The sequence below is a fragment of the Roseivivax lentus genome (genome assembly GCF_900156805.1).
Classification (GTDB): Bacteria; Pseudomonadota; Alphaproteobacteria; order Rhodobacterales; family Rhodobacteraceae; genus Roseivivax; species Roseivivax lentus.
The window spans coordinates 338,808-394,868 of sequence record NZ_FTOQ01000001.1 but is presented as its reverse complement, the minus strand read 5'-3'; the positions used below and the strand labels follow the sequence as shown (position 1 = coordinate 394,868).

The 56,061-nt window shown below is 67.1% G+C and carries 52 protein-coding genes (2 of these 52 running past the window's edge); 26 read left to right on the top strand and 26 right to left on the bottom strand.

Translation table 11 applies throughout. The features are described from left to right. Both BW990_RS01815 and BW990_RS01810 read left to right on the top strand, forming a co-directional pair. Nucleotides 1-170, top strand: partial view of a branched-chain amino acid aminotransferase gene (locus tag BW990_RS01815; protein WP_076444404.1) — the end only. Its footprint begins 700 nt before the window's first position; only the last 170 of its 870 coding nucleotides appear in the window; the start codon falls outside the window, past its left edge; it ends in the stop codon at nucleotides 168-170. Nucleotides 171-297: 127 nt separating this feature from the next. Next, the gene (locus BW990_RS01810; protein WP_076444402.1) at nucleotides 298-1,134 is read left to right on the top strand and encodes a sulfite exporter TauE/SafE family protein; all 837 of its coding nucleotides are present in this window, start codon (nucleotides 298-300) and stop codon (nucleotides 1,132-1,134) included. A 208-nt stretch (nucleotides 1,135-1,342) separates the two neighbouring features. On the opposite strand, the gene BW990_RS01805 is transcribed toward BW990_RS01810, so the two are convergent. The 6 genes from BW990_RS01805 to BW990_RS01780 all read right to left on the bottom strand — a co-directional run bounded on the left by BW990_RS01805 (nucleotide 1,343) and on the right by BW990_RS01780 (nucleotide 7,959). Beyond that, a complete protein-coding gene (locus BW990_RS01805; protein WP_076444400.1) occupies nucleotides 1,343-2,311 on the bottom strand; it encodes an App1 family protein in 969 nt (322 codons plus the stop codon). Nucleotide 2,312: 1 nt separating this feature from the next. Beyond that, a complete protein-coding gene (locus BW990_RS01800) occupies nucleotides 2,313-3,503 on the bottom strand; it encodes an ABC transporter permease (RefSeq protein ID WP_076444398.1) in 1,191 nt (396 codons plus the stop codon). A 3-nt stretch (nucleotides 3,504-3,506) separates the two neighbouring features. Next, the gene (locus tag BW990_RS01795) at nucleotides 3,507-5,213 is read right to left on the bottom strand and encodes an ABC transporter permease (protein WP_083950425.1); all 1,707 of its coding nucleotides are present in this window, start codon (nucleotides 5,211-5,213) and stop codon (nucleotides 3,507-3,509) included. A gap of 3 nt (nucleotides 5,214-5,216) precedes the next feature. Further along, nucleotides 5,217-5,504, bottom strand: a complete 288-nt coding sequence (locus BW990_RS01790; protein WP_076444396.1) for a DUF1330 domain-containing protein — start codon at nucleotides 5,502-5,504, stop codon at nucleotides 5,217-5,219. A gap of 130 nt (nucleotides 5,505-5,634) precedes the next feature. Further along, entirely contained in the window at nucleotides 5,635-6,738 is a 1,104-nt protein-coding gene (locus tag BW990_RS01785; RefSeq protein ID WP_076444394.1) for an extracellular solute-binding protein, read from the bottom strand. Nucleotides 6,739-6,858: 120 nt separating this feature from the next. Further along, nucleotides 6,859-7,959 carry an ABC transporter ATP-binding protein gene (locus tag BW990_RS01780; protein ID WP_076444392.1) on the bottom strand — a complete coding sequence of 367 codons (1,101 nt, stop codon included), beginning with the start codon at nucleotides 7,957-7,959 and terminating at the stop codon, nucleotides 6,859-6,861. A 427-nt stretch (nucleotides 7,960-8,386) separates the two neighbouring features. Between BW990_RS01780 and BW990_RS01775 the strand changes: the two genes are divergently transcribed. From BW990_RS01775 to BW990_RS01760, 4 genes are all read left to right on the top strand, one after another. Then, entirely contained in the window at nucleotides 8,387-9,583 is a 1,197-nt protein-coding gene (locus BW990_RS01775) for a M24 family metallopeptidase (RefSeq protein WP_076444390.1), read from the top strand. Further along, nucleotides 9,580-10,740, top strand: coding sequence for an acetylornithine deacetylase (gene argE / locus BW990_RS01770; protein ID WP_076444388.1), 1,161 nt, complete (start codon nucleotides 9,580-9,582; stop codon nucleotides 10,738-10,740). Before BW990_RS01775 ends, argE begins: the two co-directional genes overlap by 4 nt. After that, on the top strand, nucleotides 10,737-11,378 hold the full coding sequence (locus tag BW990_RS01765; RefSeq protein WP_076444386.1) for a GntR family transcriptional regulator: 642 nt from the start codon (nucleotides 10,737-10,739) through the stop codon (nucleotides 11,376-11,378). Before argE ends, BW990_RS01765 begins: the two co-directional genes overlap by 4 nt. Nucleotides 11,379-11,644: 266 nt before the next feature. After that, entirely contained in the window at nucleotides 11,645-11,950 is a 306-nt protein-coding gene (locus BW990_RS01760; protein WP_076444384.1) for a hypothetical protein, read from the top strand. A gap of 78 nt (nucleotides 11,951-12,028) precedes the next feature. Here the strand turns inward: BW990_RS01760 and BW990_RS01755 are convergent, their stop codons facing one another. Further along, complete coding sequence (locus BW990_RS01755) at nucleotides 12,029-12,811, bottom strand: MBL fold metallo-hydrolase (protein WP_076444382.1); 783 nt, start codon at nucleotides 12,809-12,811, stop codon at nucleotides 12,029-12,031. A gap of 211 nt (nucleotides 12,812-13,022) precedes the next feature. Between BW990_RS01755 and BW990_RS01750 the strand changes: the two genes are divergently transcribed. Further along, nucleotides 13,023-13,682 carry an ABC transporter ATP-binding protein gene (locus BW990_RS01750; RefSeq protein WP_076444380.1) on the top strand — a complete coding sequence of 220 codons (660 nt, stop codon included), beginning with the start codon at nucleotides 13,023-13,025 and terminating at the stop codon, nucleotides 13,680-13,682. Then, a complete protein-coding gene (locus BW990_RS01745; RefSeq protein ID WP_076444378.1) occupies nucleotides 13,660-15,516 on the top strand; it encodes a KpsE/RkpR family capsule polysaccharide export protein in 1,857 nt (618 codons plus the stop codon). Before BW990_RS01750 ends, BW990_RS01745 begins: the two co-directional genes overlap by 23 nt. Nucleotides 15,517-15,686: 170 nt before the next feature. Here the strand turns inward: BW990_RS01745 and BW990_RS01740 are convergent, their stop codons facing one another. After that, nucleotides 15,687-16,724, bottom strand: a complete 1,038-nt coding sequence (locus BW990_RS01740) for an NAD(P)/FAD-dependent oxidoreductase (protein ID WP_076444376.1) — start codon at nucleotides 16,722-16,724, stop codon at nucleotides 15,687-15,689. Between the two features lie 53 nt (nucleotides 16,725-16,777). Here BW990_RS01740 and mnmD point away from each other — a divergent pair, with 53 nt between their 5' ends. Together mnmD and BW990_RS01730 are read left to right on the top strand one after the other, a co-directional pair. Continuing rightward, nucleotides 16,778-17,452, top strand: coding sequence for a tRNA (5-methylaminomethyl-2-thiouridine)(34)-methyltransferase MnmC2 (gene mnmD / locus BW990_RS01735; RefSeq protein WP_076444374.1), 675 nt, complete (start codon nucleotides 16,778-16,780; stop codon nucleotides 17,450-17,452). Continuing rightward, nucleotides 17,449-18,315, top strand: coding sequence for a DMT family transporter (locus BW990_RS01730; RefSeq protein ID WP_076444372.1), 867 nt, complete (start codon nucleotides 17,449-17,451; stop codon nucleotides 18,313-18,315). The genes mnmD and BW990_RS01730 overlap by 4 nt, the downstream gene beginning before the upstream one ends. Here the strand turns inward: BW990_RS01730 and BW990_RS01725 are convergent. Further along, nucleotides 18,289-20,235 (bottom strand): lytic transglycosylase domain-containing protein, encoded by a 1,947-nt coding sequence (locus BW990_RS01725; protein WP_076444370.1) that lies wholly within the window; start codon nucleotides 20,233-20,235, stop codon nucleotides 18,289-18,291. The genes BW990_RS01730 and BW990_RS01725 overlap by 27 nt on opposite strands. A 161-nt stretch (nucleotides 20,236-20,396) precedes the next feature. Here BW990_RS01725 and dapA point away from each other — a divergent pair, with 161 nt between their 5' ends. Continuing rightward, the gene (dapA, locus tag BW990_RS01720) at nucleotides 20,397-21,272 is read left to right on the top strand and encodes a 4-hydroxy-tetrahydrodipicolinate synthase (protein ID WP_076444368.1); all 876 of its coding nucleotides are present in this window, start codon (nucleotides 20,397-20,399) and stop codon (nucleotides 21,270-21,272) included. Nucleotides 21,273-21,369: 97 nt separating this feature from the next. Here the strand turns inward: dapA and BW990_RS01715 are convergent, their stop codons facing one another. The 10 genes from BW990_RS01715 to BW990_RS01670 all read right to left on the bottom strand — a co-directional run bounded on the left by BW990_RS01715 (nucleotide 21,370) and on the right by BW990_RS01670 (nucleotide 33,968). Next, nucleotides 21,370-22,704, bottom strand: a complete 1,335-nt coding sequence (locus BW990_RS01715) for a M16 family metallopeptidase (RefSeq protein WP_076444366.1) — start codon at nucleotides 22,702-22,704, stop codon at nucleotides 21,370-21,372. After that, nucleotides 22,701-24,083 carry a M16 family metallopeptidase gene (locus BW990_RS01710; RefSeq protein WP_076444364.1) on the bottom strand — a complete coding sequence of 461 codons (1,383 nt, stop codon included), beginning with the start codon at nucleotides 24,081-24,083 and terminating at the stop codon, nucleotides 22,701-22,703. Before BW990_RS01710 ends, BW990_RS01715 begins: the two co-directional genes overlap by 4 nt. A 105-nt stretch (nucleotides 24,084-24,188) precedes the next feature. Then, nucleotides 24,189-24,722, bottom strand: a complete 534-nt coding sequence (locus BW990_RS01705) for a DUF3035 domain-containing protein (protein WP_143526039.1) — start codon at nucleotides 24,720-24,722, stop codon at nucleotides 24,189-24,191. A 32-nt stretch (nucleotides 24,723-24,754) separates the two neighbouring features. Further along, a complete protein-coding gene (gene lspA / locus BW990_RS01700; protein ID WP_076444360.1) occupies nucleotides 24,755-25,234 on the bottom strand; it encodes a signal peptidase II in 480 nt (159 codons plus the stop codon). A 92-nt stretch (nucleotides 25,235-25,326) separates the two neighbouring features. Continuing rightward, entirely contained in the window at nucleotides 25,327-26,916 is a 1,590-nt protein-coding gene (purH, locus tag BW990_RS01695; protein WP_076444358.1) for a bifunctional phosphoribosylaminoimidazolecarboxamide formyltransferase/IMP cyclohydrolase, read from the bottom strand. A gap of 11 nt (nucleotides 26,917-26,927) precedes the next feature. Continuing rightward, nucleotides 26,928-28,685, bottom strand: a complete 1,758-nt coding sequence (locus tag BW990_RS01690) for a heparinase II/III family protein (protein ID WP_076444356.1) — start codon at nucleotides 28,683-28,685, stop codon at nucleotides 26,928-26,930. 171 nt (nucleotides 28,686-28,856) lie between these two features. Continuing rightward, nucleotides 28,857-30,626, bottom strand: a complete 1,770-nt coding sequence (locus BW990_RS01685; RefSeq protein WP_076444354.1) for a PQQ-dependent methanol/ethanol family dehydrogenase — start codon at nucleotides 30,624-30,626, stop codon at nucleotides 28,857-28,859. A gap of 358 nt (nucleotides 30,627-30,984) precedes the next feature. Further along, nucleotides 30,985-31,542, bottom strand: a complete 558-nt coding sequence (locus BW990_RS01680; RefSeq protein ID WP_234990134.1) for a tetratricopeptide repeat protein — start codon at nucleotides 31,540-31,542, stop codon at nucleotides 30,985-30,987. Between the two features lie 118 nt (nucleotides 31,543-31,660). Then, nucleotides 31,661-32,623 carry a YVTN family beta-propeller repeat protein gene (locus BW990_RS01675; protein WP_076444352.1) on the bottom strand — a complete coding sequence of 321 codons (963 nt, stop codon included), beginning with the start codon at nucleotides 32,621-32,623 and terminating at the stop codon, nucleotides 31,661-31,663. Nucleotides 32,624-32,789: 166 nt separating this feature from the next. After that, entirely contained in the window at nucleotides 32,790-33,968 is a 1,179-nt protein-coding gene (locus tag BW990_RS01670) for an ABC transporter substrate-binding protein (RefSeq protein ID WP_076444350.1), read from the bottom strand. 182 nt (nucleotides 33,969-34,150) lie between these two features. Between BW990_RS01670 and pedF the strand changes: the two genes are divergently transcribed. Together pedF and BW990_RS01660 are read left to right on the top strand one after the other, a co-directional pair. Then, nucleotides 34,151-34,822: a cytochrome c-550 PedF gene (gene pedF / locus BW990_RS01665; RefSeq protein WP_143526059.1), complete on the top strand. Its 672-nt coding sequence runs from the start codon at nucleotides 34,151-34,153 to the stop codon at nucleotides 34,820-34,822. A gap of 2 nt (nucleotides 34,823-34,824) precedes the next feature. After that, a complete protein-coding gene (locus tag BW990_RS01660) occupies nucleotides 34,825-35,733 on the top strand; it encodes a substrate-binding periplasmic protein (RefSeq protein ID WP_076444346.1) in 909 nt (302 codons plus the stop codon). A 51-nt stretch (nucleotides 35,734-35,784) separates the two neighbouring features. Here BW990_RS01660 and BW990_RS01655 read toward each other — a convergent pair whose 3' ends face one another. Further along, complete coding sequence (locus tag BW990_RS01655) at nucleotides 35,785-36,957, bottom strand: MalY/PatB family protein (RefSeq protein WP_076444344.1); 1,173 nt, start codon at nucleotides 36,955-36,957, stop codon at nucleotides 35,785-35,787. A gap of 108 nt (nucleotides 36,958-37,065) precedes the next feature. Here BW990_RS01655 and def (BW990_RS01650) point away from each other — a divergent pair, with 108 nt between their 5' ends. Genes def (BW990_RS01650) through BW990_RS01635 form a run of 4 tightly spaced genes read left to right on the top strand, consistent with a single transcriptional unit; the run spans nucleotide 37,066 to nucleotide 39,416 of the window. Next, nucleotides 37,066-37,584, top strand: a complete 519-nt coding sequence (gene def / locus BW990_RS01650) for a peptide deformylase (RefSeq protein ID WP_076444342.1) — start codon at nucleotides 37,066-37,068, stop codon at nucleotides 37,582-37,584. Continuing rightward, nucleotides 37,581-38,075 (top strand): peptide deformylase, encoded by a 495-nt coding sequence (gene def, locus BW990_RS01645; RefSeq protein ID WP_076444340.1) that lies wholly within the window; start codon nucleotides 37,581-37,583, stop codon nucleotides 38,073-38,075. Before def (BW990_RS01650) ends, def (BW990_RS01645) begins: the two co-directional genes overlap by 4 nt. Continuing rightward, complete coding sequence (def, locus tag BW990_RS01640) at nucleotides 38,072-38,566, top strand: peptide deformylase (protein WP_076444338.1); 495 nt, start codon at nucleotides 38,072-38,074, stop codon at nucleotides 38,564-38,566. The genes def (BW990_RS01645) and def (BW990_RS01640) overlap by 4 nt, the downstream gene beginning before the upstream one ends. Beyond that, nucleotides 38,559-39,416, top strand: coding sequence for an MBL fold metallo-hydrolase (locus BW990_RS01635; protein WP_076444336.1), 858 nt, complete (start codon nucleotides 38,559-38,561; stop codon nucleotides 39,414-39,416). The genes def (BW990_RS01640) and BW990_RS01635 overlap by 8 nt, the downstream gene beginning before the upstream one ends. A 7-nt stretch (nucleotides 39,417-39,423) precedes the next feature. Here BW990_RS01635 and BW990_RS01630 read toward each other — a convergent pair whose 3' ends face one another. From BW990_RS01630 to dnaK, 3 genes are all read right to left on the bottom strand, one after another. Further along, entirely contained in the window at nucleotides 39,424-41,448 is a 2,025-nt protein-coding gene (locus BW990_RS01630) for an NADPH-dependent 2,4-dienoyl-CoA reductase (protein ID WP_076444334.1), read from the bottom strand. Between the two features lie 132 nt (nucleotides 41,449-41,580). Beyond that, nucleotides 41,581-42,741: a molecular chaperone DnaJ gene (gene dnaJ, locus BW990_RS01625; RefSeq protein ID WP_076444332.1), complete on the bottom strand. Its 1,161-nt coding sequence runs from the start codon at nucleotides 42,739-42,741 to the stop codon at nucleotides 41,581-41,583. An 82-nt stretch (nucleotides 42,742-42,823) separates the two neighbouring features. Next, a complete protein-coding gene (gene dnaK / locus BW990_RS01620; protein ID WP_076444330.1) occupies nucleotides 42,824-44,737 on the bottom strand; it encodes a molecular chaperone DnaK in 1,914 nt (637 codons plus the stop codon). Nucleotides 44,738-44,967: 230 nt separating this feature from the next. On the opposite strand from dnaK, the gene BW990_RS01615 reads away from it, so the two are divergent. Next, nucleotides 44,968-45,573 carry an alpha-ketoglutarate-dependent dioxygenase AlkB family protein gene (locus BW990_RS01615; RefSeq protein WP_076444328.1) on the top strand — a complete coding sequence of 202 codons (606 nt, stop codon included), beginning with the start codon at nucleotides 44,968-44,970 and terminating at the stop codon, nucleotides 45,571-45,573. Here the strand turns inward: BW990_RS01615 and BW990_RS01610 are convergent. Both BW990_RS01610 and BW990_RS01605 read right to left on the bottom strand, forming a co-directional pair. Beyond that, a complete protein-coding gene (locus BW990_RS01610; RefSeq protein ID WP_076444326.1) occupies nucleotides 45,570-46,178 on the bottom strand; it encodes a COG3650 family protein in 609 nt (202 codons plus the stop codon). The two genes, BW990_RS01615 and BW990_RS01610, sit on opposite strands and share 4 nt — an antisense overlap. Nucleotides 46,179-46,195: 17 nt before the next feature. Then, entirely contained in the window at nucleotides 46,196-47,026 is an 831-nt protein-coding gene (locus BW990_RS01605) for an ABC transporter permease (protein WP_076444324.1), read from the bottom strand. Between the two features lie 125 nt (nucleotides 47,027-47,151). Between BW990_RS01605 and cysQ the strand changes: the two genes are divergently transcribed. The 8 genes from cysQ (at nucleotide 47,152) to BW990_RS01565 (ending at nucleotide 55,961) form a co-directional block, all read left to right on the top strand. Then, the gene (gene cysQ / locus BW990_RS01600; RefSeq protein WP_076444322.1) at nucleotides 47,152-47,949 is read left to right on the top strand and encodes a 3'(2'),5'-bisphosphate nucleotidase CysQ; all 798 of its coding nucleotides are present in this window, start codon (nucleotides 47,152-47,154) and stop codon (nucleotides 47,947-47,949) included. 7 nt (nucleotides 47,950-47,956) lie between these two features. Beyond that, nucleotides 47,957-49,189 carry a glycosyltransferase family 2 protein gene (locus tag BW990_RS01595; RefSeq protein WP_076444320.1) on the top strand — a complete coding sequence of 411 codons (1,233 nt, stop codon included), beginning with the start codon at nucleotides 47,957-47,959 and terminating at the stop codon, nucleotides 49,187-49,189. A gap of 92 nt (nucleotides 49,190-49,281) precedes the next feature. After that, entirely contained in the window at nucleotides 49,282-50,172 is an 891-nt protein-coding gene (gene galU, locus BW990_RS01590) for a UTP--glucose-1-phosphate uridylyltransferase GalU (RefSeq protein ID WP_076444318.1), read from the top strand. A 4-nt stretch (nucleotides 50,173-50,176) separates the two neighbouring features. Continuing rightward, nucleotides 50,177-50,551 (top strand): NAD-dependent epimerase/dehydratase family protein, encoded by a 375-nt coding sequence (locus BW990_RS01585; protein WP_076444316.1) that lies wholly within the window; start codon nucleotides 50,177-50,179, stop codon nucleotides 50,549-50,551. A 55-nt stretch (nucleotides 50,552-50,606) separates the two neighbouring features. Next, nucleotides 50,607-51,761 carry a glycosyltransferase family 4 protein gene (locus BW990_RS01580; RefSeq protein WP_234990133.1) on the top strand — a complete coding sequence of 385 codons (1,155 nt, stop codon included), beginning with the start codon at nucleotides 50,607-50,609 and terminating at the stop codon, nucleotides 51,759-51,761. 62 nt (nucleotides 51,762-51,823) lie between these two features. After that, nucleotides 51,824-52,834 (top strand): glycosyltransferase family 2 protein, encoded by a 1,011-nt coding sequence (locus BW990_RS01575; protein ID WP_076444312.1) that lies wholly within the window; start codon nucleotides 51,824-51,826, stop codon nucleotides 52,832-52,834. Continuing rightward, nucleotides 52,831-54,531, top strand: a complete 1,701-nt coding sequence (locus BW990_RS01570; protein WP_076444310.1) for a DUF5927 domain-containing protein — start codon at nucleotides 52,831-52,833, stop codon at nucleotides 54,529-54,531. The genes BW990_RS01575 and BW990_RS01570 overlap by 4 nt, the downstream gene beginning before the upstream one ends. 8 nt (nucleotides 54,532-54,539) lie before the next feature. After that, complete coding sequence (locus tag BW990_RS01565; RefSeq protein ID WP_076444308.1) at nucleotides 54,540-55,961, top strand: sulfotransferase family 2 domain-containing protein; 1,422 nt, start codon at nucleotides 54,540-54,542, stop codon at nucleotides 55,959-55,961. A 64-nt stretch (nucleotides 55,962-56,025) separates the two neighbouring features. Here the strand turns inward: BW990_RS01565 and BW990_RS01560 are convergent, their stop codons facing one another. Further along, nucleotides 56,026-56,061, bottom strand: partial view of a PTS sugar transporter subunit IIA gene (locus tag BW990_RS01560; RefSeq protein WP_076444306.1) — the final stretch only. Its footprint extends 429 nt past the window's final position; 36 of the gene's 465 nt are visible here — the last part of the coding sequence; its start codon lies beyond the right edge, outside the window — the gene reads right to left on this strand; it ends in the stop codon at nucleotides 56,026-56,028.

The following is a 56,061-nucleotide window of genomic DNA, read 5'->3' as shown; positions in this document are numbered from 1 at the left end:
TGCATGAGCGGGTCATCATGCCCGAGGAGCTCGAGGGCTTCGAGCAGTGCTGGCTGACCGGCACCGCCGCCGAGGTCACCCCGGTGGGCCAGATCGGCGATTACAATTTCGAGGTCGGCGCAATGACCCGCGACATTGCCCAGAGCTACGAGGACCTCGTCCGGGCCTGATCCCGCCGCATCCTCCGCCGCTTGGCAGGAACGCACGCCCGGTTTGCAAGGACCGGGCGTTTTCTTTCGGCGCGCCCTGGGCTATCTCAGCGCACATCTGCATACAAAAATGACGAAGGAGGACCCCATGGAGGGCCTCGATACATCGACGCTTCTGACATTGGCCGCGGTCGCGGCGGGATCCGGCATCGTCGGCGGCACGCTGGCGGGGCTTCTGGGGGTGGGCGGCGGCATCGTCATCGTCCCGGGCCTCTACCTCGCCCTGTCGCTGACCGACATGGACCCCGCGCTCATCATGCAGGTCGCGGTGGGCACGTCGCTGTCGACCATCGTCTTCACCTCGATCTCGTCGAGCTGGGGTCACTACAAGAAGGGCTCCATCGATTTCGCGGTGCTGAAGCTCTGGGCCCCGGCGATCCTCGTGGGCGTCGTGCTGGGATCGGTTCTGGGCGGGCTCGTGTCGGGCTACGTGCTGATCGCGGTCTTCACGGCGGTGGCCCTGTTCGTCGCGGGCAACATGATCCTGCGCAATCCCGACCCCGAGATCGCGCCGCGCAGCTTCTCGAAGCCGGTCTGGGCCGGGTTCGGCGTCTTCGCGGGCGGCGTGTCGGCGATGATGGGGATCGGCGGCGGCACGGTCTGCGTGCCGCTTCTGAACTTCCTCGGCTACGACATCCGCAAGGCGGTAGGCACCTCCGCGGCCATCGGCTTCCTGATCGGCCTGCCCGCCTCGGTGATCTACGTCATCACCGGATGGGGCGCGGAGGGGCTGCCGCCCTTCTCGCTGGGCTACGTGAACGTGCTTCTGGCCGTGGTCATCATTCCGCTCTCGACGCTGTTCGCCCGCGTGGGCGTCGCCATCGCCCATGCCATCCCGCCGCGCGCGCTGCGGCTGGCCTTCGGGTTCTTCCTGCTGGTCACCGCCGTGCGGATGGGCATGGACCTGATCTCGGGCGTCGGCTGAGCTTAGAGACCTGAAGTGGTGAGCCGGAACAGCACCCAAGGTGCCCAGAAAGCGGTCATGCGGAACGCATGCCTCCGGCATGAGCCGGCCCCACCGGTCTGACGTTTTGTATCCGAATGGCGCCCAGACCGAGCGGCGCAATGACGCGACACTCTAAAGCACAGAGCGCCGCGCCAGCCCGCCGGTCCGGCGCTGGCCCCCGTCGCGCCTACACGTCTATCGCCGAGTAATCCCGCCCGCTCTCGACCCTCACCTCCAGCGCCCGCAGCGCCTCCATCGCGGCGGCATCCTTGGCATAGGCACCCTTGCCGGGCTCGCGGAAGATGGCGCGGACGATGCGCCCCGGGTGCCGCTGAGCGGCTGCCAGATAGACCGGCGGATCGTGCTGGCCGGTATCGCCCACCAGCACGAAGGGCAGGCCGGGATGCGCCGCGAGGATCGCATCCACCGCGCTGCCCTTGTGATCGCCATGCGTTCCCGAGATGAACTGCGTCCGCGACAGCCCCAGGTCGCGCAGGAAGATCGGCGCTTTCGGCATGTCGTGGCGGCGGAAGATCTCGCGCAGGAAATGGTGCAGGTTCCACGGCGAGGAGGAGACGAAGAAGACCGGCGCACCGGCGGCCCGGAACCCCTTCATCAGCGCCACGGCATCGGGAAAGACGTGCCGCGTCGCGGTGCTACCGGTGAGCGAGGTCCATAGGTTGCGCGCCAGCGAATAGGCCCCGGTCTCCAGCAACGTGTCGTCGATATCCGAGATCACGCCGAAGGGGGCATCGGGCCCGACGACCAGCGCCTCGAGCCGGCGGCCTTCCCCGTCGAGCGTCACGTCGAACCCCACCCAGCCCGGTGCCGCATCGCCGCGCGGCAGGTGCAGGTCGAAATAGCCTTCCTCGTCGGTGATGGCGGTCACATCGCCGCAGCGCACCGGCACCTCCGCCACCTCGGAGGTCAGGAACAGCGACACCATCTGCCGCAGGTTTGTCCACCACGACCCGTCGGGATCGGGGGCGGTGCGGCGCAGCGCGGTCAGCACACGCCCCCGGAGAATGATCTCCGAGGGCGTGGCGTAGCCGAGATAGGGGTCGATGACGAGGTCCTCGCGGCGACGCGCGGGCCTCAGGCGGTCGAGCGCGCGCTCGACGGGATGCAGGACCCGTGCGAGCCGCGCCTTGACCATGTCAGCTCGGGCTCAGGCCGCGCAGGCGTTCGGAGCGGCGGCGCAGCACCTCGACCGTGGCCAGAAGGCAGATCGAGATACAGACGAGGATCGTCGCCGCCGCCAGAATGGTCGGCGAGATCTGCTCGCGCAGGCCGGTGAACATCTGCCAGGGCAGCGTCTGCAGCTCGGCAGAGCCGATGAAGATCACCACGACCACCTCGTCGAACGAGGTGATGAAGGCGAAGAGGCCGCCCGAGATCACGCCAGGCAGGATGAGCGGCATCTGCACCTTGAAGAAGGTCCGCACCGGGTTCGCGCCCAGATTGGCCGAGGCCCGCACGAGGCTCTTGTCGAAGCCCACCAGCGTCGCCGTCACGGTGATGATGACGAAGGGAATGCCCAACACCGCGTGGGCCAGAACAACGCCCCAATAGGTGCCGACGATGCCGATCTTCGAGTAGAAGAAGTACATGCCGGTGGCCGAGATGATGAGCGGCACGATCATCGGCGAGATCAGGATCGCCATGATCGCCTGACGTCCGGGGACGTGGCTTTGCGACAGACCGATCGCCGCGAGCGTGCCCAGCGTCACCGAGATCAGCGTCGCCACCGGGGCCACGCGCACCGAGTTCCAGACGGCACTCGTCCATTCGGAATTGGTCAGGAAGTCGCGGTAATGCTTGAGGCTGTAGCCCTCGGGATCGAGGCGCAGCATCTCGGGCGTGAAGGTGAAGAAGTCCTCGGCGTTGAACGACAGCGGCATCACCACGAGGATCGGTGTGATCAGGAACACCAGGATCGCGCCGCAGAGAACGCGGAATGTGTAATGCCACAGCACCTGCCCGCCGGTCAGGTAGGGCACCAGCTTCTCACGGTAGCGGCGGCGGCCGATCCAGTAGATGAACCAGCCGAGGAACCAGCCGAAGAGGCCCAGCACGATCAGTCCCGGCAATTGCCCGAAGAGGAAGCCCGCCACGGCGAAGACCGCGATCAGGGCGTATTTGAACGTCTTCTCCATCTCGGTGCCGAGGATCTGGACCGCCAGCACCGCGAGCGCGCCGCAGATGACCGCCCCGAGCACGATCCCGAGAAGGCCCGAGCCTTGCGCGGTGCCGACGAAGAGGCCGAAGAAAGCGCCCGCCGCCCCGACCACGCCGGCGGTGAAGCCGATGGGCTGGGTCTTCGCTTCGGTAAGAACGACATCACTCATGGTTCAGCCTCCCAGCTTGACGTTGTCGATGCCGACGATGCGGTCATAGGCCCAGTAGAGCACGAGGACGACCACCAGCAGGATCGAGCCGAGCGCGGCCGCGAGGCCCCAGTTCAGCGATGACGAGATGTGATAGGCGATCCGGTTCGAGATGAAGGTACCGGTGGTGCCGCCGACGATCTCGGGCGTGATGTAGTAGCCGATCGACAGGATGAAGACGAGGATCGAGCCCGCGCCGATGCCCGGCACCGATTGCGGGAAATAGACCCGCCAGAAGGCCGTCCAGTTGGTCGCGCCCAGCGATTTCGCGGCGCGCACATAGGAGGGCGGGATCGTCGACATCACCGAATACATCGGCAGGATCATGAAGGGCAGCAGGATATGCGTCATGGCGACGATCGTGCCGAACTGGTTGTTGATCATCACCAATCGACTGTCATCGGCGACGATGCCCAGCCAGACGAGGACATCGTTGATCACCCCCTGTTGCTGCAACATCACCTTCCACGCCGAGGTCCGCACCAGAAGCGAGGTCCAGAACGGCAAGAGCACGAGGATCATCAGAAGGTTCGCCGTGCGCGCGGGAAGGTTCGACAAGAGGTAGGCGACCGGATAGGCCAGCGCGATGCAGCTGAAGGTGATGACCAGCGACATGAAGAGCGTGCGCTTGAAGAGCAGCCCGTAGATGCGTTCATCGGCGTCCCGCAGGGCCGGGCCGTCCGCGGTCTTCTGCATGTCGACCGCGTTCAGGAAGTAACCCGAAGTGTAATCGGGCGAATACATCTGCAGCGTGGTCCAGGTCTCGACCGAGCCCCAGTCCTTGTCGATGGCGAGCATGCCTTCCTTGAAATTCACCGTCTCGAATTCGGCGACGGCCGCGTCGGCCTCTTTCAGAAGCGCCGCCTGCGGACCGTTATAGCCCGAGACATCCGCCTCCATCAGGTCGTAATAAAGCGCCGTGTGCACGAGGCCCCAGGGCTCTTCCTCGAGCGGGCTGTCCTCGTCCTCGGTCTGGGCGAAGCGCGCGAAGGTCTCGTAGGTGGCGGCGGCGCGGGGCAGAAGCTCCAGCATCTCGTCGCGCACCCGGAAGGCGGGCATGCGGCCCTCGGCCTCGGCAGCGTCGAATTCTTCCTGATCGGCGATCCAGTCGGGCTCGCCCATCAGCTCGGCCCAGGGGCGGCCTTCGTCCCAGGCCTCGTTCAGGTCCTCGAACTGGTCGAGATAGACGTCCGAAATGTCGTCGAGCGACCGGCCCGAGCGGCGGAACAGCGACGACATGCCGGTCTGTTCGTAGTTCAGACGCGTGCCAAGGCGGGTATGCTCCTTGCGGGCCTCGGCGATGAAGAGGTCGTAGAACAGCGCCTCGAACATCTGCTCGTCCGGCGCATCGCCGGAAGTGGCGTCCCACTGGTCGATCCGCGCGGTGGTGCGCGGCAGGGTTTCCGAGACGATCTGGTTCTCGACGGAGCGGAACAGCATGTCGCCGATGGGCGCGATGAAGGTCACCAGCACGAAGATCAGAAGCGGCGCGACCAGCATCAGTGCGCGGGCCTTCTGGATCCGCAGGGACCGGGCGAGCGATTTCTTCAGCGGCGTGCCGTCGGCGGCCAGCATCGGTGCGCCGGCTGCGCGGTCGGCGGCATCGGCGCGCCGGGCCTGATCGGGTGTCGGCCCTGCGGTCGCGGCGGGATCGTTGGTTGCGTCAGTCATGGCTCAGGCCCCCTCTGCGAGGATGATCGTGCTTGTTGCAGTCCGACGCCGGATCTCGGCGACCTCCTGATAGGCGGGATCGTTGTAGGCGGTCCGGGCCGCCTCATAGCTTGGGAATTCGATGACGACATGCCGGGATTCGGAGCGTACCTCGACCACCTCGGCCTCGCCGCCCCGGACGATGAAGCGTCCGCCATGGCTTTCGAGGATCGGTGTGTCGCGCTCGACGTATTCCCGGTAGGCGTCGGGGTCGTTCACCGTGATATGCGCGATGATGTAACCTTTGGGCATCCGGCCCTATCCCATCCCTGTTATGTCCGCAGCATCTCTGGCCGCTTGTTCTTCGGGTTCGAGACCGGGCGACACGCCGCCCGGCCCCATGTTCGGATGCGGCGGGACGATGCCCCGCCGCAGATGCAGATTACTGCGCCAGCCAGGACTGGAACTTCGCGTCGATGTCGTCGCGGTAGTCAGCCCAGAACTCGTAGTTGTAGAGGAACGTGTTCTGCGCGTTCGCCGGATCGGTCGGCATGTGCTGCTTCATGTTCTCCGGCACGAGCGGTGCGGAGGATGCACGCGCGGGACCGTAGGAGATGTACTTGGCCTGGTCCGCGAGACGCTGCGTGTCGGTCGCGAACTTCACGAAGTCCAGCACGCGGGCAAGACGATCCTCGGGCAGATCGGCGGGGATGATCCAGCCGTCGAGGTCGAAGACCTGCGCGTCCCACATCATGCCCACGGGCTGGCCCTGCTCCTCGATAACCGAGAAGAGACGACCGTTATAGGTCGAGCCCATGAAGATCTCGCCGTCTGCGAGCAGCTGGGGCGTGTCCGCGCCGGCCGACCACCAGATCACTTCGTCCTTGATGGTGTCGAGCTTGGCGAGCGCCTGGTCCTGACCTTCTTCGGTGGCCAGCACGTCATAGACGTCTTCCTTGGCGACGCCGTCACAGAGCAGCGCCCACTCGACGTTGTTGATCGGACGCTTTTCCAGCGCGCGCTTGCCCGGGTACGTCTCCAGGTCGAACACGTCGCAGATGTCGTTCGGCGCCTCGACGCCTTCCGGCACCATGTCCGTGCGGTAGCCGAAGGTCGTCGAGTAGACGATCTGCGGGATGTAGCAGTCGGACACGATCAGGTCGCCGAAATCGTCGGACGCATCGGTGCCGTCGGGCGCCGCTGCGAGGATCTCGTCGTGATCGACCTCCATGGCGAGGCCTTCGTCGCAGAGACGGATGGCGTCCGCGGCCACGACGTCGACCAGATCCCAGGTCACGTTGCCGGCTTCGTTCATGGCGCGCAGCTTGGCCACGGCCTCGGCCGAGCTTTCATCCCAGCTGACGGACACGTCCGGGTTCATTTCCTGGTAGGGCTCGACATAAGCCTGCTGCTGGCTGGACTGGTAGGCACCCCCCCAGCTGACCAGCGTCATGCTGTCAGCCATGTTCCCGTGACCGGCGGCGAACGCGGCTGCGCCCCCCACGGTCAGGGCCGTCGTCGTGAGAAGTGTTTTCGAAAACTTCATCAATAGTCTCCCTAGGTTTCCCGTTTTTTGCTTTGAAGGGGTCCGCTGGTCACGGGGTCGACCTTCGAACCCTCATGGCACCCCTGGCCCGCGCCGAAGCGCGTCCAGGGTGTTCCGGTCTCACGCGTCGAGCGCGCGGCAATCTTCCTGCAACCAGCCGATTTCCAGCTCTTCGCCGGGGCGAAGCCTGCGCTGGTCCGGCGCGTTGCGCGTCTTGATGACGAAATCGTCGTTGCCCGCCACGGAAAGGCGGGTGCGGAAGATGTCGCCCATATAGACGAATTCCTTGACCGTGGCCTTCAGCAGGTGCGCGTCCTCCTTCAGACGCTCCTTGTTGAATTCCACGCGCTCGGGGCGGATCGACACCTTGGTGCGCTCGCCCTTCTTGGACACGTTCACGGGCACCGCGTCGATGATGTCGCCCGAATCGAGCTTCACCACACAGCTGTTGCCGTTGATCTCCTCGACCACGCCCTGCAGCGTGTTGTTCTCGCCGATGAACTGCGCGACGAAGCTGTTCTGTGGCTTCTCGTAAAGCTCATCGGGCGGGGCCAGCTGCTGGATGCGGCCATCGTCGAAGACGGCAACGCGGTCCGACATGGTCAGCGCCTCGGTCTGGTCGTGGGTCACGTAGACCACCGTGATGCCCAGATCGTGGGCAAGCTTGGTGATCTCGAATTGCAGGGTTTCCCGCAGCTGCTTGTCGAGAGCGCCCAGCGGTTCGTCCATCAGAACCAGTTCCGGTTCGAACACCAGCGCCCGGGCCAGTGCCACGCGCTGCTGCTGACCGCCCGAAAGCTGTGCCGGGCGGCGGCCACCGAAGGCGCCCATCTGCACCATGTCGAGCGCGCGCTTGATCTTCTTTTCCCGGTCCGACTTGGACATGCCACGCACCTCCAGCGGGAAGGACAGGTTCTCGGCGATCGACATGTGCGGGAACAGGGCGTAATTCTGGAACACCATCCCGATGCCGCGCTTGTGCGGCGGGATGTTGTTGATCGACGTCCCATCGAGCTTGATCTCGCCGTAAGTGGCGGTCTCGAAGCCTGCCAGCATCATCAGGCACGTGGTCTTGCCCGACCCCGAGGGCCCGAGCATCGTCAGGAACTCGCCCTTCGGCATCGAGAGGTTGAGGTCTTTCACGACAAGCGTTTCGCCGTCGTAGCTTTTCTGCACCCGTTCGAACGCGACGAACGCATCGGTACTAGCCGCTTGCGCCAAAACTCGGCTCCCTGTGTTGTTTCCCGCGGTGTGTTCCCGCTTTTTGATTAAGCAAACTAAATAGCCTGCGCGCCCATGTTGCAACTGCCTTGACCGCCCGACGCTACAAACAGCCGCGATCAAGGTGAATTGGATCGTAAAATATATGCAAGTCGGGTCAATCGGCTGAATTTTTCCCCTTTTCAGGAATATTTCCCGCCGACGCTTCGCTACGCGCAGGGAATGGGCGATTCTTTTCCGCCACTCCCGGACGAGACAGGTTGTACACAACCCGCATGTTCTGCTGGGTTCCCCCAGTCACACATGCCAAGATTTTCAGCGCAATCCCGGGATTTCGACGCGTGATGTCGTTTTTGATTGGCCAGGGATGTACACAATCAGACAGGACGGAAGGGCAAGACACACGACTCTCGCGAAAGGCGCTTATATGGTTTTTCACCGGTTCACCAAGGATCTGCCCTTTTCGGAAACCGAATATACACGGCGGCTGGCAAAGACCCGGCAGGCCATGGAACGGGCCGGCGTCGACCTGCTCTTCGTGACCGATCCCTCGAACATGGCGTGGCTGTCGGCCTATGACGGCTGGTCCTTCTACGTGCACCAGGGGCTCCTGGTCTTTCCGGATGCAGACCCGATCTGGTGGGGCCGCAACCAGGATTCGAACGGCGCCGTGCGCACGGTCTGGATGGGGGACGACCGGGTGATCGGCTATGCCGACAATTACGTGCAATCGACCGACCGCCACCCGATGCAGGACCTCGCCCAGCGCATCATCGGCATGGGGCAGGAAAAGGCGCGCATCGGCGTCGAGATGGACAATTACTACTTCTCCGCCAAGGCCTTCCAGACGCTGCAGGAAGACCTTCCGAACGCCACCTTCATCGACGCCACGGCGCTGGTGAACTGGCAGCGCGGCGTGAAGTCCGAGGAGGAACTGGTCTTCATGCGCCGGGCCGCGAAGATCTCCGAAAAGATCATCGACGGGCTGGTGGAGCGGGTCGAGCCGGGCGTACCCAAGAACGAGGTGGTAGCCGAGGTCTACCGCGACGCGCTGAACGGGGCGGACGGGCATTGGGGCGATTACGCCGCCATCGTGCCGCTGCTGCCCTCGGGCTCGAACGCCGCGGCGCCGCACTTGACCTGGGACGGTCAGCCCTTCAACGAAGGCGAGGCCACGTTCTTCGAGATCTCGGGCTGCTATCGCCGCTACCACGCGCCGCTCTCGCGCACGATCTTTTTGGGCGAGCCGTCGGACATCTTCAAACGCGCCGAGGCCGCGCTGGTCGAGGGGCTGGAAGCCGGGCTCGACGCCGCCCGCGCCGGCAACCGCGCCTGCGACATCGCCAATGCGCTCGCAGCGCCGCTCGAAAGCGCAGGCATCGAGCGCGGCGCGCGCTGCGGCTACCCGATCGGCCTGTCCTATCCGCCCGATTGGGGCGAACGGACGGTCTCGCTCCGCTCCGAAGACGAAACCATCCTCGAACCCGGCATGACCTTCCACTTCATGCCCGGCCTGTGGATGTCCGATTGGGGCCTCGAGATCACCGAATCGATCCTCATCACCGAGGACGGCCCGGCCGAGACCTTCTGCAACCGCCCGCGCAAGATGTACGTGAAGACATGATCGACCTCTGGACGACCGAGACGATCCTCGCGGGGCTGATCGCGCATCCCACCGTGTCGGCCGAGCCCAACCGCGCGCTCATTGATCACATGGCAACGCTGCTGGAGGATTCGGGCGCCCGCGTGGACGTCTATTCGGATGCCACCGGCGGCAAGGCGAACCTCTTCGCCACGATCGGGCCCGAACGTTCGGGCGGGGTCGTGCTGTCGGGCCATTCGGACGTGGTGCCGGTCACCGACCAGAACTGGACCACCGATCCCTTCCGCATGTCGGCCTGGAACGATGCGCTTTACGGGCGCGGCGCCTGCGACATGAAGGGTTTCATCGCGGCGGCGATCTCCATGGCGCCGGTCTTTGCCGCGGCGAAGCTGAAGCGGCCCGTGCATTTCTGCTTCACCCATGACGAGGAGACGGGCTGCCTCGGCGCGCAGGCGCTGGTGCCCGAGCTGAAAAAGCGCGAGGCGCGCCCCGCCATCGCCATCGTGGGCGAGCCCACCGAGATGCGCATCATCGAAGGTCACAAGGGCTGCTGCGAATACACCACCACCTTCAGCGGGCTCGAGGGGCACGGATCGTCGCCCGATCTTGGCGTCAACGCGGTCTCCTACGCGGTTCTCTACGTCACGCGGCTGCTGCTGCTGGCCGATCAACTGAAGACCATGGCGCCCGAGACGTCGCGCTTCGATCCGCCCTGGACGACGGTCAATATCGGCAAGCTCGCGGGCGGGCACGCGCATAACGTCATCCCGGGCCACGCGACGGTCGAATGGGAAATGCGCCCCGTCCAGCCCTTCGACGCCAGCTTCGTGAAGGACGAGATCCGGAGATACGTCGACACCGAGCTGCTGCCCGCCATGCGCAGCGTCCATCCCGACGCCGAAGTGGTGACCGAGGTGATCGGCGAGGTGGCGGGGCTGGAGCCGATGGCCGAAAATGCCGCCCGCGACCTCGTAGCCAAGCTGACCGGCACCAACGCGGTCGATCTCGTGCCCTTCGGCACCGAGGCGGGGCTGTTCCAGGAAATGGGCATGTCGGTCGTGGTCTGCGGCCCCGGCTCCATCGCGCAGGCGCACAAGCCCGACGAATTCGTCAGCCGGGCGCAGCTGGCCAAATGTCTCGACATGCTGCGGGGATTGAGCGCGCAGCTGGCGGCATGAGCGACGCCGATCTCCGCCATGCGCGGCTTTACGAGACCCTGCGCACGCGCATCTGCCTGCTGGATTACCCGCCCGGCACCAAGCTCGGCGAAGAGGCGCTGGCGGCGGAATTCGGCGTCTCGCGCACACCCCTGCGCCGGGTGCTCGCGCGGCTTGCCGACGAGGGCCTGCTGGAGACGCGCCACGGCGTCGGCACGCTGGTCACCGACGTGGAGCCGTCCGAACTGGCCCATATCTACGCGCTGCGGATGGAACTGGCCGAGCTTTCGGGCCGCCTGTCCCCGCGCGAGATCACGCCGGAGGTCCTCGACCGCGCCCGCGCCTTTGTCGAGGAGGCCCGCGCGCTGCAGGCCGCGCCCGACCCGCGCGCCTTTGCGGAGCTGAACCTCGCCTTCTTCACCTTCGGCCTGACGCTGACCGCGAACACCCCCCTCGCCGAGATCGCGGAGCGGCTCTATCTGCGCACCGCGCGCATCTGGCTGGCGCGCATCCCGTCACTCGACCTCGCGCGGGAATGCGAGATCTTCGCCGCCGAGGTCCGCGAGACCCTCGCGGCGCTGGAGGCCGGCGACGCCCAGGCCGCGGGACTGGTCCGCCGCGCGCATGTCTCGATGTCCTACGGTCGGCTGGTGGGGTGAGAGCTGTGTTGGAACGGGCACGGGCGCTCTCGCGCTGAAAGACCGGTTCCGGACACCGCCTCTGACGCCTTGGCCCGCTGCCCATCCGATCGCCCAAGAAACGCTGTCCATTGTCGCTTTGCCGCATCGCAGCACCGCAAAACGGCCGGATTTACAGCGGAACTGTCACATGAGCTTGATATCTGGCGGGAAAAATTGCTCCAACTCAAAAGCCCTTGCCGCCGAATCGGTCAGACTTCGCGAAGTCTGCCCAAGGAAAGGAAACGATGTCCGGACATCCCTGCAACTTTCAGCAGAAGGTGACCCGCAGCGTCTATGAAGAGGCGTTGAGGGAAGGTGCGTGCCGGGAATGCCGTGTGACCCAGGCCGAGCTTCTGACGAAAGGGCGCCGGCTGGAAGTCTGTGGCGAGGAATTCGCCTACGATCTGGAAACCGGGGAGCGCGTCCTCGTCCCCGTGCCGCTCTGTCCCGCATGTCATGCCAAGGCCCATCTCGACGGGCGCGGCCATCACCTGCCCTGCCAGATCAGCGCGCGGTTCAACCGCGAGACGGGGCTCCTCCTCGATCCGTGATCCGCACCCGCGGACCCCAAGCGAAAAAGACCCCGGCCACCGGCCGGGGTCTTTCCTGTCGTCACCGCATAAGGGCGATCAGCCGAGGCCGTTCGGATACCATTCGCCGAGCTTGACCTCGGAGCCTTCGACCATCGACGCGAATGCCTCGGGATCCTGCGTGCCGCCATCGCGGCCGCGGTAATGGTAGGGATAGACCACCGCGGGCTGGAACGCGTTCACGCCTTCGGCCGCGGCATCGGCGGTCATCGTGAAGGGCATGTTCATGCAGACGAAGGCCAGGTCGATATTCTCGAGCGCGCGCATCTCGTCGGTGACCTCGGTATCGCCGGAGATGTAGATGCGGAAACCGTCGAAATCGAGGACATAGCCGTTGTCGCGCCCCTCGGGATGGAAGTTCGCGCGGTCCTCGGTGGTGTTGTAGGCGGGGATCGCGGTGATGCCGACGCCCATCGCCTCGCCCGCATCGCCATTGGCCATTGCGGTCGCCTTGGCCTTCATGCCTTCGGACAGCATGTCGTAGACGGCGGGGTTGGTGACCAGCACCGTCTCCTCGCCCACAACCGCGTCAAGCGTTTCGGCATTGTAGTGATCGCCGTGCTCGTGGGTGATCAGCACCATGTCGGCCGCGGGCATGTCGGCGTATTTGTCGGCCCCGCCCACCGTGTCGACATAGATGACGCCCGCGGGCGTTTCGAGCACGAAGGAGGCATGCTCCACCGGATGGACGGTGATCGCACCGGCGCCCGTTTCGAAGGTGTTCGAGGCATGCGCGGCGGCCATCGCGGCAAAGGGCATGATCGTCGTGCCCGCGGCGGTCGCGGCGGCGCTGACGAGGAAGGTGCGGCGTGTCTGGGTCATCGGAATCTCCGTTCGATGCGTTCAGTTGGACCCTAGGTAGCGTTGCCCGAGCGCGCTTCAAATCGCGGCCCCGGGGCGCAGCATTGATCCATCGCGTTGAACGCCCGGCAATTGTCTTTTGTTTCCGGATCGGGTCATAATCTGACCAAATTTACTGCTTATGTCTCCGGCAACAGGGGTCAATCCCGCCCGAGCAGGACCGCAGCCGCCCATGATCGAGTTCGAGAACGTCAGCAAGTCCTTCTGGACCGGATCGCACCACAAGGTGATCCTGAACCAGGCTTCGTTCCGGGTGGAGCGCGGGGAGAATATCGGCATCCTCGCGCCCAACGGAACCGGCAAGACGACGCTGGTCAACATGATGGCGGGGCTCGAGAAACCCGACGAGGGCACCATCCGCCGCGAGGGCGGCATCTCGTTCCCCTTGGGCTATATGGGCGGGGTCGTGAACCGCATCTCGGCGCGCGAGAACGCGCGGTTCATCGCCAAGATCTACGGGCTCGATCCCGATTACGTCGAGGCGTTCTGCCGCTGGATGTGCAATCTGGGCGAATATTTCGACCAGCCGCTCGGGACCTATTCGGCGGGTATGAAGGGGCGGTTCAGCTTCGCGCTCCTGCTCGCGCTCGATTTCGACATGTACCTGATCGACGAAGGCATGCCCAATTCGACCGACGTGGAATTCAACAAGCGGGCCGGCGACCTGCTGGCCGAGCGGCTGCAGCGCGCGACGCTGGTGATCGTGTCGCACGCCCCGGAACTGCTGCAGAAATTCGCCAAGAAGGCGGGCGTCCTGATGGACGGCAATCTGCACATGTTCGACACTCTGGAAGAGGCCAAGGCGCTTTATGACTACGAAACCCAAAGCTAAGAAGTTTCGCATCCGCCGGAGTGAAAGCGCAGCCCGCCTCGAGGCGGGCGCAACCGCGGGCACGGACACTTCCGAAGTCGAGGCGCGCGCGCAGCCGCCCCGGCCCGAGGCCCCGCAGACACCCCAAGCCCCGCAGGAGCGCCCCTTGCGCGCGGCGGCATCCTCGGCGAGCGGATCGTCGGACAGCCGGCAGCCGGGCGCGGCCTCCGCGCCGCGCCATGACCCGGCCCATCAATCCGCCGCCCCCGAGGCTGGTGCACCCGACCCCGGCGCCACCGAAGCCCCCGCCGCGCGGTCGGGCGAGGTGGCGAGCCCCGCCCAGATCGCGGGCGAGACCGACATCCAGAAGATCCGCCAGGAGGGCCTGACCGGCCGCCAGCTGCGCATGGCCCGCCGCATGGCGCAGAAACACGGGCTCGCCCCCACCTCCGATTTCGACGCGGTACGGCTTTTGCGCAAGAAGGGCATCGATCCGTTCCAGCGCGCCAACATGCTGGAACTCGTGGTCGGCACCAACGGCGAGGCAGCCCGCAAGAACGCCGGCGACGACCAGCCGGCGCAGGTGCCCGCCCGCACCCGGACCACCGATCCGGTGCCCGCGGGCGACGGCGTCAAGCTGCCCCAGACCGTCGCGCTGAAGAAGGCCCCGGTGCCCTCGACCGAGACGATGAACCCCTCCGAACGGCGCGCCCTCGAGGTCGAGCGCGTGCAGCGCGAGCTGGGCAAGCGCCGCCGCCGCCGCTTCGCGCTGCTGATGGCGCGGCTGGCGTTCTTCGTGATGCTGCCGACCTTCATCGCGGGCTATTATTTCTACGCCGTGGCGACGCCGATGTATGCCACGAAGTCCGAATTCCTGATCCTGAAGAACGATGGCGGGGGCGGGGGCGCCGGCATGGGCGGCCTGCTGTCGGGCACCCAGTTCGCCACCAACCAGGACGCCATCGCGGTGCAATCCTACCTGTCCTCGAAGGACGCGATGCTGCGGCTCAACGAGGATGCGGGCTTCAAGGCGCATTTCTCGCAGCCGCAGATCGACCCGATCCAGAAGCTCGACCCCGAGGGCTCGATCGAGGATGCCTACAAGGTCTACAAGCGCAATGTCGAGATCGGCTACGACCCGACCGAAGGCGTGATCCGCATGGAGGTGCGCGCCGCCGATCCCGGCTCGGCCACGGCCTTCTCCGAGGCGTTGATCGACTATGCCGAGGAACGGGTCGACAACCTGACCCAGCGCAAGCGCGAGAACGCGGTCACCGATGCCGAGCAGGGTCTCATCGAGGCCGAGGAAAAGCGCATCGCGGCGCAGGAACGCCTGGTGCGGCTGCAGCAGGAGAACGCGCTTCTCGACCCCGAGGCCAAGATCGGCGCGCTGCGTGGGCAGATGAACACGATCGAGATGCAGATCCAGGAAAAGGAACTGCAATTGCAGGCGCTTCTCGACAATGCCCGCCCGAACCAGAGCCGCGTCGATGGCGTCCGGGGCGATATCCGGCGGCTGAACAACATGCTGGGCACGCTGAACACCCGGATGACCACCGCCACCCAGGGCGAGGAATCGCTGGCCGAGATCGCGATCCAGGTGCAGCTGGCGCAAGCCGATCTGGCCACGCGCGACATGATGCTGCAATCGGCGCTGGAGCGGCTGGAAAGCGCCCGCCGCGAAGCCGACAGCCAGGCGCGTTACCTGACCACGTCGGTGGTGCCGGTGCCGTCGGAGGATCCGAGCTATCCGCGCAGCTTCGAGAACACCATCCTGTCCTTCCTGATCTTCGCGGGCATCTATCTGATGATCTCGCTGACCGCATCGATCCTGCGCGAGCAGGTCTCGAGCTGACGGGCGGGCCGTCGCGGCCACCACGGGTCGCGCCGCGTATTTGAACAAGAGGCAAGCCAGGGGGCGGGCGCCTGGCTGTCCTGCCTCTTCGTCAAATACGCAAAGACGTCGTTCAGGGGCCGTGCCGCCGGCGCGGCGATGCGACCGGCACGACCCTCTCGCGGAGCCGGTTACAGATTGTCCTCGACCCGGAACCCGTCCGGGATGGCATCGCGTCCCTCGAGCACCAGATCGGCCATCACGACGCCCGCCTTGGGCGCCATCCCGAAACCGATCTTGAAACCGCCATTGGCGATGAAATGCCCGGGTCGGCCGGGCCACGCCCCCAGCATCGGCGCCCGGGTCTTCGCGCGGGGGCGCACGCCTGCCCAAGTGCCCAGAACCGGCCGGTCCGACAAGGCAGGGACCGCAGCGCGGGCCCGTGCGAGGAGGTCCTCGACCTGCCGATCCGTCCGGTCCGGCGCGTCGAAGTCCCGCTCGGTGGTGGAGCCGATCGCCGTCGTGCCATCCGCATGGGGAACGACGTGCAACCCGTCCGCGAAAAGCTGCGGCGCCGCGCGCGCGTCGTGATCCAAGAGCACCGCCTGCCCCTTGATGCCGGTGCCCACCGACTTGCCCAGCGCCTGCGACAGCGCCGCGAGCCCCTGCCAGCCCGTGGCCCAGATCACCGCGCCCGAGGGACTGCCCTCCGCCTCGATGGTGCCGCCCCGCGCCTTGATGGCGGCCGCCAGTTCCGCGCAGGCCCGGGCCGGATGCAGCCGCGCGGTCAGCGTGTCGTGGATCAGGAACCCGCTCGGGCTGTGGGGGCGGAACGGGCCCGCATCGGCCGCCGCGATCACCCGCCACTCCGCGCGATCCTGCCAGAGCGCGGCGGCGCTTTCCTCGCGGCTGCGGGCCAATGCCAGCGCGGCCGCGTCGGCGATGGGTTGCAGGCGGCCCGCGCGGGCATAGCCCGGGCTGACGCCGCCGGCCTCGGCGATCCCGGCCCACCAGCTTTCGGCCATCAGCAGGCTCTCGAGTTGAAAGGCCTTCTTGGCGTTCCAGTTCTCGGGCACATGCGGGGCCAGCGCGCCGACGATGCCGCCCGAGGAGCCGGCGCCCGGCCCGCCCGGATCGATCACCCGCACCGACGCGCCGCGCTGCAGGCAGGCCCAGGCCACCGAGAGGCCGAATATGCCCGCACCCATGATGGTGACGTCTCTTGCCATCGCCCCGCCTTTGCCGCACATCTCGGCGCATGCAGTAACCGAGGCCCGGGCCGATGCACAAGAACGCGTCCCTTGACTGGCGCGACGGGCAGGTGCCCGTCTCGACGCGGTTCGACGATCCCTATTACTCGCTCGAGGACGGGCTGGCGGAGACGCGGCACGTGTTCCTCGCGGGCAACGACCTGCCGGCGCGCCTCGGCGACGGCTTCCACGTGGCCGAGCTTGGCTTCGGCACCGGGCTGAACCTTCTGGCGACGCTGGCGGCCTGGCGCGAGAGCGGCCTTGCGGGGCGGCTGCGCTATACCAGCTTCGAGGCCTTCCCGATCCCCGCGGAGGACATGATCCGCGCGCAATCGGCCTTTGCGGATCTCGCCGCGGTCGCGGCGGACCTGGCGCCGTTCTGGCGCGCGGGCGCAGAGCGCATCGCCCTGCCCGACCTCGACTTCACGCTGGTGAGCGGCGACGCGCGCGTCACCCTGCCCGGCTGGGACGGCATGGCGGATGCCTGGTATCTCGACGGCTTCTCGCCCGCCAAGAACCCCGAATTGTGGGAACCCGCGCTCTTGTCAGAGGTCGCGGCCCACACCGCGCCGGGCGGCACCGCGGCGAGCTATTCCGCCGCCGGTCACGTGCGCCGCAGCCTCGCCGAGGCGGGCTTTGCCGTGACGCGCGCCCCGGGCTACGGGCGCAAGCGCCACATGACCGTCGCACGAAAGGCCGCGCCATGACCGGCAACGACACCACGCGCGGCATCTGGCTGATGGTCGTGACGACCTTCGTCTTCGCGATGCAGGACGGCATCTCGCGGCACCTCGCGGAGACCTACAACACCTACATGGTCGTGATGATCCGCTACTGGTTCTTCGCGGCCTTCGTGATCGCGACGGCCCGGCTGCAAGCGGGCTCGATACGGGCGGCGGCGCGCACCGAACAGCCCTGGCTGCAGATGTTCCGCGCCGCGCTTCTGGCCGCCGAGGTGCTCGTGATGGTGCAGGGCTTCGTCTATCTGGGCCTCGTCGAGAGCCACGCGGTCTTCGCCTGCTATCCGCTGCTGATCGCGGTCCTGTCGGGGCCGGTCCTCGGCGAATATGTGGGCTGGCGCCGGGCGCTGGCCATCGTGGTGGGCTTCGTCGGCGTGCTCATCATCCTGCAGCCCTCGGGCGGGGTGTTCTCGCCCTATGCGGCGATCCCGCTTCTGGCGGCGTTCATGTTCGCCCTTTACGGCCTGCTCAATCGCTACGTGGCGCGGCGCGACAGCGCGGCCACCACGTTCTTCTGGACCGGCGTCGTCGGCGCGGCGGTCACCACCGCGCTCGGCATCTGGCGGTGGGAGCCGATGAGCGGCGCCGATTGGGGCTGGATGGGGCTGTTGTGCCTGACCGCCTCCTTCGCGCATTGGACGCTGATCAAGGCCTACGAGGCCGCCGAGGCGAGCGCCGTGCAGCCCTTCGCCTATCTGCAACTGCCCTTCGCCTCGGCGCTCGGCATCTTCGTCTTTGGCGAGACGCTGCGGCTGAACGTGGCGCTCGGTGCCGCGATCATCGTCGGCGCGGGGCTTTTTACCCTATGGCGAGCGCGCCGACAGGGTTGAGCCCACCAGCTCTTGCGAGAACGGCACGGGATGCGGATCGAGGCCGAGCCGCGCGCGGTAGATCGGCAGGCTTTCGGCCACCCGCATGACGTAGTTGCGCGTCTCCGAGAAGGGGATGAACTCGATCCAGTCGATCACGTCCATGTCGCCGCGCCGCGGATCGCCCCGCTCCTGCATCCAGCGGATGGGCCGCGACGGCCCGGCATTGTAGCCCGCCGAGACCATCACGACATTGCCGTCGAAGGTCTTCACCAGATCGGCGAGGTAGGCCGCGCCAAGGGTCGCGTTGAACTCGGGATCGGCGGTCAGTTTCTCGAGCCCGTATTGCAGGCCGAGCCAGCCCGACACTTCCTGCGCCGTGCCGGGCATCAGCTGCATCAGCCCGCGCGCGCCGGCGCCCGAAACCACGACCGGATCGAATTCCGATTCGCGACGCGAAATGGCCAGGACCATCTCGGTGGGCACGGGAAAGTCGCGCTCCACCAGCGGGTGCAGCGGGTAATAGGGCGCGTGAAGCTCGAAGCCCGCCTGCGCGGCACGCTTGCCCAGCATCACCTGCATGTGCGGCTTTTCCATCTCGACCAGCATCGCGCCGATCTGACCCATGCCGATCCGGTCGAGCCGTTCGGCCAGATGGGTGAGGAACCGCTCGGCCAGCCAATCCTCGCCCGCCGCCATCAGCAGCATCGCGGCGCGGTATACCGAGGTCCCGGTCCATTCCGCGCCTCGCCAATCGGGGAAGGCTTCCTTGCCATCGAGGCGCGGCTCGGACGGAAGCCCGGCGCGTTCGGCGGCCAGAAGGCCGTAGAAGGAGGTCTGGTATTGCGCGCCGAAGGCATAGGCCCCGTCGGCGCCGGTCACGTCGCCCTGCGCCTCGAGCGCACGGCCCAGCCAGTAGCCCGCCCGCCCGAGCGAGATGGGCGTATCGACGGCGCCGCGGAAATCGGTGAAATGCTGCACCGCGCGCGCCGGATCATCGAGAAAGCGCAGCGCGAGGTAGCCCGACAGCCACTCCAGAGAAGCGAAGTCGCTGCCCCCCAGCAGGTAATGCGAGGAGGCGATCTGGTAGGCCTCGGCGTGGCGTCCGTCATACATCGCGGTGCGGGCGAGGTTCTGGCGTTCTCGGGCCCAGGCGGCGGGTTCACCCAGCGCGATGGCCGAAGTGGAGCGTTCCAGCAGCAACTCGGTCGCATCGGCATCCCGGCCCTTGCGCGCGCGCCAGATAAACCGGGCATGCGCGAGGCCCGGATCGTCCGCGAGTTCCTCGGGCACCGCCGCGATCAGCGTGTCGACACCCGCAACCTGATCGGCCAGGCCGAGCCGCGCCTCGGCCAGCGCGCGACGCCCTTCGGACACGAGCGGCAGCATGCGGCGGGCATTGACCTCCCAGCCCTGCCAGAGCGCCATGTCGAGCCGTGCTGCGTGATGCGAGCGCAAAAGCTCCGCGTGATCCGCAATAAATGCCGCCTGTTCCTCGGCGGACAGGGCCAGCGTACGCCAGGCCAGCACCAGCTCGGCGTCGGCCGCGCCGGTTTCGCCGAAATGCCGGAAGGCCCGCGCGAGCGACAGCGCCCCGGTGCCGGTCTGCGGGCGATGGCCGTCGAAGAAGGCGCGCACGTCCTCGTGGCTCGCCTCGACGATGGCTTTCTCGCTCTTTTCGCGCAGATAGGGCATGCCGGGCCAGTCGGCGTTGCGGGCCACGAAATCCTTCACCTGCCGCGCATCGCCCTGCCCGTCGCGCAGGTAGTGCCACAGGATGATGTCGAGCGCCTCCTGCCCGTCGCCGCGGGCCTCGATCATCGCGGCGGCCCAGTTGCCGTCCCGCATGTCGGCAAGGGCGCGCACCAGCGCCCGGCCCTCCTGCGCCATGGACATGGTCGCCGTCAGGCAAAGGCATAACGCCCACGAGATCGCACGCATCGGGCTGAGCATCGTCTTGCAATTTCCGCGCTGAGAATGGATAGACACCTCGCCGAGGATATGGCTTGTCGCAGCCCCCGCAACTCACTTTCGCGGGAAAATTCACAGCCTCGGATCATCCGCCCGTATACCGGGCGCAATCGAAATGAAAGGAGCGTGTCATGTTCAAAGGGTCGATGGTTGCCCTGGTCACGCCGTTCAAGGACGGCGCGGTGGATTTCGATACGCTGAAACGCCTCGTGGACTGGCATGTCGAACAAGGCACGCATGGCCTGGTGCCGGTGGGCACCACGGGCGAAAGCCCGACGCTCAGCCATGAGGAACACGAAGCGGTGGTCGAAACGGTCGTCGCCCAGGCAGCGGGCCGCATTCCGGTGATCGCGGGCGCGGGATCGAACAACACGATCGAGGCGCTGCGCTTCATCCGGCACGCGGAAAGCGTGGGCGCCGATGCCGCGCTGGTGGTGACCCCCTATTACAACAAGCCGACCCAGGCCGGGCTCTACGCGCATTTCAAGATGCTGCATGACGAGACCAACCTGCCGATCATCATCTACAACATCCCCGGCCGGTCCGCCGTGGACATGTCGCCGGTGACGATGGGCGAGCTGGCGAAGCTGCCACGCATCATCGGCGTGAAGGATGCGACCGCCGATCTCGCACGGGTCTGCGCCCAGCGCATCACCTGCGGGCCGGATTTCATCCAGGTCTCGGGCGAGGATGCCACGGCGCACGGGTTCAACGCGCAGGGCGGCGTCGGCTGCATCTCGGTCACCGCGAACGTTGCGCCGAAGCTGTGTTCCGAGCTGCAGGAGGCCTGCCTTGCGGGCGATTACGGCCGCGCACTGAGCCTGCAGGACCGGCTGATGCCGCTGCACCACGCGATCTTCACCGAACCGGGGCTCTGCGGTGCGAAATACGCTATGCACCGGCTGGGTCTCTGCGGCGAAGAGGTTCGCCCGCCGCTGGTGCCGCTGACCGCGGAGACGCGGCTGAAGGTCGATGACGGGCTGCGCAGCGCGGGGCTTCTGAACTGAGGTCTTTGGACGCGATCCCGTCTTATCGTGACTGACAAAACGCAAAAAGGCCCCGGAGACGATCCGGGGCCTTTCGCATTCGGCATCATCGCGGGACTTACTGCGTCACCACCGGCGCCACCACGCGGGCGTCCTCCAGCCCCTCGGGCTGGCCCACCACGACGAACAGAAGCTCCTCCGGCAGCATCACCCGCGCGGCCACGCGGCGCACATCCGCGACCGTCACCGCCTCGACGCGGTCGTTGCGCGTCGCGATGTAATCGGGCGTCAGGTCCTGCATCTGCATCCCCACGAGGATGTTGGCGATGGCCCCGTTGCCGTCGAAGCGCAGGGGATAGGCGCCTGTCAGGAAGGTCTTGGCCGCTTCCAGCTCTTCCTCGGTGACGCCCTCCTCGGCCATCCGCCGCCACTCGTCGCGAATGACCGCGATGGCCTCGGCGATGCGGTCATTGGCCGATGCGACGCGCCCCATCATCATGTCGGAATAATCCCGGTTGGCGATGTAGGAATAGACGCCGTAGGTCAGGCCGCGCTTGTCGCGCACCTCCTCCATGAGACGCGATTCGAAGCCGCCCGCGCCCAGCACCTGGTTCATCACGAAGGCCGCGAAGAAATCCGGATCGTCGCGCGGGATGGCCCGATGCCCGAACAGCGCCACCGATTGCGGCGTCTCGAAAGGCACAACCACGGTCTCGGCCGCGGTGGAGACCTCGACGGCGTCGGGCAGCGCCGGGCCCACTTTCGGCAGACCGGCGAGCAGCGTGTCGACAAGCGCGGAAAGCTCCTCGGCGGAGATGTCGCCCGCCGCGGCGATATAGACCCGGTCGGTCGCCAGAGCGGCCTGCCAGGCGGCGACGATATCGTCACGGGTCAGCGCCGCGACGCTGTCCGTCGTGCCCTTCTTGGCGCTGCCATAGGGATGATCGCCGTAGAGGATGCGCATCGCCTCCTTGCCGACGATGGCGTCGGGGTCGGTCTGGTCGGACTGGATGGAGGACATCACCTGCGCCTTCACCCGCTCGATCGCATCCGCGTCGAAGCGCGGCTCCAGCAGGCTTTCGCGCAGCAGGGCCATGGCCGCGTCGCGATTCTCGGTCAGCACCTGCGCGGTGATCGCCAGCGCGTCGTCGCCCGCGTCGTAGTGGAAGGTCGCGGCCAGCGCCTCCTTCGCCTGCGCGAAGGCCCGCGCATCGAGGTCGCCCGCACCCTCTTCCAGAAGGCCGGTCATCAGGTTGGTGACCCCACGCTTGCCCTCGGGATCGAGCGACGCGCCACCCTTGAAGCGCAGCTCAAGCGAGACGAAGGGAATGGACGGCTCTTCCACCAGCCAGGCCTCGAAGCCCGCCTCGGTCGTCACTTCCTGCACCTCGACGGCGGCACTCGCCGCGGCGGCCCAGAGGCAGGCGGCGGCGGTCAGCACGATACGGATCATTGCGTCACCTCTTGACTGGCGGAGATGGGCGCGATGGCGCCGCCATCCGTATCGGGCGCCATCAGCCACCCGGTCACGGATTTGTTGCGGTCGAAGACACGGGACGCCGCTTCGAGGATATCCTCTTCGGTCACGGCCTGCAGGATGCCCGGCCAGGCCTGCACATCCTCGACCGTCAGACCCGAGGTCAGCGCCGCGCCATAGCGCCGGCCCAGCGACGACGAGCTGTCGAGCGCGAAGACCTGCTCCGCCCGCAGCTGGAACTTGATCCGCTCCAGCTGTTCGGCATCGACGCCCTCTTCCATCAAGCGCGCGACCGAGGCGTCCATCGCCGCTTCAGCCTCGGCCAGCGACACGCCCTCCTGCGGCACCACGATCAGCCCGAAGGAGGTGTCGTCATAGGCGGTGCCGGAATAGAAGGCGCCGGAATAGACCGCGATCTGGCTTTCGAATTGCAGATCGCGCGTCAGCACCGAGGTCTGCCCACCCCCGAGGATCTGCGCAAGCAGCGTCAGCGCGGCGGCCTCTTCCTGCGCGCCGGGATCGCGTTCGGGCGCGAGATAGGTTCGGATCACGTAGGGCTGCGACACGCGCGGGTCGCGGTAGGTCAGCCGGCGGGGCGCGCCCTGCGGCGGCTCCTGCGGCCGGACCCGCGGGCCGAGCTCGGGATTGGCGGGCAGCGGGCCGTAATGCTCCTCGGCCAGCGCGCGCACCTCGTCCGGGTAGACGTCGCCCGCCACGATCAGGATCGCGTTGTTGGGCGCGTAGAAGCGTTCGTAATAGGCCAGCGCATCCTCGAGCGTCAGCGCCTCGGCCTCGTGCTTCCAGCCGATGATCGGGGTGCCGTAGGGGTGGTTGAGATAAAGCGCGGCGTTGCGTTCCTCGCCGAACAGCGCGCCGGGGCTGTTCTCGACCCGCTGGTTGCGCTCTTCGATGATGACGTCGCGCTCGGTCAGGATATCCTCGCCGTCGAGCTGAAGGTTGACCATGCGGTCCGCCTCCATCTGCATCATCATGCCCAACCGGTCCGTGGCGATGCGCTGGAAATACCCCGTGTAATCGTAGCTCGTGAAGGCGTTGTCGCTGCCGCCATTGGCCGCCACCACCTCGGAGAATTCGCCCGGCTCCATCGTCTCGGTGCCCTTGAAGAGCAGATGTTCGAGGAAATGCGCGACACCCGAGACGCCCGGCGCCTCGTCGGCGGCCCCGGCCTTGTACCAGACCATATGCGTGACCACCGGCGCGCGGTGATCCTCGATCACGACCACCTCCATGCCGTTGTCGAGCGTGAAGGTCGTGACGGCGTCGTCGATGGATTGCGCCAGGGCCGGAAGCGCCCAGAACAAGATGGCCGCTGATGCAGCCGCGATGCGTCTCATGAATGAGCCTCCTCGGGAAGTGGCAGCCGACAAATTACGGCGGAAGGGCGGCAGATCAACGAAGCTTGCGGAAATGTAATGCGACCGTGATCCGGCGCGGCCGTCTCAGCCGCCCGGGGGCGGCGCCGAGGGCGTCGCGATGTTGCCGCCGGGCTGGCGCACCCGCTCGAGCCAGAGATAGGGATCGAGGCTCTGGGCGCGGTAGGCGCGTTCGTATTCGTTGTCGGGCACGAGGCGCCAGTTGAAAAGCCGCGCGCGGGCCCGGAATGCCTCGTCCTCCTCGGCGATCACGGCGCGGATATTGCCGTTGGTGCCGAAGCGGCCCACGGCGGATAACAGCGCGCCATCGGCGGCAGGCACAGCGCCCGCGTTCAGCGCCGCCGGGTTGCCGCCAAGGGCCGCGACCGCATCACCCAGGGGCTGCTGGTCGGCGCGGTTCGTGCCGCCCGGCCGCGGCGGCGGCAATTCGGCGAAGGAGGGCGGCTGCTCGAGCGGCTGGTTCGGCACGATGCCAAATTCCTCGGGCGTGCCGTCGGTCCGGCTGAGCGTGCGCAGCGTGTCGTTGCTGCACGCGGCAAGCGTCACAGCCGACAGCAATATTGCGAAATGCACGCGGCGCATGGCCAATCTCCGTCTCATATGCCCCTGATTAGCCCAACTTCCCGGCAAGGTCACGGGGCCTTTTTCGGCGCCTCGGCACCCGGGAACAGCACCAGCCCGATGGCGCCCGCGAAGATCGCGATATCGGCCACGTTGAAGGCGTAGGGGTTGTCGATCCCGCAGCAGGACATGTTCAGGAAATCGGCCACCGCCCCGTAGAGCAGCCGGTCGATGACATTGCCGACGGCCCCGCCGATCAGCAGCCCCGCCGCGACCATCCCCAGCCGGCCCGGCGGGTCGCGCCGTAGCCAGACCAGCACGAAGAGCACGATGCCCGTGGCCACGGCGATCAGGACCCAGCGCGTGGTGTCCTGCTGGCCCGAGAAGAGGCCGAAATTGATGCCGTAATTCCACGCCATGCGGAACTGGATGAAGGGCGGCCAGACATCGATCTGACCCTTGCCGGCCAACCCCATCACGTGCACCACCCACCACTTTGTGAGCTGGTCGAACACAAGCGTCACCGCCGCCACGGACCACAAAAGCCGCATCAGAGCTGCCCTTTCCTGTCGCGCATCCTGCCCCGCCCTGCCTCTTTCCAAATACGCTCGAGCCGGGCCGCGCTCCGCGGCCCGATCCCCGCTCAGTGCCGGAAATGCCGCATCCCGGTGAAGACCATGGCCAGGCCCGCCGCGTCGGCGGCCTCGATCACCTTGTCGTCGCGCATCGATCCGCCGGGCTGGATCACCGCCGTCGCACCCGCCTCGGCCGCGGTCAGCAGCCCGTCGGGGAAGGGAAAGAAGGCGTCCGACGCCACAACGGCGCCCTGCGTCAGCGGCGCGGGCAGCCCCAGCACCTCGGCCATATCCTGCGACTTGCGCGCGGCGATGCGGGTCGAATCGACCCGGCTCATCTGCCCGGCGCCCACGCCCACCGTCGCGCCGTCCTTGACGTAGACGATGGCGTTCGACTTCACGTGCTTGGCCACGGTCCAGGCAAACAGCAGATCGCGCAGCTCGTCCTTCGTGGGCTCGCGCTTGGTCACGGTCTTCAGCTCCCATTCGCCGACCCGCCCGTTGTCGCGGTCCTGCACGAGAAAGCCGCCCGACACCTGGCGCAGCGTCAGCCCGCCCGCCGCCGGATCCGAGAGCCCGTCCGTGGTCAGGAGCCGCAGGTTCTTCTTCGCGGCGAAGACCTGCCGGGCCGCCTCGTCGGCGCCCGGCGCGATCACCACCTCGGTGAAGATCTCCGCGATGGCCTCGGCGGTGGGGCCGTCCAGCGGCTGGTTCAGCGCGATGATCCCGCCGAAGGCGGAGGTGCGGTCGCAATCGAAGGCCCGGCGATAGGCCTCCTCGAGGGTCGCACCGCGGGCCACACCGCAGGGATTGGCATGTTTAATGATCGCGCAGGCCGCACCGTCGCCCGGGGCAAACTCGCTGACCAGCTCGAAGGCGGCGTCGGTGTCGTTGATGTTGTTGTAGGACAATTCCTTGCCCTGGTGCTGTTCCGCGGTGGCGACGCCCGACCGCGATGTGCCGTCGGTATAAAAGGCCGCCGCCTGGTGCGGGTTCTCGCCGTAGCGCAGCGTCTGGGCGAGTGTGCCCGCGACCACCCGGCGGCGCGGCGCGGGCTCATTCAGGGCCTTGGCCATCCAGGACGAGACCGCCGCATCGTAGGCCCCGGTGCGCGCATAGGCATTGAGCGCGAGCCGCTGGCGGAAGGCATAGGAGGTGGCCCCGTCATGGGCGGCAAGCTCATCGAGAAGCGGCTGGTAATCCTCGGTGTCGACGACGACGTTGACAAAACCATGGTTCTTTGCCGCCGCGCGGATCATCGCGGGCCCGCCGATATCGATATTCTCGATGGCCTCGGAGTAGTCCGCCCCCTTCGCGACGGTCGCTTCGAACGGGTAGAGGTTCACCACCAGCAGGTCGATTTCGGCGATGCCGTGCTCGGCCATTGCGCCGGTGTGCTCGGCATTGTCGCGCAGCGCCAGCAGGCCACCGTGCACCGCCGGATGCAGCGTCTTCACGCGGCCGTCCATCATCTCGGGAAAGCCCGTGAGTTCCGCGACATCGCGCACCGTGAGCCCCGCCTCGCGCATGGCCTTGGCCGTGCCGCCGGTTGAGACAAGCTCGATCCCGCGCGCGGCGAGCGCTTTGGCGAGGTCGATCAGGCCGGTCTTGTCTGAGACGGACAAGAGGGCGCGGCGGACGGGGTGAAGATCGGTCATGTCAGGTCCTGCTATGGCTCGGTCGGCGCGTCGTCCGGCTCGTCCCGCGCGAGGTCGCGGATGGCAATCGCCGTCTCCTGCGCCTTGGCGAGGGACCAGCGGACGCGGGTCGCATACTCCATCGCGCGGCCGGATAAAACGACCTGCAGCGTCCCGCGCGGCCGCAATCGCCCTTTTTCGAGGTAAACCGACGGCTCAAGCGTCAGTTCGGCGTCCGAATCGTGCCGGAACACCCAGATCTCGCCCGAGCGCAGCGCCATCGACACCGCGGCGCCGCCCAGATCGACCTCGGCATCGACCTCCGGATGCAGGTGAAAGCGGACCTGGAACGGCAGGCCCGACAGCGACACCGCATCCATGCGCCGGTCGAAGCGCGTCTTCTCGGCTTTTTCGACCGCGAGCAGCAGGTCCTCGCCCACCACGCCACGCCCGTCGAAGGTCATCTCCAGCGTGCGGGCATGGGTCAGCCCGTGGGTCGAGACGTAGCCGTCATGGGCCCCCTGGAAGGTCAGCCCGTCGCTTGCGCGGCTGATCTCGACCGGCACCTTGGTCGGCACGTCGACCAGCATCTCGCGCTTGGCCGCGCCGACGAAGCCCGCGGGCCCCAGCCGCGCCGAGGAATAGCCGTCGAGGCACAGCGTGGAATGCGAGGGCGTCGCCCGCCCCGCCTGACGCCAGGCTTCGCCGAAGACAGCGCCCGAGCCGCAATTCACGATGAGCGGGCGGCGGCCCGAGGTCAGCTCGAACGCGAGCGTCGAGGCATGGGCGTTGAACGACGCCGCGCCGGTGGGCGGAGGGGCGGCATCGACGATGAGGCTGGTGCGCCCCGCCGAGAGCCGCGCGAACCCCATGGCGAGGCCCGAGGCCTGCCGCTTGCGGATGCGCGATTCGGCCAGCGCCTGGTCGAGCCGCCCGTCGATCCCGCGCCCGCCGCCGTGAAACCGCGCCAGCCCGCCATCGGAATGGCGCAGCGCGCGCAGCGTCGGCGCGATTCGGGCGATGGCGGCCTCGTGGGCCTCGGCGGGGCGCTGATCGGCTTCCTCGAGCGCGCTTTGCGCCCAGGTCAGCAGCGTGAAGATCTCCAGAAGTTCGGCGGGATTGCGGGTGGCCACGCCGCCCTGCGCGTCGATCCGCGTCTCGCATTCGCGCCCCAGCGCGGCGCGGGCGGGCTGCGCCTCGACCTCCATGCCCTTGAGCGCGAGGCCGGCGTAAAGCAGCCCCGTCAGCGCCTCGAACCGGCCGAGGCCCGGCGCGCTGGCGGTCCAGCGGCGCGACAGGAAGATCGCGTGCGCTCCGAGCGCGGAAAAGAAGATCGCGCTTTGCTCTGAGGTCCGGCCCGAGAGCAGGAACAGCGCGTGATGAATGAGCCGGATCAGCCGCCGCCCCGCGAGCTCCGGCGTCCATCCCGGCCCGGTCCCACGCCCGTAGCGCGCGATCCAGTCCCAGACCCAGGCCTGCGCGGTGCGCCGGCTTTTCGGCTCGCCCACGGCCGCGAGATCGTCGAGCCAGTGAAAGCCGTGCAATTCCTCCTCGAAGGCGGCATCGGGCGCGTCGAGGGTCCAGGGCGAATGCCCCGGCGCCTGCACGAGATGCCCCGCGAACAGCAGGTTGCCCGCCGACAATTGCCGCCCGCGGGCGAAGGAGCCGACGCTGCGCGGTTCGGGGCGCGACACGAACCCGGTCGCGGCGCGCGTCCGGGCCGCACGCCTTGCATGATATCGGTTCAGCAGGCGGCTCGATTCGGCCTGCCAGCGCTCCAGAATGGACATGCCCTGCCTCTTGCGGCCCCTGCGGCCCGTCATTGGCCCCTGTGATACATTCTGACGCGGCGCAAGTCACCCGAGATTCAGGGCAGGCCGCGACCACTGGCGGGCCACCGCACGAAAAAGCGCCCGGGCCTTGGACCCGGGCGCCTCGCTGCGACCTTGAGAGTGGGAGAGTTACTCTGCTGCGGCCAGCTCTTTCGGCAGGCGGAAGGTCCAGAGCATGCCGCCCTGGTTGAGGTAGTTGACCTTCTTGGCCACCTCACCGCCCCAGAGCGGAACGGCGCCGCCCCAGCCGGAAATGATCGACACGTATTGCTCGCCGTCCTGTTCCCAGGTGATCGGCTGACCGACGATGCCGGAGCCGGTCTGGAACGACCAGACCTCTTCACCGGTGGCATCGTTGAGCGCGATGAACTTGCCCTCGGGCGTGCCGAAGAACACGAGGCCACCGGCGGTGGTCATGACACCCGACCAGAGCGGCGCGTCGTTCTTGTATTCCCAGACCACTTCACCCGCATCGGGGTCGATGGCCTTCAGGCTGCCGATATGGTCCTCGTAATTGGGCTTGATGGTGAAACCCGCGCCGAGATAGGCCGCGCCCTTCTTGTAGGTGATGGGCTCGTTCCAGATATCCATGCCCCATTCGTTCGAGGGCACGTAGAAGTTGCCGGTGTTCTGCGAGAAGGCCATCGGCATCCAGTTCTTGCCGCCGAGGAACGAGGGCGATGCGAAGATCACCTCGCCCTTCTGGCCGTCCGCCGCGGCGGCCGGATCGCCTGGGCGGTTGTCCTCGACGAAGATCGGGCGGCCGTTCTCGTCGATGCCTTCGGCCCAGGAGATGTCCTTGACGAAGGGCGTGGCCGAGACGAAGGCGCCGTCTTCGCGGTTCAGCACGTAGAAATAGCCGTTCCGGTCGGCGGTGGCGTAGCGCATGTTGCCGTCGCGGTCGGTATAGGCCACGACCTCGTTCACGCCGTCATAATCCCAGCCTTCGCGCGGCGTGGTCTGGAAGTGCCACTTGATCTCGCCGGTCGCGGGATCGATGCCGAGCCGCGAGGCGGCGTAGAGGTTGTCGCCGGCATTGCCGTCGGTGGGCGTGCCCGCATTGCGCAGGTGGCTGTTCCAGGGCGCCGGGTTGCCGGTGCCGAAGACCAGCGTGTCGGTATCGGCGTCATAGGAGCCGCCGAGCCAGGTCGCGCCGCCGCCGGTTTTCCACATGTCGCCCGGCCAGGTCGCGTTCAGCTCGCCGGTCATGGTCGATTCCTCGCCGTTGAGCGTGCCCATGTGGCCTTCGATCACCGGACGGGTCCAGACGAGCTCCCCGGTTTCGGCATCGCGCGCCTGCACTTCACCGACGATGCCGAACTCGCCGCCGGAATTGCCGGTGATGATCAGCCCGTTCACGATGAGCGGGGCCGCGGTGTAGGAATAGCCTGCCTTGTAATCGGCGATCTGGTCGCGCCAGACCACGTCGCCGGTCTTGAGATCGAGCGCCACGATGCGCGCATCGAGCGTGCCGAAATAGATCTTGTCGCCGTAGATCGCAGCACCGCGGTTCACCACGTCGCAGCAGGGCAGGATGCCTTCGGGCAGACGCGCGTCGTATTGCCAGAGCTCCTGGCCGGTCTTCACGTCGATCGCGTACATCCGCGAATAGGAGCCGGTGATATACATCACGCCGTCATAGATCAGCGGCTGGGTTTCCTGCCCGCGCTGCTTCTCGCCGCCGAGCGAGAAGGCCCAGGCCGGCACGAGGTTCTTGACGTTCTCGGTGTTGATCGTGTCGAGCGGCGAGTAGCGCTGCAGATGCCGGCCCATGCCGTTCGTGACGACCTGCGTCACGTTGTTCTGATCGTCGGCCAGCATGGCCTCGGTCACTTGCGCCTGCGCCGCCCCGGCGGCGGCCATGACGCTGAGCGTGACGGCTGCGATGAACTTGTTCATTCGGTCCTCCCTTGGATCCCTTCGGAAAGTCGGTCTCCCCCATCGCGCCTGAGCCATGCGGGCCGGTCTCCTCCGCTACCGAGTATGGGCAAAGGGGCGCGTTCGACATACGCCGCTTTGGTCGTAAGACTTCAATCCGCTTGACAGGCCGGGCGTCGCGATTCGGCGAAAGCCGGACACGCGGAACGCGCCGGGATCCCGGCGGCTTTCGGCTTTTGGGTCTGCGGGGTGGTCTTGTGGATCGGCGCCGCACCTCGTCAGGGTGTCGCGCGGGCCCCGGCGGCAGCGCGGGGCGATCCCTTCCTCGGATGCGCCAAAAGCGCCGCGAGGCGCTTGGCTTGAGCGGGGAAAGGTGGCGTCAGAAAAGCGGCGCGTATTTCCAGTTGTCGGCATCGGGCGTGACCTCGTCGAGGTCGTAATCCGCGCCCTGCAGACGTTGCGCGACCTTCAGCCCCTCGGCCGCGGCCTCGTCCACCAGCGCGCGGCCGCGGTCCACGTCCTGCGCCACCCCGTGGCCGCGGATGAGCGCGAGGCCGTAATTGAACTTGCCCACCGGATCGCCCAGATCCGCCGCCCGCCGGTCCCACTCCGCCGCGGCATCGGGATCGTAGGCACCGCCGAGCCCGTTATTGTCGAGCTGGCCCATCCAGGTCATCGCGCCGGTATAGCCCGCATTGGCGCAATTCTCGAAAAGCGCGCGCGCCGCGCCGTGCTTTCCGGACTTGGTCAGCATGTAGCCGGTGGAGCAGAGCACCATGCCGGTCTCGCCCTTCTCGGCGCGGTCGAGCATGGATTCCCATGTCATCTCGTCGGGATTGAGCGTGCCGTATTCATCGGCCGCCTCGCCCTCGGCCTGGGCCGGGGCTGCGAGCGCGACGAGCGCCAGCATCGCGGAAAGCATCGGGATCGGTCGCATGGGCGTCTCCTTTGACCAGATAACCTAGCCCAAAGATGCCGCCAGGTCAGCGCCGCCATGGTCGTAGTCCGGGGCAAGCCCCTGACATCCCACGCAAGAAAGCCGCGCGGACGGGGCCTCAGTCGGTCGGACGGAAGGCCGCGCCCCAGGGAAAGCGGCCGACCTTGATGGTCTTTTCCGCCTTGCGCGAGGCCACGTCGACCATGGTCACATCGCCCGAGACGCCGTTGGTGGTGAAGAGCTTCGAGCGGTCGGCATTGAAGGCCATGTGCCAGACCCGGCGGCCCACGAGGATGTACTCCTCGACCTCGTAGGTCTCGGCATTGACCACGGCCACGTGATTCGAGGGGCCGAGCGCCACGAAGGCGTGGCTATCGCCCTCGGTGAACTCGAAGCCCACGGGCTGGACGCGGTCGGGGTTGATCGAGGGGATCTCGAAGTCGATCTTGGCGATCTCGGCCTGGGTCGCGACGTCGAAGACCGAAATCGTGCCGCCGATCTCGGCCGAGACCCACAGCTCGGTGCCGTCCTTGATGAATTCCGCGTGGCGCGGACGCGAATCGACGAGCGTATTGGCCATCAGGGTCTGGCTTTCGGTGTCGATCCAATGGGCCATGTTGGTCGTCTCGGAGGTGGTGATGACGATGCGCCCGTCGGGCGAGACGGCCATGCCCTCGGGTTCGATCCCCACGTCGATCTGGGCGATCACGCGGCGCGTTTCGGTATCGACCACGGTGGTAATCGCGTCGTCCTCGTTGGCGATGTAGAGGCGGCGATTGTCCGGATGGAGCACGAATTGCTCGGGGTCTTCGCCCGAAGGCAGGTCGTGCAGGATCTCGCCCGTTTCGGGGTCCATGACCTGCACCGCGTCCGAATCGGAGGCGCAGATATAGAGCACGGAATAATCCTGCGCGAAGGTGATGCCGCGCGGACGCTCGCCGGTGGGGATGGTGCGGACCACCTCCAGCGTCTCGATGTCGATGACGCTGAGGGTGTTGTCCTTCTCGTTCGAGACCCAGATCTCGTCGGCAAGCGCGGGGGTGGCGATCAGGCAGGCGGCAAGGGGGGCGGCTAGTTTCATGGTGTCTCTCTGGCGATGAGGGCGGGAGCGAGGGGCCGGCCCCTCGCGCTCCCCGGAGGTATTTCCGGTCCGGCCGTGACAGGGCGCGGCTCTGCTGCACGGGGCGGATGGACGCCCGGGATCCGAACCCTGCGCGATGGGTCGAGTGGGGCGCGCATTGAGCAGGTCATTCGAAGGCCGTGCAGCCGGCTTCGCCGCGATCGAGGCCCAGCGTGTCAAGCTCGTTCACCTGGTGCAGGAAGCCCTCGAGCGGGGCCTGCGCCACCAGCGCGCGGGGATGCACGATGGGGATGGGCTGGCGCAGCTGACCGTTCCAGGGCCGGAAGGTCAGCGGGCGGCCGAGAAAGCCCGCCAGTTCGAAATCGGGGCCAAGCATGTAGTCGCGCAGCGTCGCGGGATCGGCGCTGCCGGTGCGGGTCACCGCCTCGCCGAGGCTGCGCATCGCGGCCCAGGCGGCATAGTCGCGGGGCAGCATCTGGCGGCCCGACGCTTCCTGGAAGCGCGATTGCAATTGCGCGGCGCCCCATTGTTCGACGACCGGCGCCCAGCCCTCCGCGGTCAGGCCCTCGGAGCCCGCGACGGGCCGGGGCGCCCAGGTGTTGTAGAGGATGTAGCGGCCGAAATCGTGCACCTCGTCGGCCACGAGCAGCACGTCGTAATCGCCGAGCGGCTGGGTCAGAAGCGGCACCTCGGCGGCGGCGGAGCGGCGCATATCCGCGTCGAAGGTCCAGTCGGTCTCGGCCTCGAGCCCCAACCCGAACTTCGCCAGCGACGCCCGGAGCGCCGCCGCATAGGCCTGGTCGGAAGTGTTCTGACCGGCGATGAGTGCGATCTCCTCCCAGCGCTTCTTCACGAACATCTGCGCCAGCGCATCGGCGCGCATGGCAAGGGACGGCACCGTGTGCAGCAGGTTCGCCCGGCAGGACCCGGCGCGCAGGTCGGTGGCTTCCGCCGAGACGTTGATCAGAAGCGCGGCACTGCCGGCGGCCTGCGCCGCATCGGCGGCGGCGAGGATCTGCTCGGCGGGCGCGTCGAGCAGCACGAACGCGTCCGTTGCAAGCCGGTCCGCGACCGCCGCCGCCCAATCCGCGCCGGGGGCGACGTCGACCAGTTCGAGCGACCAGTCCTGACCGAGAAAGCGGCCGGTCGTCGCGTTGTCGGACAATCCGAGGGCCGCGCCCGCGGGGCCGCGATCCTCGGGCCGGGGGTCGAGATTGGACAGGGTCGGCGGCGGCGGCACCACCTGGCGCAGATAGGTGACCTCGACCGCGACCGGGGTCTGCGCCGCCGCGGCGGAGACGAAGAGCCCGAACGCAACCACGAGGCCGCGCAGAATGCCGTGCATGTGAAATCCTCCCGCAGGTCAGGCTACCGGAGCGCGCGGGACGGAAAATACGACCAATGTCGCGCCCCGGAGGCCGCCGAAAAGGACCAAAGTCCAATAGGGCGCAGGGCGGGCCGTGCCGTAGACCTGAGGGCGAGCAAATCCAATCCGACAGGCTCAACGGGAGGACCCCAATGACCACGATGATCCGTTCGACATTCGCAGCCACCCTGGCGCTGACCGCCGGCGTCACGCTGGCCTTCGCCCATGGCGACGTGGCCCCGCAGCCGGTGGACACGGGCACCCTGCCGACCCTGGGCGAGGAGTGGCTGACCGAGAACCCCTATCGCTCGGAAGCCGCCGGCGAAGAGGTCTGGGCAGAAGCCGTGCGCATCGGCGCCTCGGGCTACAACCAGAACTGCGCGCGCTGTCACGGGCTCGAGGTGATCTCGGGCGGGCTGGCGCCCGATCTGCGCTTCCTCGAGGCCGAGGAATACGGCGACGAATGGTATGTCGAGCGGTTCCGCGACGGCTACACGCAGAACGGCATCACCAAGATGCCGGCCTTCGGCGAGCTTCTGGGCCAGGAGGCCGCCTGGGCCATCCGCACTTATGTCGAAACCCGGCCCGATGGCGACAGTCTCGATGCCTTCGCGGACGAGCTGGCCGAGATGCGCGACACGCTGGAGGCGGGCAGCGCCGACGTGAGCGCCGCGCAGGCGCGGCTTGCCGAGATCGCGGGCGAGATCGAGACCCTGTCGGGCGCGCCGGTCGCCGACAGCATCGCCTACCGCGCCGCCGTGCAGCTGGCCGCGGGCGCGCCTCAGGACAAGGCGGCCGAAACGCTGACCATCGGCCTGTCGGCGGCGAACTGACCATGCGCCAGGTCCTTCGGGGTCTGATCATCGGCGCGGCGGCGGCCATCGGGCTGACCGCCGCGCCCGTGCATGCGGCCGACCCCTGCGCCGATTACGTGCCGCAGCCCAAGCCACAGAACACCGCGCGCGATTACGTCGGCCAGAGCATCGACGACATCCGCGAGCGCGGCTTCATGACCTTCGCGCTCTACGAGGATTATCCGCCCTATTCCTGGGAGGAGGCGGGCGCGCCGCGCGGCATCGACGTCGATCTCGCCCGTCTCATCGCGGAATTCGCAGGCGTCGAGGCGCGCTTCACCTTCATCACCGCCGGGGAGAACCTCGAGGCCGATCTGCGCAACCACATCTGGAAGGGCCCCGTGATCGGCGGCGCGGTGTCGAACGTGATGATGCGCGTGCCCTACGATTCGGCCTTCACCTGCCGGGTGGAGCAGGTGAGCTTCGGCGGCGTCTATGCCGAGGAAAGCATCGCCATCGCCTATGACAAGGACAGCTATCCCGAGGAAAAGCCGGTGCCGGCCTATTTCCGCTTCGACAGCGTCGCGGTGGAAAACGACGCCATCGCGGATTTCTACCTGTCGAATTTCGCCGGCGGGCAATTGCAGCCGGGCATCCGGCGCTACCCCACCATGGAGGGCGCGATGGCGGCCCTGCGCGCGGGCGAAACCATGGCCGCGATGGGCCCGCGCGGGCAGCTCGAATTCGGCGCCGATGCGGGCGTGGGCATCCACGAGCCGCCGCTTGCCGGTTTCGCGAAATCCCGCTGGAAGCTGGGCGTCGCGGTGCATTTCTCGTGGAAGCCGCTTTACTACGAGGTCACGGACGCGCTGTCGGCGGCGCTGGCCGATGGCCGCATCGCCGCGATCTACGAATCCTACGGGCTGACGCATCAGCCGCCCGAATGGTGACCCGGCGCGGATCGCAGCGCGCGGGCCGGGATCGCCCCGGCCCCGCGGGTGCTACTGCAGGTCGCTGAACGCCGCCTTCAGACGCTCCGCCGCCTCGATCACCCGGGCGCGCTGCGTCGCAATGTTGAAGCGCAGGAACGTCTCGCCGCCGGTGCCGAAGGTCGGGCCGTGATTGACGGCGATCTTCGCCTGCCGCTCCACCCGCTCCAGCACCTCCGCATGGCTCATGCCGGTGCCGTCGAAATCGACCCAGCTGAGATACGTGGCCTCGAGCGGCATGGAGTGCACGCCCGGAATTTCGTCGACCGCGGCATCGAGGATGCGGCGGTTCCCGTCGAGATACGCGCAGAGCTGATCGACCCATTCCGCGCCTTCCGGGGAATAGGCCGCCGTCACCATGCGCAGACCGAAAAGCCCCGGCGACATGCCGAGGCCCGCCATCCGCCGCGCGAAGGCCTTGCGCAGATCCGCATCGGGAATGATGACGTTGCCGATATGCGCGCCCGCGATGTTGAAGGTCTTGGTGGCCGCGGTCATCATCACAAGCCGGTCGCGGATGCCGTGATCCAGCGTGTCGAAGGCGATGTGGCGCTGGCCGGGCATCACCAGATCGGCGTGGATCTCGTCGGAGACGAGGATCAGATCGTGCCGCTCGGCGAAAGCGGCAACACCCTTCAGCTCCGCCTCGGTCCAGCAGCGCCCGCCGGGATTGTGCGGCGAGCAGAGGATGACCATCTTCTCGCGCCCGGTCATCAGCGCGTCATAGGCGTCGAAATCCATCTCGTAGCGGTCATGCGCGCGCACCAGCGGGCATTCCACCACCTCGCGGCCCGCGGACCGGATCACCCGCGCGAAGGCGTGGTAGACCGGCGTGAACAGCACCACGCCGTCGCCGGGCTCGGTCCAGGTATCGACGCACATGGCCGTGCCGTTGACGAGGCCATGGGTCGTGAAAATCCATGACGGATCGACCTTCCAGCCGTGCCGCTCCTGCATCCACCACGTGATCGCCGCGCGGTGCGCGTCATCCGGCCCGGGATAGCCGTAGACCCCGTGATCGAGCAGCGCATGCAGGCTGTCCTGCACCACCCGGGGCGGGCGAAAATCCATGTCCGCGACCCACATCGCGATCCCGTCCTCGGGCGAGACGCCATAGGCCTTCTCCATCGCGTCCCACTTGCTGCAGCCGGTGCCGCGGCGGTCGATGATCTCGTCGAAATTCACGGAAGGTCTCCTGCCAGCTTCGGGATGCACGCTAATGCGTGACGCGCCGGCGGCAAGCCTTGGCGCCGCGATATTGCACGGGCGCGCGCCATCGCCTACATCGCTTGCATGAAACGGCCAATCCTGATCCACCCCGATCCGCGCCTGAAAAAGGTCTGCCCGCCGGTCGACGACCTGTCGGACGAATTGCGTGCGCTTGCCGACGACATGCTCGAGACGATGTATGACGCGCCCGGGATCGGGCTTGCCGCGCCGCAGGTGGGTGTGTTGTCGCGGCTGATCGTTCTGGATTGCGAAAAGGGCGAGGATTCGGTGCCGAAGCCCACGGTGATGTTCAACCCCGAGATCAAGGCCGTCTCGGACGAGATGAGCGTCTACGAGGAGGGCTGCCTGTCGATCCCCGACCAATATGCCGATGTCGAGCGCCCGCGCGAGGTCACGGTCGCGTGGCTCGACCGCGACGGGAAGCTGCGGGAAGACACGTTCGACGGGCTTTGGGCGACCTGCGTGCAGCACGAGATCGACCACCTCGACGGCAAGCTCTTCATCGATTACCTGAAGCCGCTGAAGCGGCAGCTCATCACGCGCAAGATGCAGAAGCTCAAGCGCGAGATGGCCCGCGCGTGAGCAAGCGCGCGATCCTGACCTGGCCGGATGACCGGCTGTCGACGGTCTGCGCGCCGGTCTCGGCGGAGGATGACCTGGAAACGCTGGTCACCGATCTTTTCGAGACGATGTACGCCGCGCCGGGCCGCGGTCTTGCCGCGCCGCAGATCGGGCTTCTGCGCCGCGTCTTCGTCATGGATGCAGGCTGGAAGGACGGCGACATGTCGCCGCGCGCCTGCATCGATCCCGAGATCACCTGGTCCTCGGAGGAGACCGCGCGCAACGGCGAAGGCTGCCTGTCGATCCCCGGCATCACCGTGACGCTGGAGCGTCCCGCGCGCGTGCGGCTGGCCTACACGACGCCTGCCGGCGAACGGATCGAGACCGAGCTTGCGGGCGCCGAGGCGCTGATCGCCCAGCACGAACTCGACCATCTGGACGGGCACGTGACTTTCGACCGGCTGTCCCCCGAGGCGCGCGCCGCGGCGCTTGCGGACTACGCGGCGGCATGAGCCCGCGGCCGATCCTGCGCTGGCCCGACAAGCGTCTGCGGATGCAGGCCGCGCCCGTGGAAGCGATCACCGACGAGGTCCGCAGGATCTGGGACGACATGATCGACACGATGGAGGCGATGCCGGGTGTCGGCCTTGCGGCGCCGCAGCTGGGCGAGATGCTGCGCCTCGCGGTCGTCGACGCCTCCGAGACGCGCGGTCAGGCCGTGCGTCTGGCCAATCCCGAAGTGCTGCATGCCAGCGTCAAGCTGCGCGATCACGAGGAAGCCAGCCCATGCCTGCCGGGCGTCTCGGCCAAGCTGTCGCGTCCGCGCGCCGTGACCGTGCGGTTCATGGACGAGACCGGCGCGACGCGCGAGCAGGATTTCGTCGGGCTCTGGGCCACCTCGGTACAGCACCAGATCGACCATCTGGACGGCAAGCTCTTCGTGCACCGCCTGTCCAAGACCAAGCGCGACATGTTGATCCGCAAGGCGCTGAAGCATGGCTGAGAGGGCAGGCTCGGTCGCCATTCTCGGGGTCAAGGGCGGCCCCGCGATCCGGCCCGGATCGTCGATGCCGACCTCGCTGCTGGTCCGGATGGGCGGCGCGACGCTGCTCATCGATGCGGGTCTCGGCGCAGCGCGGGGCGTTTGCGATCAGGGCGTGGCACTGACCGCGCTCGACGGAATCGTCGTCACGCATCTGCATTCCGATCATTACCTCGAACTGGGCCCGCTTTTGCACACCGCCTGGACCGCCGGGCTGAAGCATCCTGTGCCGGTCTGGGGACCGCGCGGGCTGGCCGGTTACTGGCAGCATTTCCTCGCCGCGATGGCCTTCGATATCGACCTCAGGATCGCCGATGAGGGGCGCCGCCCGCTGGCCGATCTGGTGAACATCCACGAGATGCCCGAGACCATCGCGCTGGCCGGGCTGGAGGTGACGGCGGTTCCGAACCACCACCCGCCGCTCGGGGAAAGCTACGCGCTCAGCCTTGCCGCGGACGGCAAGCGCGCGGTCTTCTCGGGCGATACCGCGCCGTTTGCCGGGTGGGAAGACACCTGCCGGGGGGCCGACCTGCTGATCCACGAGGCGATGCTGACGGCCGGGGTCGAGGCCACGCTGGCCAGCCTGCCGCATTACGACGCGAAACTGCGAACGCATATCTTGCGCTCGCACAGCGAGGCGTCCGAGATTGGCCGGCTCGCCGCGGCGGCGGGGGTCGGGCATCTGGCCCTGATGCATTTCGTGCCCGAGGGCCTTGCCGGATTCGGACCGGAGGTCTGGGAGGCCGAGGTCCGGCGCTATTACGCGGGGCCGTTGACGCTGGCCCGCGACGGCCTGCGCCTGACGCTCTGATCCGCGCTCAGAGCGTCGCGGCCAGACGCACCCCCTGGTCGATCGCGCGCTTGGCGTCGAGCTCCGCCGCCACGTCCGCGCCGCCGATCACGTGGCAGGCCACGCCCTTGGCCTCGAGCGCATCGGCAAGGCTGCGCTCGCTCAGCTGGCCCGCGCAGAGGACGACCGTATCGCAGGCGATCACCTCGGGCCGCTCCCGCGCCTCGCCGTAGGAAATGTGCAGCCCCTCGGCGTCGATGCCCTCATAATTGACGCCCGCCTTCATCTCGACGGCCTTCATCTGCAGGCCCGCGCGGTGAATCCAGCCCGTGGTCTTGCCGAGCCGCTTGCCGGGCTTTTCCGCCTTGCGCTGCAGAAGCATGACCTGCCGCGCGGCGCGATCCGGTTGCGGCCCTTCGGGTGCCAGGCCGGAGCGTGCGACCTCGGTATCGGTCACGCCCCATTCCCGCATCCAGTCCGGCAGGCTTTCGGTGGGGCTGTCCTCGGTCACCAGGAACTCGGAGACATCGAAACCGATGCCCCCCGCGCCGATCACCGCGACGCGCGGGCCGACCTCGGCGCCGCCGCGCAGCACGTCGATATAGCTCAGCACATGAGGCGCGTCCTGGCCGGGGATCTGCGGATCGCGCGGGATGACGCCGGTGGCCACAATCACCTCGTCGAAGTCCTGAAGATCGTCGGCACGCGCCTCGGTACCGAGCCGCAGCGTCACACCGCGCACTTCGACCATATGGGCGAACCAGTCGACGAGGCCGCGGAATTCCTCCTTGCCGGGAACGACCTTGGCCATGTTGAGCTGGCCGCCAATCTCTTTCGCCTTGTCGAAGATCGTCACCGCATGCCCCCGCTCCGCCGCGGTCAGCGCCGCGGACAGACCCGCAGGCCCCGCGCCCACGACGGCCACGCGCTTCGGGCTGGCGGCCTTCTCGATCACGATCTCGGTCTCGAAGGCCGCGCGCGGGTTCACGAGGCAGGACGAGACCTTGCCCTGGAAGGTGTGGTCGAGGCAGGCCTGGTTGCAGGCGATGCAGGGTGCGATCTCGGCCGCGCGGCCCGAGGCCGCCTTGGTCACGAATTCCGCATCGGCGAGCCACGGACGCGCCATCGACACCATGTCGGCGCAGCCAGTCGCCAGCACCTCTTCGGCCACGCCGGGCGTGTTGATCCGGTTCGAGGTGATGAGCGGGATGCCAACCTTGCCCATCAGCTTCTTGGTGACCCAGGCGAAGGCGGCTCGGGGCACCGAAGTGGCGATGGTGGGGATACGGGCCTCGTGCCAGCCGATCCCGGTATTGATGATCGTGGCCCCCGCCTCCTCGACCGCCTGGGCCAGTTGCACGACCTCCTCGAAGGTGGAGCCGTTCGGGACGAGGTCGATCATCGAGAGCCGGTAGATCAGGATGAAGTCGGGCCCGACGGCCTCGCGGACGCGGCGCACCACCTCGATCGGCAGGCGGATGCGGTTCTCGTAAGAGCCGCCCCAGCGGTCGGTGCGCTTGTTGGTGTGGGTGACGATGAACTGGTTGAGGAAATAGCCCTCGGAGCCCATCACCTCGACGCCGTCATAGCCCGCCTCGCGCGCCCGCGCCGCGGCGGTGGCGATATCGGCGATCTGCTTTTCGATCCCGGCCTCGTCGAGCTGCTTCGGCGCGAAGGGCGAGATCGGCGACTTGATCGCCGACGGGGCCACGCATTCGGGCCCGTAGGCGTAGCGGCCCGCATGCAGGATCTGCATCGCGATCTTGCCGCCGCCCTCGTGCACGCGGTCGGTGACCATGCGGTGATTGGCGAGGTCCTGATCGGTGAAGAGGCCCGCCGCACCGGGGAAGACGCCGCCTTCGCGGTTGGGCGCCATGCCGCCCGTCACCATCAGCGCCGCGCCACCATGGGCGCGGGCCGCGTAAAACTCGGCCACGCGGTTCCAGTCGCCCACCTCTTCGAGATTGGTGTGCATCGAGCCCATCAGGACGCGGTTCTTCAGCGTCGTGAAGCCCAGATCGAGCGGCGCGAGGAGATGGGGATAGTCGGTCATGTGAAGCCTCCCTGGTTGCGGGCGACTTCACATGAGCATGGGGCGGGTGTCAGCCGCAACGTCGCGTCAAAGGCGAGGAGAGCCCGCCCGGGCTCGAGGAGCGGCTCCTCCGCCCGTGCGGGCGTCCTCGCCTCAGCTTTTCATGCTGTCCCAGAAGCTCTTCACCGATTTGAAGAAGGACTTCGATTCGGGATTGTTGTCCTCGCTCATCGCCTCGAACTCGCGCAGCAGGTCTTTCTGCTTCGAGGTCAGGTTCACCGGCGTCTCCACCGCCAGCTCGATGAACATGTCGCCCGGCGCGCCGCCGCGCAGCGACGGCATGCCCTTGCCGCGCAGCCGCATCTGGCGGCCGGATTGCGATCCTGCGGGGATCTTCACCCGGCTGCGCCCGCCGTCGATCGTGGGCACCTCAATATCGCCGCCCAGCGCCGCGGAGGCCATGGAGACGGGCACCCGGCAATGCAGGTTCACGTTGTCCCGCTCGAAGATCGGGTGATCGGCGACGTCGATGAAGATGTAGAGATCGCCCGGAGGTCCGCCGCGGAGGCCCGCCTCACCCTCGCCCGCGAGCCGGATCCGCGTGCCGGTCTCGACCCCCTTGGGGATGTTCACCGACAGCGCGCGCTCCTTCTCGACGCGGCCCGCGCCGTGGCATTCCTTGCACGGGTTCTTGACGATCTGGCCGAGCCCCGAACAGGTCGGGCAGGTCCGTTCGACCGTGAAGAAGCCCTGCGTCGCGCGCACCTTGCCCATGCCGGAACAGGTCGGGCAGGTCGTGGGCTCCACGCCGCCTTCGGCGCCCGAGCCCTTGCAGGAGCCGCAGGCCACCGAGGTCGGCACGTTGATCGTCTTCTGCAGGCCCTCGAAGGCCTCCTCGAGAGTCACGCGCAGATTGTAGCGCAGATCGGCCCCGCGGGCCGCCCGCTGGCGCGCGCCACCGCCGCCGCCGCGGCCGCCCATGAAATCGCCGAAGAGGTCGTCGAAGACGTCCGAGAAGGCCGAGGCGAAATCGCCCTGACCGCCGCCGAAGCCGCCGCCGGGACGGCCGCCACCGCCGCCCATGCCGCCGTCGAAGGCCGCGTGGCCGAAGCGGTCATAGGCCGCCTTCTTCTCGGCATCCTTCAGGACGTCATAGGCCTCGTTGGCTTCCTTGAACTGCGCCTCGGCATTGGGGTTGTCGGAATTGCGGTCGGGATGCAGCTCTTTCGCCTTCTGGCGGTAGGCTTTCTTGATCTCCTCCGCCGATGCACCCTTGGACACGCCCAGCACGTCGTAATAGTCGCGTTTGGACATTCATGTCCTCCTGACTTTGTCGGAACATGAGAGGGCCGGCCCGGCATCCGGACCGGCCCCAAACTCGGGTTCCGGGCGGGTCTCAGCCCTGCTTGCGGTCTTCGCCCAGATCCTCGAAATCGGCATCGACGATGTCCTCGTCGGACCCACGCTCGCCCTGGTCGGCCTCGGGCTGGGTGTCGCCTTCGTCGGCCTGGGCCTTGTAGATCGCCTCGCCCAGCTTCATCGACGCCTCGGTGACGTTCTGGATGCCCGACTTGATCTTCTCGGCATCCTCGCCCTCGAGGTCGTCCTTCAGCGCGGCGACGGCCAGTTCGATGGCTTCGACCGTGGTCGGATCGACCTTGTCGCCGTGATCCTCGACCGATTTCTCGGTGGCGTGGATCAGGCTCTCGGCCTGGTTCCGGGCCTCGACGAGTTCGCGGCGCTTCTTGTCGGCATCCGCGTTCTCCTCGGCATCCCGCACCATCTTCTCGATGTCCTCGTCGGACAGACCGCCCGAGGCCTGGATGGTGATCTTCTGCTCCTTGTTGGTGCCCTTGTCCTTGGCCCCGACGGAGACGATGCCGTTGGCGTCGATGTCGAAGGTCACCTCGATCTGGGGCATGCCGCGCGGTGCCGGCGGGATGTCCTCGAGGTTGAACTGACCGAGCATCTTGTTGTCGGCCGCCATCTCGCGCTCACCCTGGAAGACCCGGATGGTCACGGCGTTCTGGTTGTCCTCGGCGGTGGAGAAGATCTGGCTCTTCTTGGTCGGGATCGTGGTGTTGCGGTCGATAAGACGGGTGAACACGCCACCCAGCGTCTCGATGCCGAGCGACAGGGGCGTGACGTCGAGAAGGACCACGTCCTTCACGTCACCCTGCAGCACGCCGGCCTGGATCGCAGCACCCATGGCCACGACCTCGTCCGGGTTCACACCCTTGTGCGGCTCCTTGCCGAAGAACTTCGTCACTTCCTCGACGACCTTGGGCATCCGGGTCTGACCGCCGACGAGCACGATCTCGTCGATATCAGAGGTCGAGAGACCCGCATCCTTCAGCGCGGCCTGGCACGGCTTGATCGACGCCTTGATGAGATCGCCCACGAGGCTTTCGAGCTTCGCGCGGGTCAGCTTCATCACCATGTGCAGCGGCTGGCCGTTGGCGCCCATCGAGATGAACGGCTGGTTGATCTCGGTCTGGGACGCCGAGCTGAGCTCGATCTTGGCCTTCTCGGCAGCCTCTTTCAGGCGCTGCAGGGCCATCTTGTCCTTGGTCAGGTCGACATTGTTCTCTTTCTTGAACTCGTCGGCCAGGTAATTGACGATCCGCATGTCGAAGTCTTCACCGCCGAGGAACGTGTCGCCGTTGGTGGACTTCACCTCGAAGAGGCCGTCGTCGATTTCGAGGATGGTGACGTCGAAGGTGCCGCCGCCGAGGTCGTAGACCGCGATCGTCTTGCTGTCCTTCTTGTCGAGGCCGTAGGCGAGCGCCGCCGCCGTGGGCTCGTTGATGATGCGCAGCACCTCGAGGCCCGCGATCTTGCCCGCGTCCTTGGTGGCCTGACGCTGCTGGTCGTTGAAATAGGCCGGAACGGTGATGACCGCCTGGGTCACCTCTTCGCCGAGATAGCTCTCGGCGGTCTCTTTCATCTTCTGCAGGATGAAGGCCGAAATCTGGGAGGGCGAATACTTCTCGCCGCGCGCCTGAACCCATGCGTCGCCGTTGCCGCCGTCGATGATCTCGTACGGCATGTTCTTCTTGTCCTTGTTCAGATCGGAATCGTCGAACCGACGGCCGATCAGACGCTTGACGCCGAACACGGTGTTTTCGGGGTTGGTCACGGCCTGCCGCTTGGCGGGCTGGCCGACGAGGCGCTCTTCTTCGGCGAAGGCCACGATGGACGGGGTCGTCCGCGCGCCTTCGGAATTCTCGATCACGCGCGCCTGGCTGCCGTCCATGATGGCGACGCAGCTGTTGGTGGTGCCGAGGTCGATACCGATCACTTTACCCATGATTTCGATCCCTTCTTGATTCAAGGCGATGTCCCGAGAGGAAGACCCGTTCCGGCATTCTCCCCCCGATTTTCGATGCGTGACCCGGGCGGGCGCCCTGATCACGCGGTCGTGGGGTATATAAGAAGCGGGTTTTGGGGCTGCAAGCGCCGCGACGGGAAAGAATGCGCGGATTGTCGAGATCGTCTCGGGGGGTTTTCCTCGGCGCTGGCCTGACGCAGCATGCGGGCATGACCGCCCCCGTCCTTCTGCGCGATGTCGCGATCCACCCCGAATTCCTCAGCCGCGCGGAGCAGGAACGGCTGGTGGCGGACCTGCGCGACTGCCTGCGAGTGGCGCCGCTGGTCACGCCGGTGACGCCGCGCGGGCAGAAGATGTCGGTGGCGATGTCGGCGGCTGGCCGCTTTGGCTGGGTCACCGACCGCAAGGGCTACCGCTACGAGGAGCGGCATCCCTCGGGCGCGCCCTGGCCGCCGATTCCCGACCGGGTGCTGGCGATCTGGGAGGCGGTCTCGGGCAGCGCGCAGCGCCCGGAATGCTGTCTCATCAACTGGTATGGCGAAGGCGCGCGGATGGGCCTGCACCAGGACCGCGACGAGGCCGATTTCAGCCATCCCGTGGTGTCGATCTCGCTCGGGGACGACGCGCTTTTCCGGATCGGCAACGACAGGCGCGGCGGCAAGACCGAATCGATCTGGCTGAAATCCGGGGATGTGGCGGTGATGGGCGGCGCGGCGCGGCTGCGCTTTCACGGGGTGGATCGCATCCGCTTCGGATCCTCGACGCTTCTGCCGAAAGGCGGGCGCATCAACCTGACCCTGCGGGTCGTGCGCTAGTTCGGCGCCACCGAGCAGCAGCCGGAATAAAGCGTGTCGCCCAGCAGGAAATCCGCCGTCAGCCCGTAGAGCCGGTCCGACATGCCGTCGCTGCATTCCGCCCGGCCCATGACGAGGATGGCGCGGTCGCCGCCTGCCTCGCCCGCGAAGGCGTAGCGGTCTGGACGCCCCGACGCGCGCGTGCGCAGCGTGATCGGCCCCGAGACGAGGCCCTTGTCGAAGAGCTGGAAGTCGAAGACGTCGGCGGCGAGGTCGAGCGACCAGAACGGCTCCGTTCCGAAGCAGGTGCGCGGCGCCGGCAGGCCGTCCGCCCATTGCCCGCCCTGGCGCGCGAGAAAGGACAGCGACGCCCAGCCGGACCGTTCGTCGGTGTTCACGCGGCCCCAGCCGTTCTCGATCGCGGTCACCTCGATATCGGTGGCGGCGGGGCCCAGGGCGCCGATCTGCGCCGCGGAGGCCGCGGGCCCTTCGCGCACGTTCAGCACATCGTCCGAGGCGACACCGGTCACGTCGTAAAGCGCGGGCAGGTCCTGCGCGTGCAGCGGCGCCGCGAGCCCCGGGGCCAGACCCAGGACAAGCCCGAGGACCAGACCCGTCGCGGGCATCGCTGCGGCCCGCCTGGTCACCGGCGCGCGCCCCAGGAAACGGAGATGTTTCGGCGTGTGTAGAATTCGAGCATGAGACCCACCATGACCAAGGTCACCATAACCCAAAGCACGTATTCGAGCGAGGAATTCCTCGGCCAGTAGTTCAGGAAGGCGTAGCCGCGCGCCTGATCGATGGCGTGAAAGAGCGGGTTCCAGTCGAACATCGCCAGCATCTTCGGCGGCAGCATGTTGGCCGCGAACATCTTGCCCGAGGCGATCATGTTGGCGCGGGCATAGATCGTCGTCACCATGCCCACCGGGACCGGCGCCCAGGGGGCCGCGGCCATGAAGACCATCCCCACCGCGGCACCCGATCCCCAGGCCACGAGCAGCATGCCATAGGCCTTGGCCGGCTCGTGGATCGAGGCGATGGCACCGGGCGCGAAGACCGTGTCGTAGATGAATAGGATCAGCACCATCGTGATGGTCTGGGTATAGAGCGTCGACAGCATCGCCGAGAGGATCGTGACGAAGGTGTTCATCGGCGCGTGCAGCATCATCGGACCAAGCGCGTTGCCCGCCGCGCGCACCGCCCCCATCGTCTTGATATGGCTCATGTAGAGGAACACGCCGGACATGATGAAAACCATGTAATCGCCGCGGATGGGCGCCGAACGCATGCCCAGAAGCTGGAACATCGCGTAGAAGGCTAGGGTGAAGATGACCGTCTGCGCCATGTTCATCACGATCGCCATGAGCGCGTTGTTGTGGCCCTGCCGGACCGAACGGGCGGCATTGTGGTAGATCAGCTCGGCGATCTGCAGCGCGCCCGCCGCCTTGTTGCGTGGTTTGTTGGCTTCGAACATGGGGCCTGCACTGCTTCCGGTCGGGATGGCCATCATTGCTTGCGGCCATCTGTTTCGCGCAGCATAAGTTCTGGGCGATTTCAAATCAATGAACGCGACGATTGTGCCGCGGGGAAGGCGAGAGTTTGAATTATTCCGAGTTGACGAAAATCATGCGCAAGCTGGCACTGGAGGCCGGCGACCGGATCATGGAAATCTACAATGCCGACGATTTCGACGTGAAGACGAAGTCCGACGCCTCCCCCGTGACTGAGGCCGACGAGGCCGCCGACGCGCTGATCTCGGCGGGGCTGCGCGAGGCGTTTCCCGATGTCGCGCTCGTCACCGAGGAACAGGCCGACAGCCACGGCCAGGATGTCTCGACCTTCCTGATCGTCGATCCGCTCGACGGGACCAAGGAATTCATCAACCGGCGCGGGGATTTCACCGTCAACATCGCGCTGGTCGAAGACGGTCTGCCGACGCGGGGCGTGGTCTACGCGCCCGCCAAGGGACGGATGTTCTACACCGACAGCGTGGGATCCTCGGTCGAGGAGGAAGGCCCGTTCGATCATGACAGCCCCGGCGAAACCAAGCCGCTCAAGGTCACCGATCCGAACAATTCCGCGCTGATGGTCGTCGCCTCGAAGTCGCATCGCGACCAGGCCACCGACGATTACATCGGCCGGTACGAGGTGAAGGACATGACCTCGGCGGGCTCGTCTCTGAAATTCTGCCTCGTGGCCACCGGCGAGGCGGATCTCTATCCCCGGCTCGGACGGACGATGGAATGGGACACCGCCGCGGGTCACGCGGTGCTCGCCGGTGCGGGCGGGCGCGTCGTGCGCTTCGACGATCACGGCACGCTGACCTATGGCAAGCCCGGTTTCTCCAACCCGTTCTTCATCGCCTACGCCCCGGGTGTCGAGCTGAAGAAGGGCTGAGCCCGCCATGCCGACCGGACCGGTCAGCGTCGTCGTGGTCAGCCGGGACCGGCCCGAGGCCCTGGCACGCTGCATCACGGGTCTGGCCCAGCTTGATCATGCGCCTTTCGAGGTGGTGGTGGTCGCCTGCCCGGCGGGCCTTTCGGCCATCGCCGCGCATCCCAAGGCGGACGAGATCAAGACCGTCGCCTACGACCTGCCCAACATCTCGGCGGCGCGCAATCGCGGGATCGCGGCGGCGGCGGGCGACGTGGTGGCCTTCATCGACGACGACGCGGTTCCGGAGCCGTCCTGGCTGACGCGGCTGACAGCCCCCTTCGAGGCGCCCGAGGTTGCCGCCTCGGGCGGCTTCGTCATCGGCCGGAACGGATTTTCGCTGCAATGGGGCGCGGGCACGGTCGATGCGACGGGCACGCGCCACCCGCTGCAGCTTGAGGGCGAGGCGCCGGCGATCCTGCATCCCGCCGAAGGCCGCGCGATCAAGACCGAGGGCACCAACATGGCCGTCCGACGCGATGTGCTGGCAGCACTTGGCGGGTTCGATCCGGCCTATCGCTTCTATCTCGACGAAACCGACCTGAACATGCGCCTCGCGAGCGCGGGCGTCGCCACCGCGCTGGTGCCGCTGGCCCGCGTGCATCACGGCATGGAGGCCAGCGCGCGCCGCTTTGCCGACCGCACGCCGCGCGACCTCACCGAGATCGGCGCCTCGAAGGCGGTGTTCCTGCGCCGTCATGCCCCGCCCGAGACGCATGCGGCCGCGCTCACCGCCTTTCGCGCCGCCCAGTGCCGGCGGCTGCTGAGCGCGATGCAGCGCGGCCCCCTCGATCCCGGCGACGTGGCGCGGCTGATGCGCGGGCTGGGCCGGGGCATCAAGGCCGGTCTGGCGCGCGAGCTCTCGACGCTGGGCCCGCTGCCCCGCGCGGCCTCGGGGTTCCTGCCCTTCAGCGCGGCGCCGGGCGCGCCGCACCGGCTGATCGCCGGACGGCCCTGGACCCGCGCGGCCTGCGAGGCCGAGGCGCGGGCCGCCCGCGAGGCGGGCGACACGGTGACCCGGATCACCCTGTGGCCCACCGCGCATTATCACCGCCTGCGCTTTCGCGCCGATGGCATCTGGGCGCAGGAAGGCGGGCTGTTCGGGCGCTCGGATCGCGACGCGCCGCTCTTCCGGCTCTGGACGTTCGGCGCGCGCATTGACCACGAGGCCACCCGATTGCGCCGCTTTCGCGCCCTCGAGTGATTGTCTAGGATGATTTCAACCACGGGCCCGCATCGGCGGGTGTATTCCTTCGAGCCACAAGATACGGTGGGCCGAAAGTTCAGGAGCACGTCATGAAGAACAAGGTATCCAAGGCCATCTTTCCGGTTGCGGGTCTGGGCACGCGGTTTCTGCCCGCAACGAAATCTGTGCCGAAGGAGATCATGACCCTCGTGGACCGGCCGCTCGTGCAATACGCCATCGACGAGGCGCGCGCGGCGGGGATCAAGGAATTCATCTTCGTGACCTCCCGCGGCAAGGGCGCGCTCGAGGATTACTTCGACATCTCGCCGCAGCTCGAGCAGGAGCTGAAGAAGAAGGGCAAGGACGAGCTTCTCGAGATCCTGAAATCAACCAACATGGAATCGGGCGAGGTCGCCTATACCCGCCAGCACAAGGCGCTGGGTCTGGGCCACGCGGTCTGGTGCGCCCGCCGCCTGATCGGCAACGAGCCCTTCGCGGTCATGCTGCCCGATGACGTGATCGCCGCCGAGAAGCCCTGCCTGCAGCAGATGGTCGAGGCCTATGCCGAAACCGGCGGCAACATGGTCGCCGCGATGGAAGTCCCGCAGGAGAAGACCTCGGCCTACGGCATCCTCGATGCGACGCGCGAGGGCGAGGCGCTGGTGAAGGTCCGCGGCATGGTCGAGAAGCCCCCCGCGGGCGAAGCGCCCTCGAACCTCGCGGTGATCGGGCGCTACATCCTGACCCCGCAGATCCTGCGCAACCTCAACAAGATGAAGTCCGGCGCGGGCGGCGAGATCCAGTTGACCGACGCCATCGCGCAGGAGATCGACGGCGAGGGCGTGCACGGGCTCTGCTTCGAGGGCGAGCGCTTCGATTGCGGCTCCAAGGCGGGCTTCCTGCAGGCGACCGTGGCCTTCGGCCTGCGCCGCCCGGATCTGCGCGACGACCTGCGCGCCTTCCTTTACGAAACGGTCGCGGCGGAAAAGGCCGCGGAGTAATCCGGTGGCCGACAGCGTTCTGGTCACTGGCGGCGCGGCCTCTATCGGCCGCCATGCCCGCAAGGCGCTGGCCGCAGCGGGCGACATCCCGATCACTTTCAGCATGTTCCTGAGCGACTGGCGCGACGCGGTGCGGTTCGGCTCGCTGGCCAAGGGCGACCTTCTCGACCGCGCCGCCATCGACCGGGCCTTCGCGGAGCCTGCGCCTGTCGCCGTCCTGCATTACGCGGCGCTGAGCCGCGCGGGCGCGGCGACGAAGCTCGTCACGGGCTCCAGCCGCGCTGCGGAGGAACTGGGCGGGGCGCCCCGCCGCCCCACCATTCCAAGGATGATCGAAGATGCCCGGGCCTGGCAGCAGCACGGCCATAACGCGCGCTGAGCCCCGGGCCCGGTGCCTCGACCTGACGCGGCTCGTCAGCCGCGCGGGGCGCCAGATGACCGGTGTCGACCGGGTGGAGCGGGCGTATCTCGCGCACCTCATCGCGGCGCAGGCGCCGCTTTTCGGCCTCGTGCGCACCGCGCTTGGATACCTGCTGCTCGACGAGGCCGGTTGCGCGGCCTTCGCCGCCCGGCTAGATCGCGGCGAGATCGGGCGGCCCACGCTTTTCTCGCGGCTGGCGCGGCGCGGCGATCCGGCCCGGGCGGGGACCGAAAGCGACCTGCGCCGCGACGCCGTGGCGCGTGCCCGCCCGCGCGGTCTGGGCCGCATGCTCGCCCGGCACCTGCCGCCCGGCACCAGCTACGTGAATGTCGGCCATACGAACCTGACGCCGTCCACCTTCCGGGGCCTGCGCGCGGTGCCCGGCCTGAGCATCGCGGTGATGATCCACGACACCATCCCGCTCGACCTGCCGGAGATGCAGCGGGCGGGCAGCGTGGCGCGGTTCCACGCCCTTTTCGACCGGGTCATGGCCGAGGCCGACCTCGTGATCGCCAATTCGCAGGCCACGGCGGCGGATATCGCGCGCCATTGCCCCGCCCCGCCGGAGATCGCCGTGGCGCATCTGGGCGTGGCACCGCCCGCCGCCACGACGCCCGCCGACGCGCCCCGCGGTCACTGGACCGACGCGCCCTATTTCGTGGCCCTGGGCACGATCGAGCCGCGCAAGAACCACGCCTTCCTTCTGGACCTCTGGGCGCGGCTGGTCGCGGAGCTGGGCGCCGAGGCGCCACATCTGCTGATCCTCGGCGCGCGCGGCTGGAACAATGCCGATGTCTTCGCCCGGCTCGATGCCCGCCCGCCCCATGTGCACGAGCTGGCCGGGCTGGACGATGCGGCGGTCACGGCGCTGCTGCGCGGCAGCCGGGGGCTGCTGTTCCCGAGCCTGGCCGAAGGCTTCGGCCTGCCGCCCGTCGAGGCACTGCAGCTCGGTGTGCCGGTCCTGTGCAACCCGCTTCCCGTGCTCCGTGAGGTGCTCGGCGATCAGGCCATTTACGCGGATTCGCGCGACGGCTATCCTTGGGAACAGACGGTTATCCGTTTGGCGCGGGAGACACCCGCGCCGCGGGATGGCAATATGGGCCAGTCGGCGGCATTTGAGCCGCCCGATTGGCAATGCCATTTCAAGGGGTTGTTAAGCCGGATCTGATATCCGGCGGGAAAGGTTCGGGCGCTGAGGCGCCCCTTGGTAGCGACGGGACAGGAACGGGATTGGGCGTCTGGCAATCATACAGGCTTCGCTTGCAGCGCCGTCGATGGCGAATCCGGGCCTTCCGCAAGCGTCGTGATCTGCGGGCGATCGCCAATCGGACCGACCAGATCAAGCCCTCCGATATCCTCGTGGTCTCCACGGCGCGGAACGAGGGTGTCCGCCTGCCCTACTTCCTCAATTACTACCGCGAGATGGGAGTCGATCATTTCCTGATCGTTGATAACGACAGCACCGACGGTTCGCTTGACTACCTTGCCAAGCAGCCAGATGTCTCGGTCTGGACGACGCGCGCAAGCTACAAGCGCGCGCGCTTCGGCGTCGACTGGATGAACTGGCTGCAGATGAAATACGGCCACGATCACTGGTGCCTCGTCGTCGATCCCGACGAATTGTTCCTCTATCCGTTCTGCGACACGCGGCCCATCCGCGCCTTGACCGACTGGCTCGATGCCTCCTCGATCAAGTCCTTCGGGGCGATGCTGCTCGACATGTATCCCAAGGGGCGGATCGACAGCGAACCCTATCTGCCCGGGCGCAATCCGCTGGATATCGCCGCGTGGTTCGACGCGGGCAATTACACGATCTCGAAGAACCCCAAATACGGCAACCTGTGGATCCAGGGCGGGCCGCGCGCGCGCATGTTCTTCACCGACGAGCCCGAGCGCGCGCCCGCGCTCAACAAGATCCCGCTGGTGAAATGGAACCGGCGCTATGCCTATCACAGCTCCACCCACACGCTGCTGCCGCGCGGTCTGAACCTCGTCTACGACGAATGGGGCGGCGAGAAAGCCTCGGGCGTGCTGCTGCACACCAAATTCCTCGATACCTTCTCGCACAAGGCGCAGGAGGAGCTGGAGCGGCGCCAGCATTACGGCGGATCGAAGGAATACCTCGCCTATGCGTCGGGCCTGAAGGAAAACCCCGACCTCTGGTGCAAGTGGAGCGAGAAATACATCAACTGGCGCCAGCTCGAGATCCTCGGGCTCATGTCGAAGGGCAACTGGGCGTGAGCGTCGGCATCGTCATGCTGGTCCATACCGCGCTGGGACGGGCCGTGCAGGTCGCGCGCCACTGGGCGCGGGCGGGCTGCCCGATCGTGATCCATGTGGATAAGAAGGTGCCCACACAGGCCTTCGAGGCGTTCCGCGAGCAGTTGATCGACGACCCGCTGATCCGGTTTTCGAAGCGGCATCGCTGCGAATGGGGCAGCTGGGGGCTGGTGGCCGCCACGCAGGATGCCTGCGAGCTGATGCTGGCGGCGAACAAGGACGTGCGGCATGTCTACCTCGCCTCGGGATCCTGCCTGCCGCTGCGCCCGGTGGAGGAGCTGAAGGATTACCTCGCCTCTCGCTCCAACGTGGATTTCATCGAAAGTGCCACGACGGCGGACGTGCCCTGGACGGTGGGCGGGCTCGACGAGGAACGCTTCACCATGTGGTTCCCGTTCTCCTGGCGGAACCAGCGATACCTCTTCGACAAGTTCGTGGAATTCCAGCGCCGCCTCGGCCTTGAACGGCGCATCCCCGACGGCATCACGCCGCATATGGGCAGCCAATGGTGGTGCCTGACGCGGCAGACCCTGTCGGCGATCCTGCAGGATCCGCGGCGTCCGAAATACGACCGCTATTTCAAATCCGTCTGGATCCCGGACGAATCGTATTTCCAGACCCTCGCGCGGCTTTACTCGACCAATATCGAAAGCCGGTCGCTGACCCTGTCGAAATTCGATTTCCAGGGCAAACCGCATATTTTCTACGACGACCACCTGAAGCTTCTGCGCCGGTCGGATTGTTTCGTCGCGCGCAAGATCTGGCCCCATGCCGAACGTCTCTACGATGCGTTCCTCGGCGATCGCACCGGCGAGGCCAACCGGATGGAGCCCAATCCCGGCAAGATCGACCGCATCTTCGCCAAGGCGGTGGAGCGGCGGACGCGCGGGCGCGCGGGCCTCTACATGCAGTCGCGCTGGCCGAATTACGGCTGGGAAAACGGCGTCAGCGCCGGGAAATATTCCGTCTTCCAGGGCTTTGCGGAGCTTTTCACCGAGTTCGAACCGTGGTTGTCCCGCGCCACCGGCGTGCAGGTCCACGGGCATATCTTCGCGCCGGACCGGGCACATTTCGCCGGGGGCCAGCGGGTGCTGAACGGCGCGCTGTCGGACAATGCCGCGCTGCGCGACTACAACCCGCGCTCCTTCCTGACCAACCTGATCTGGAACACCCGCGGCGAGCGGCAATGCTTCCAGTACGGCCCGCACGACAATCCCAAGATCAACTGGCATTTCGCCCGCGATCCGAACGCGCAGATCTCGGTGATTTCGGGCGCCTGGGCCGTGCCTTTGTTCAAGTCGAACCGGGATTTCGCCGACCTTCGGACCGAGGCCGCGGCACTGCAAAAGATCGAGGCGCGCATGCTCGATGAGCTGCGCCATCCCGATGCCAAGGCCCAGACCCGGATCTGGACCATGGCGGAGTTCATCGAGGCGCCGATGGAGCCGCTGCAGCTTCTGATCGACGAGATCGGCCAGAAGCCCAGCCGCCGCCTTGCCGAGGCGCCGCGCCTTGAAGATCTGACCGGATTCGGTCAGTTTCTTCAGAACCTGAAGAACCAGGGCATGCATCCGCACTTGATGGGCGATTTCCCCGTCGAACCCGCGCCGCGCCATGGCCAGCGTCCCGCGCGCAAACCTTATCTGGTCAAGAAATAAGGTCCTTTATGTCAGGACGATTCGACTATTTCGTGGTGTTCGCAGAGATGCGGACCGGTTCCAATTTCCTTGAAACCAATCTCAACGCTCTGCCCCCGGTCACCTGCCATGGCGAGGCGTTCAACCCGCATTTCATCGGCTATCCGAATTCCGAGGACATCCTCGGCATCACCAAGGACGAACGCGACCTGAAGCCCGAGCGGCTGCTGCAGCAGATCAAGCACGCAACCCCGGGCCTCGGCGGGTTCCGCTATTTCCACGACCACGACCCGCGGGTGCTGGAGACGATCCTCGACGACCCGCGCTGCGCCAAGATCGTGCTGACGCGCAATCCCGTGGAAAGCTACGTGAGCTGGAAGATCGCGCAGGCGACCGGGCAGTGGAAGCTGACCAATGTGCGCAAGCGCCGCGAGGTGCAGGCCACCTTCGACAGCACCGAGTTCAACCAGCACCTTGCGGCCCTGCAGGAGTTCCAGGTCACCATCCTCAACCGCATGCAGCGCAGCGGGCAGACGGCCTTTTACGTCGCCTACGAGGACCTGCAGGATCTCGACGTGATGAACGGCCTCGCCATGTGGCTCGGCCTGCCGGACCGGCTCGAGGCGCTGGACAAGTCGCTCAAGGTGCAGAACCCCAAGGCGGTGGGCGAAAAGGTGGCCAATGTCCGGGAGATGGCCGATGCGCTGGCGCGGCTCGATCGGTTCAACCTGTCGCGCACGCCGAATTTCGAACCGCGCCGCGGCCCGCTGGTGCCGACCTACGTGGCCGGCGCGAAGACGCCGCTGCTTTACATGCCGGTCCGCTCAGGCCCCGAGGCGGCGGTGCTGCGCTGGATGGCCGCGCTCGACGCGGTCGGCGAGGACGACCTCGGCACCGGGTTCAGCCAGAATACTCTGCGACAGTGGAAGCGGGAGCATCCCGGCCACCGCAGCTTTACCGTGCTGCGCCATCCCGTTGCCCGGGCCCATGACGCGTTCTGCGCCAAGATCGTGTCGACCGGGCCGGGCAGTTTCGGCAAGATCCGCAGCCATCTGGCCAAGGCCTACGACTTGCCGCTGAACACGCCGGGCGCGGCCTATTCGCCCGACGATCACCGGCGCGCCTTCACCGGGTTCCTGCGCTTCTGCCGGGCCAACCTGGCCGGGCAGACGCCGATCCGCACCGATGGTCACTGGGCCAGCCAGTCGCAGACGCTTCTGGGGATGGCGGAATTCACCTTCCCCGACATGGTCATCCGCGAAGACGAGATGGCGGCCTACCTGCCCGCGCTCGCCATGCAGGTCGGCCATCCCGACCCGCAGGAACCCACGCCCGTGGCGACCGAGGCCCCTTACGGCCTCGCGCAGATCTACGACGACGAGATCGAGACGCTGGCGCAGGAAGCCTATCTGCGCGACTACACGATGTTCGGCTTTTCCGAATGGGGCTGAGCCCGGGCCACGAAAAAACGCCCCGGCGCGGCGGCCGGGGCGTTCCAATTCGAACCAGACGCGATCAGGCGGCCTGAACCGACTGCGATTCCGTCAGGAT

Excerpts from the sequence above, each read along its gene's own strand:
- BW990_RS01810 (WP_076444402.1), top strand. The coding sequence starts at position 298 with ATGGAGGGCCTCGATACATCGACGCTTCTGACATTGGCCGCGGTCGCG.
- BW990_RS01805 (WP_076444400.1), bottom strand. The coding sequence starts at position 2,311 with ATGGTCAAGGCGCGGCTCGCACGGGTCCTGCATCCCGTCGAGCGCGCG.
- BW990_RS01800 (WP_076444398.1), bottom strand. The coding sequence starts at position 3,503 with ATGAGTGATGTCGTTCTTACCGAAGCGAAGACCCAGCCCATCGGCTTC.
- BW990_RS01795 (WP_083950425.1), bottom strand. The coding sequence starts at position 5,213 with ATGACTGACGCAACCAACGATCCCGCCGCGACCGCAGGGCCGACACCC.
- BW990_RS01790 (WP_076444396.1), bottom strand. The coding sequence starts at position 5,504 with ATGCCCAAAGGTTACATCATCGCGCATATCACGGTGAACGACCCCGAC.
- BW990_RS01785 (WP_076444394.1), bottom strand. The coding sequence starts at position 6,738 with ATGAAGTTTTCGAAAACACTTCTCACGACGACGGCCCTGACCGTGGGG.
- BW990_RS01775 (WP_076444390.1), top strand. The coding sequence starts at position 8,387 with ATGGTTTTTCACCGGTTCACCAAGGATCTGCCCTTTTCGGAAACCGAA.
- argE (WP_076444388.1), top strand. The coding sequence starts at position 9,580 with ATGATCGACCTCTGGACGACCGAGACGATCCTCGCGGGGCTGATCGCG.
- BW990_RS01765 (WP_076444386.1), top strand. The coding sequence starts at position 10,737 with ATGAGCGACGCCGATCTCCGCCATGCGCGGCTTTACGAGACCCTGCGC.
- BW990_RS01760 (WP_076444384.1), top strand. The coding sequence starts at position 11,645 with ATGTCCGGACATCCCTGCAACTTTCAGCAGAAGGTGACCCGCAGCGTC.
- BW990_RS01755 (WP_076444382.1), bottom strand. The coding sequence starts at position 12,811 with ATGACCCAGACACGCCGCACCTTCCTCGTCAGCGCCGCCGCGACCGCC.
- BW990_RS01750 (WP_076444380.1), top strand. The coding sequence starts at position 13,023 with ATGATCGAGTTCGAGAACGTCAGCAAGTCCTTCTGGACCGGATCGCAC.
- BW990_RS01745 (WP_076444378.1), top strand. The coding sequence starts at position 13,660 with ATGACTACGAAACCCAAAGCTAAGAAGTTTCGCATCCGCCGGAGTGAA.
- BW990_RS01740 (WP_076444376.1), bottom strand. The coding sequence starts at position 16,724 with ATGGCAAGAGACGTCACCATCATGGGTGCGGGCATATTCGGCCTCTCG.
- mnmD (WP_076444374.1), top strand. The coding sequence starts at position 16,778 with ATGCACAAGAACGCGTCCCTTGACTGGCGCGACGGGCAGGTGCCCGTC.
- BW990_RS01730 (WP_076444372.1), top strand. The coding sequence starts at position 17,449 with ATGACCGGCAACGACACCACGCGCGGCATCTGGCTGATGGTCGTGACG.
- BW990_RS01725 (WP_076444370.1), bottom strand. The coding sequence starts at position 20,235 with ATGCGTGCGATCTCGTGGGCGTTATGCCTTTGCCTGACGGCGACCATG.
- dapA (WP_076444368.1), top strand. The coding sequence starts at position 20,397 with ATGTTCAAAGGGTCGATGGTTGCCCTGGTCACGCCGTTCAAGGACGGC.
- BW990_RS01715 (WP_076444366.1), bottom strand. The coding sequence starts at position 22,704 with ATGATCCGTATCGTGCTGACCGCCGCCGCCTGCCTCTGGGCCGCCGCG.
- BW990_RS01710 (WP_076444364.1), bottom strand. The coding sequence starts at position 24,083 with ATGAGACGCATCGCGGCTGCATCAGCGGCCATCTTGTTCTGGGCGCTT.
- BW990_RS01705 (WP_143526039.1), bottom strand. The coding sequence starts at position 24,722 with ATGAGACGGAGATTGGCCATGCGCCGCGTGCATTTCGCAATATTGCTG.
- lspA (WP_076444360.1), bottom strand. The coding sequence starts at position 25,234 with ATGCGGCTTTTGTGGTCCGTGGCGGCGGTGACGCTTGTGTTCGACCAG.
- purH (WP_076444358.1), bottom strand. The coding sequence starts at position 26,916 with ATGACCGATCTTCACCCCGTCCGCCGCGCCCTCTTGTCCGTCTCAGAC.
- BW990_RS01690 (WP_076444356.1), bottom strand. The coding sequence starts at position 28,685 with ATGTCCATTCTGGAGCGCTGGCAGGCCGAATCGAGCCGCCTGCTGAAC.
- BW990_RS01685 (WP_076444354.1), bottom strand. The coding sequence starts at position 30,626 with ATGAACAAGTTCATCGCAGCCGTCACGCTCAGCGTCATGGCCGCCGCC.
- BW990_RS01680 (WP_234990134.1), bottom strand. The coding sequence starts at position 31,542 with ATGCGACCGATCCCGATGCTTTCCGCGATGCTGGCGCTCGTCGCGCTC.
- BW990_RS01675 (WP_076444352.1), bottom strand. The coding sequence starts at position 32,623 with ATGAAACTAGCCGCCCCCCTTGCCGCCTGCCTGATCGCCACCCCCGCG.
- BW990_RS01670 (WP_076444350.1), bottom strand. The coding sequence starts at position 33,968 with ATGCACGGCATTCTGCGCGGCCTCGTGGTTGCGTTCGGGCTCTTCGTC.
- pedF (WP_143526059.1), top strand. The coding sequence starts at position 34,151 with ATGATCCGTTCGACATTCGCAGCCACCCTGGCGCTGACCGCCGGCGTC.
- BW990_RS01660 (WP_076444346.1), top strand. The coding sequence starts at position 34,825 with ATGCGCCAGGTCCTTCGGGGTCTGATCATCGGCGCGGCGGCGGCCATC.
- def (WP_076444342.1), top strand. The coding sequence starts at position 37,066 with ATGAAACGGCCAATCCTGATCCACCCCGATCCGCGCCTGAAAAAGGTC.
- def (WP_076444338.1), top strand. The coding sequence starts at position 38,072 with ATGAGCCCGCGGCCGATCCTGCGCTGGCCCGACAAGCGTCTGCGGATG.
- BW990_RS01635 (WP_076444336.1), top strand. The coding sequence starts at position 38,559 with ATGGCTGAGAGGGCAGGCTCGGTCGCCATTCTCGGGGTCAAGGGCGGC.
- BW990_RS01630 (WP_076444334.1), bottom strand. The coding sequence starts at position 41,448 with ATGACCGACTATCCCCATCTCCTCGCGCCGCTCGATCTGGGCTTCACG.
- dnaJ (WP_076444332.1), bottom strand. The coding sequence starts at position 42,741 with ATGTCCAAACGCGACTATTACGACGTGCTGGGCGTGTCCAAGGGTGCA.
- dnaK (WP_076444330.1), bottom strand. The coding sequence starts at position 44,737 with ATGGGTAAAGTGATCGGTATCGACCTCGGCACCACCAACAGCTGCGTC.
- BW990_RS01615 (WP_076444328.1), top strand. The coding sequence starts at position 44,968 with ATGACCGCCCCCGTCCTTCTGCGCGATGTCGCGATCCACCCCGAATTC.
- BW990_RS01610 (WP_076444326.1), bottom strand. The coding sequence starts at position 46,178 with ATGCCCGCGACGGGTCTGGTCCTCGGGCTTGTCCTGGGTCTGGCCCCG.
- BW990_RS01605 (WP_076444324.1), bottom strand. The coding sequence starts at position 47,026 with ATGTTCGAAGCCAACAAACCACGCAACAAGGCGGCGGGCGCGCTGCAG.
- BW990_RS01595 (WP_076444320.1), top strand. The coding sequence starts at position 47,957 with ATGCCGACCGGACCGGTCAGCGTCGTCGTGGTCAGCCGGGACCGGCCC.
- galU (WP_076444318.1), top strand. The coding sequence starts at position 49,282 with ATGAAGAACAAGGTATCCAAGGCCATCTTTCCGGTTGCGGGTCTGGGC.
- BW990_RS01580 (WP_234990133.1), top strand. The coding sequence starts at position 50,607 with ATGACCGGTGTCGACCGGGTGGAGCGGGCGTATCTCGCGCACCTCATC.
- BW990_RS01565 (WP_076444308.1), top strand. The coding sequence starts at position 54,540 with ATGTCAGGACGATTCGACTATTTCGTGGTGTTCGCAGAGATGCGGACC.